Genomic DNA, 57,671 nt, shown 5'->3' with positions numbered 1-57,671 from the left:
GACGGGGCCGGAGCAGCAGGCGTTCAGCAAGGTCCTCGACGAGTTCGAGAAGCGCACCGGGGCGGAGGTGGCGTACGTCCCGACGCAGGACGCGATGCTCAACTACATCGGTACGAAGATCGCGGGCGGTGCGCCGCCGGACGTGGCCATGCTCCAGCAGGTCGGCGCGCTCCAGCAGGCGGTGGAGCGCAAGTGGGCCAAGCCGGCCGGGGCGGCGGCCAAGGAGCAGCTGGCCAAGAACTACTCCAAGGGCTGGCAGGACCTCGGGGCGGTGGACGGCACCCAGTACGGCGTGTACTTCAAGGCCGCCAACAAGTCGCTGATCTGGTACAACACGGCGGCGTTCGAGAACGCGGGGGTGTCCGAGCCGAAGACCTGGAAGGAGCTGCTCACCACGGCCGACACGGTCTCGGCCTCCGGGGTGACGCCCTTCTCGATCGGCGGCGCGGACGGCTGGACGCTGACGGACTGGTTCGAGAACATCTACCTCTCGCAGGCCGGGCCGGAGAAGTACGACCGGCTGGCGAAGCACGAGATCCCGTGGACCGACCCGTCCGTGAAGCAGGCGCTGACGACCCTCGGGGAGGTGTTCGGCAGGCCGAACCTGATCGCGGGCGGCGCGGCGGGCGCCCTCCAGACGGAGTTCCCGGCGTCGGTGACGCAGACCTTCACCGGCGGTGACACCCCCAAGGCCGCGATGGTCTTCGAGGGCGACTTCGTGTCCATCAACATCGCCCAGACCGAGGCGAAGATCGGTACGGACGCGAAGGCGTTCCCGTTCCCCGCGGTGGGTGCCGAGGCGCCGGTGGTGACCGGCGGGGACGTGGCGGTCGCGCTGACCGACAAGCCCGCCACCCAGGCGCTGCTGACGTTCCTCGCCTCGCCGGACGCGGCCCGGATCTGGGCGGGCGAGGGCGGGTTCATCTCGCCCAACAAGTCGCTGGACGCGGCGGCGTACCCGAACGACGTGCAGCGCGAGATCGGCAGGGCGCTCATCGCGGCGGGCGACGACTTCCGCTTCGACATGTCGGACCAGATGCCGCAGTCGTTCGGCGGGACGCCCGGCAAGGGCGAGTGGAAGGCGCTCCAGGACTTCCTGAAGAACCCGAAGGACGTCGCGGGTACGCAGGCGAGGCTGGAGGCCGACGCGGCCAAGGCCTACAAGGGCCAGAGCTGACGCCATGACGGCGCCGGCAACGGGGGGCGCGGCGGCCGTGCCGCCGGCGCCCCCGGCTTCGCGCAAGAGCGTGACCGGCACCCGCAGGCTCGTGGCGGCGGGTTTCCTGCTGCCCGCGCTGGTGCTGCTGGGCGCGCTCGTGGTCTACCCCATCGGGTACTCGGTCTACCGGTCGTTCTTCGACCAGGCGGGCAGCGGTTTCGCCGGCCTGGACAACTACGTCGAGATCTTCACCGACGACACGATCCTCACGGCGGTCAAGAACAACGCGGTGTGGGTCGTGGTCGCGCCGACCGTCGCCACCGCCCTCGGGCTGATCTTCGCGGTCCTCACGGAACGCGTGCGGTGGGGCACGGCGTTCAAGCTGCTCGTCTTCATGCCGATGGCGATCTCGATGCTGGCCGCGGGGATCATCTTCCGGCTGGTGTACGAGCAGGACCCGGACCGGGGAGTCGCCAACGCGGTCTGGGTGGGCGTGCACGACACGTTCGCCGAGTCGGCGGGCTATCCGAAGGCGCGGCCGCTGCCCGTGCACCCGCTGGAGGCGGCCGGCGGCGGGGCGTTCGTCACCAAGGAGCCGGTCAGGGCGGGAACGCCCGTACAGCTGCCGCTGATCGGGGTGGCCGCGCCCGACATGCCGGAGGACGCGAGGCCGGCGAAGCCCCCGGCGCCGGGCGGTGACGGGGTGGCGGGCACGGCGTGGCTGGACTTCACCCGGGGCGGCGGCGGCAGGCCCAACACCATCGACGCCGAGGAGCTGGGCCTGAAGGGCCTGAAGGTGGAAGCGGTGCGGGACGGCCGGGTCGTCGCCACGGCGACGGCGGGCGCCGACGGCACGTTCACCCTGCCCCGGGAGGCGGACGGTGCGCTGCTGCGGCTGCCGGAGAGCAATTTCCGGGAGCAGTACAACGGGGTGGACTGGCTCGGCCCGTCGCTCGTCACGCCGGCGATCATCGGCAGCTACGTCTGGATGTGGGCGGGCTTCGCGATGGTGCTGATCGCGGCCGGTCTGGCGAGCCTGCCGCGTGAACTGCTGGAGGCGGCCCGGGTGGACGGCGCCAACGAGTGGCAGGTGTTCCGCCGGGTGACGGTCCCGCTGCTGGCGCCGGTCCTGGCGGTCGTCCTGGTCACCCTGATGATCAACGTGCTGAAGATCTTCGACCTGGTGTTCATCATCGCGCCGGGGTCGGTCCAGGACGACGCGAACGTGCTGGCGCTCCAGCTCTACCGCTCGTCGTTCGGCACGGACGCGCACCTCGGGGTGGGGAGCGCGATCTCGGTGCTGCTGCTGTTGCTGGTGATCCCGGTGATGTTCTTCAACATCCGCCGCATCCGGAAGGAGGGCCGGCGATGAGCGGACGGCTCCCGCACGCACCGACCGGCCCAGGGACGACGACCGTGAGGGCCCGGCAGGGCTTCGCCGCGCGGGTGGCGGCCCGGGCCGGAGGCGGGGTGATGCGGGTCTTCCTCGTCCTGGTCGCGCTGTTCTGGCTGATGCCGACGGTCGGCCTGCTGCTGTCCTCGCTGCGCGACCCCGCCGACATCAGCGACAGCGGCTGGTGGACGGTGCTCACCGCCCCCGCCGAGCTGACCACCGCCAACTACGCGGCCATCCTCGACAACGAGACCCTCACCGGTTCGCTGCTGTCCACCGTGCTGATCACCGTGCCCGCGACCGTCCTGGTCGTCGTCATCGGTTCGCTCGCCGGGTACGCGTTCGCGTGGATGGAGTTCCCCGGCCGGGACTGGTGGTTCCTGCTGGTGGTGGGGCTGCTGGTGGTGCCGGTGCAGGTGGCGCTGGTTCCGGTGTCGAAGCTGTTCGGCGCGGTGGGGATCTTCGAGACGACGCTCGGGGTCGTGCTGTTCCACGTCGCGTTCGGCCTGCCGTTCGCGATCTTCCTGCTGCGGAACTTCTTCGCGGAGATCCCGCGGGAGCTGCTGGAGGCGGCCCGGCTCGACGGGGCGGGCGAGATCCGGCTGTTCACCCGGGTGGTCATGCCGCTGGGCGGGCCCGCGATCGCCTCGCTCGGCATCTTCCAGTTCCTGTGGGTGTGGAACGACATGCTCGTCGCGCTGATCTTCGCCGACTCCGAGTCCCCGCCGATCACCGTCGCGCTCCAGCAGCAGGTACGGCAGTTCGGCAACAACATCGACATCCTGGCGCCGGGCGCGTTCGTCTCCATGGTGATACCGCTCGCCGTCTTCTTCGCCTTCCAGCGGCAGTTTGTCTCCGGTGTGATGGCGGGTGCGGTCAAGTAGGGTCCGCGAGCGTCCCCCGTATGCCACGGCGGGCGTAACCCGGTCGGTTCATCCGACGTTCCCGGGCCATGCCCCGGTTCAGCGTCATCGTCCCCGCGTACAAGGTCCAGGCGTATCTGCACGAGTGCCTGGAGTCGGTGCTCTCCCAGTCCTTCGAGGACCTGGAGCTGATCGCCGTGGACGACTGCTCGCCCGACGGCTGCGGGACGGTGATCGACGAGTTCGCCGCCCGCGACCGCCGGGTGATCGCGGTCCACCTGCCCGAGAACGCCGGGCTGGGGCCCGCCCGCAACGCGGGTCTCGCCCGCGCGAGCGGCGACTACGTCGTCTTCCTGGACGGTGACGACACCTTCGTACCGGGAGCCCTCCAGGCCGTCGCCGACCGCCTCAAAGAGACCGGTTCGCCCGACCTCCTGGTGTACGACTACGCCCGCGTCTACTGGTCCGGCGAGGCGGTGCGCCACGAGTTCCGCAGCCACCTCGGCCAGGCGGGCCCGGCGCCCTTCCCGCTGACCGAGCGGCCGGGGCTGCTGAAGGTCCTGATGGTGGTGTGGAACAAGGCGTACAAGCGTGAGTTCCTGGAGCGCGAGGGCTTCACCTTCCCGCCCGGCTTCTACGAGGACACCCCGTGGACCTACCCGGCGCTGATGGCCGCCGGGTCGATCGCCACCCTGGACCGGGTGTGCGTCCACTACCGGCAGCGGCGCACCGGCTCCATCCTGCGCACCACCAGCCCCCGCCACTTCGACCTGTTCGAGCAGTACGAGCGGGTCTTCGCGTTCATCGACGCGCGGCCCGAGCTGGCGCGCTGGCGGCCGGTGCTGTTCCGGCGCATGGCCGACCACTTCACGTCGGTGTTCTCCGCGCCCGGCCGCCTCCCGCGCGGCACCCGCGCCGACTTCTTCCGGCGCGCCCGCCGCCACTACCGCCGCTTCCGCACCCCCGGCGCCACGCCCAAGTTCACCACCCGGCTGCGGCACGCCCTGGTCCGGCTCGGCTGCCACCGCGCCTACCGCGCGATCATGACCGCCCGGGTGCTCGCGAAGCGGGCCGGGCGGTACGCCTCGGTGGCGGTCCGCGCCGTGCGGGGCGCCTGCCTCCAGCTCCACTACCGCGTCCAGCTGTGCCTGCCGGTGCGCGCGGACCGGGCGGTGTTCGCCGCGTACTGGAACCGGGGGTACGCGTGCGGCCCGGCGGCCATCGAGGAGCGGGTGCGGGAGCTGGCCCCGCACGTGCGCACCGCCTGGGTGTGCGCGCCGGAGCACGCGCACACCGTGCCGACCGGCACCCGCAGGCTGAGCCCGGGAACGGCCGCCTACTGGACAGCGCTGGCCCGCTCCAAGTACCTGGTCAACAACGCCAACTTCGACCGGCGGCTGGTCAAGCGGCGCGGCCAGCTGCTGATCCAGACGCAGCACGGCACACCGCTCAAGCACATGGGGCTGGACCTCCAGTACCGGCCGGCCGCCGGGCGGGGCATGGACTTCGCGCGGCTGCTGCACAACATCGACAAGTGGGACGCCCTGGTGTCGGCCAACCGGCACTCCAGCCTGGTGTGGGAGCGGGTGTACCCGGCGGCCTACCGCACCCTGGAGTTCGGCTCGCCGCGCAACGACGTCTTCCAGCGGGCGACCGCCTCCGACGTGGCCCTGCTGCGCGAGTCGCTGCGCATCCCGGAGGGCCACACGGCGATCCTGTACGCGCCCACGCACCGCGACTACGTCCACCCCCAGCCGCGCCTGCTCGACCTGGAGCGGCTGCTGCTGGCGCTCGGCCCCCGTTACGTCGTCCTCGCCCGCCCCCACCCCACGCACGGCTCGCCGGTCGCCACGGACGGCAACGCGCGGATCATCGACGTGTCCGGGCACCCCTCGATCGAGGAGCTGTGCCTGGCGTCCGACGCGCTGATCACCGACTACTCGTCACTGATGTTCGACTACGCGGGCCTCGACCGGCCGATCGTGGTGCACACCGAGGACTGGGGGGCGTACGAAGCGGCCCGTGGCACCTACTTCGACGTGCGGGCCTTTCCGCCCGGCGCGGTCGCCCGCACCGAGGACGAGCTGGTCGACATCTTCGCCACCGGCCACTGGCGCGGCTCGCGCTCGGCGCAGCTGCGGGCCGCGTTCCGGGCGCGCTTCTGCCCGTACGACGACGGGCACGCGGCCGAGCGGGTGGTGCGCCACCTGTTCCTGGGCGAGGACCCGGCGGCCCTGCCGCCCGTCGTCCCGCTGGAGGACCGCCGTCCGGCCCCGTCCCTGGGCGGGGCGGGGGCGGCCCTCTTCCCGGCGCCGCGCTAGGTCGGCCGGGTGCCGATCAGCGCCTTGGCCGCCCGGCGCACCGGTCCCCGCTGCACCACCGGGCCCAGCAGGCGGCCCACGACGCCGCCGGGACGCCACCGCAGCTGGAGCCGTCCCGCGTCCCGGCCCTCCGGTTCGACCGTGACGCGGTGCCGGCCCGCGCCGGCCACCTCGAACGGTTCGAAGTCCAGGGGCGCGAGCAGGATGCCGGTGTTGGCGGCGCCCTGGGCCGTGCGCCCGTCGGTGACCTCCAGCACCGGGTGCCGCACGCCCCGGAAGCCGTGCACGGGCAGCGCGGCGGCGGCCAGGTCGAGCCGTACGGCGCCCTCGAAGACGCCCCGCCCCGCCGGGTCCATCCGCAGCGGCACGGTCAGCCGCCGCCCGCCCGGCGCCACGTGCAGCCGCGCCGCCAGCGGGGCGAGCGGGAGGCGCCGCGCCGGGTCGTAGGTCCGCACGCGCAGGCGCAGCGCGGTCTCCCCGTCCCGCTCCACCTCCGTGATCTCGTGCCGGAACCGGGCGGAGCCGAACGGGCAGCCCGCCAGGTCCAGGTCCGTCAGGTCGAGGTCGGCCCGCCCCGCCTCCGTCACCGGCGGGGTGCTCCCCCAGTACGTGCGCCCCTGGTCGTCGGTGACCGTCTCTCGGGGCGCCACCCGGTGCGCCAGGCCCCGGGCCGCCTGCCGGGCCTCCTCGTACCGTGCCTCGCGCAGCAGCCCGACCACGGCCCGCTCGTCGCGGCGCATCCGGCGGAAGGCGGCGGGGGACAGCCCGTCCAGGTAGGGCAGGACCTCCGCCGCGAACCGCTCGACCCACGCCGGGTCGCGGTGGGGCAGGTCGCCCGCGTACAGCCGCAGGTCGTGGGTGAGGAACTTGTGGTCCTTCTCCTCCCGCACCCTCCGCGACACCCCGTGCTCCGCGAGGAAGTCGTCGATGAGGCGGGCGACGGTGACCCGGTCGCGGACGTTGGTGAGCAGGTGGCGCCGGTTGGAGATGGTCGCCGCGTCGGCGGGCGCGTGCGGGGCGATGTACCAGCGGTAGACGGGTTCGGTGATGACGGTGAAGGCGCGGGCGAGGGTGTAGGCGCGGGCGGAGAACAGCTGGTCCTCGTAGTGGAGGCCCTCGGGGAAGCGCAGGGCGTGCCGGTCGAGGAACTCCTTGCGGTACATCTTGTTGGTCGACAGCGGCTCGAAGAGGATGCGCGGCTCGTCCTCGACGCCCCGCACGGTGCGGCGCCGGGCGAACAGGTGGCCCATCCAGGGCGAGACGTCACCGGTGTCGGTGCGCACCCGTTCGACGGCGCCCATCGTGAAGTCGGCGTCCGCCTCGGCGTGGGCGGCGAGCAGCAGTTCGCAGGCGCGCGGCGGGAGTTCGTCGTCGCTGTCGAGGAACATCAGGAACGGTGCGCGGGCGGTTTCGAGGGCCCGGTTGCGGGGGGCGCCGCAGCCGCCGCTGTTGCGCTCCAGCCGGATGACGCGGATGCGGTCGTCCTGGTCGGCGAGCTGGGCGGCGACCTTCGGGGTGGCGTCGGTGGAGTGGTCGTCGCTGATGACGATCTCGATGTCGCGGTGGGTCTGGGCGCGTACGGAGGCGATGGCGCGGGGCAGCCGTTCGGCGTCGTCGTGGACGATGACGGTGACCGTCACGTCGGGCAGGGCGGTCATCGGCCGGTGGCCTCCTCGGGCGTGGGGGCGGGGGTGCGGCGCTCCAGCGGCAGCACGGGCGGCAAACTCTCCTCGCCCTCGCCGAGGAAGACCCGGCGGACGACCCGCTCGGCGGCGCGGCCGTCGTCGTACTCGCAGAACCGCAGCCGGAAGTCATGGCGCTGCTTGGCGGCCGCCTCGTCGCACCAGGTGCCGTCGCGGAGGATCTCGGTGAGCTCGTCCTGGGTGCGGGTGACGTGGCCGGGCGGTTCGGCGGTGACATCGAAGTAGACGCCCCGGGTCGCCGTGTAGGTCTCCCAGTCGTCGGTGTGCAGGACGATGGGCCGGTCGAGGTTGGCGTAGTCGAACATGATCGACGAGTAGTCGGTGATGAGCGCGTCGGCGGCCAGGGCGAGTTCCTCGACGGGGTCGTAGCCGGTGACGTCGAGGACCCGGTCGTGGCGCGGGCCGGGCAGCCGGTCGTGGAAGTAGTGGCCGCGTACGAGCAGGACGGTGTCCTCGCCGAGGGCGTCGGCGAGCCGGGGCAGGTCGAGGCGGGGCGTCCAGCGGGTCCGGGACTGGTGGTCGCGGTGGGTGGGGGCGTACAGCAGGGCGCGGCGGCCGGGTTCGATGCCGAGCCTGGCGCGGGCGGTGCGGACGTCGGCGGCGGTGGCCCGGTAGTGGACGTCGTTGCGGGGGTAGCCGTAGTCGAGGGAGCGGTAGCCGGCCGGGTAGGCCCGCTGCCAGGTCTCGGTGGAGTGGCTGTTGGCGGACAGGCTGTAGTCCCAGCGGTCGACGCGCTCCAGGAGGGCTTCGAGGTTGAGACCCTGGGCGGCGGCCGGGTGGTCGCGCTGGTCGACGCCCATGCGCTTGAGCGGCGTGCCGTGGTGGGTCTGGAGGTGGACGGTGCCGGGGCGTTTGACGACGCCGTTGGGGAAGTTGACGTTGTTGACGAGGTACTTGGCGCGGGCGAGGACGTCCCAGTAGCGGGGCGTGCCGGGCAGGACGTGGTCGGTGCCGGGCGGCAGCAGCGGGACGCGGTCGGGTTCGGCGATCCACACCTGGCGGATGTCGGGGGCGAGTTCGGCGAGTTCGGCGGCGATGGCGGCCGGGTTGCAGTGCACGCCCCGCCCCCAGTACGCGGAGAAGACGGCGAGGTCCTGGTCGACGGGCCGGCGCAGCCGGCGGCGGTAGCGCAGGCGGGTGCGGGCGGCGGCGGCCTGTTCGGCGCGGGCGCCGGCGACGGCCTGGACGGTGCGGCGCTTGTCGTTGGCGATGCGCAGCAGGCGGTAACCGAGGTGGGCACCCCGGCCGAGGAGAGCGTGGCGGACACCGTCGAGGCCGCCGGGCCGCTGGTGGCCCTCGGGGCGGAAGCGGGCGGTGTGGCGGGCGGCGCGCCGGAAGTACTCGGTGAGCAGCGCGGGCGGCAGTTCGTCGCGGCGGGCGAGGGTGGCGAGGTAGTCGCCGACCATGCGGTCGTAGAGCCGGGCGCGCAGCGCGGGGGGCGCGGAGGCGGCGTGGGCGAGCTGGTGGAGGCGCTCGTACTGGCCGAAGGCGGCGAAGTGCTGTTCGGGGCCGGCGGCGCGCCGCTGGCTGGGGCGGTCCTTGTGGCGGACGAGGCCGGCGGTGGCGGTGGCGGTGATCCGCCGGGCGAGGAGGAGCACGGCGTACGAGAGGTACAGCTCGTCGTGTCCCTCGGTGCCGACCAGTTCGGGGTGTTCGGCCAGGAGCCGGGCGCTGACGAGGCGGTTGCCGAGGAGCGGCGCGACGTCGAGGAGGGCGGGGCGGGCGGCGAGCGTGGTGGTCCCGTCCGTGCCGGCCTGGGCCAGCAGCTCGGTGGAGCCGCCGGGTGCGGCGTCGTCCCACCAGTGGGCGTGGTGGTGGTCGGTGAGCAGGACGTCGGGCGCGTCGTCACCGCTGTCGAGGCGGGCGGTGAGGGCGGCGGCGGCGCCCTCGGGCAGCCGGTCGAGGGCGGGGTCCAGGAACTGGAGGTGGGTGCCGGTCGCGGCGTGGGCGGCGGCGGCGCGGGCGGTGGCGGGCGGGGCGCCGGGGGCGACGGGCACCACGGTGACGCGGGGGTCGCGCAGCTCGTGGCGGGCGGCGAGCGCCCGGGCGGGGGCGTCGGTGGCGGGGACGGTGACGACGATGTCGAGGTCGGGCGGCGTCTGGGCGGTGACGCTGTCCAGGCAGGTGCGGAGCCGGCTGAGCGGGGCGTGGCCGGACACGATGACGCTGAGTGCGGGCATGGGCGTTCGGTCCTTCCGAAGGTGGATCAGTTCCGTTGGCCGAGGAAGACCGTCACGAGGCCGGCGACCACCAGCAGCGAGCCGGCCCAGGTCCACACCGAGGTCCGCTCGTGCAGCAGCGTGGAGCCGGCGAGCACGATCAGCAGATAGCCGAGGGCGTTGAAGGGGTACGCGATGGACAGCGGGACCCGGGCGAGGGTGGTCATCCAGGCGACGGCGGAGATCGCGAAGACCAGCAGCCCCAGCACCACCCAGGGGGTGGTCGCGGCGCGCACGGCGAGCGAGCCGCCGGCCTTCCCGGCGGTGGTGGCGGCGGCCGCCATGCCGTGCTTGAGCATGATCTGGCCGGCCGCCGAGGAGAACACCGCGAACAGCAGCAGCGCCAGGCTGGGCAGGGTCAACGTCCGCCTCTCACACGCCGACACGGTCGGTGGAGGAGTCCACGGGGACGAACTGACGGTTGAGGATGTCCTGGACATCGATGTGCTCCCCAGCGATGATCGTCCGCGCCGCGTGCGGGGTGAGCAGTGCGACGTACTGGTAGCCGAAGAGGGTGGGCCGCAGGCGGGTCAGCAGCTTCGAGACGCCGCCGAGGGCCCGGGACAGCGGGCCGCCGCCGAGCACGGACCAGAAGGGCGCCCCGGTGGCGCCGATGGACAGCACGTCGTACCCGGCGGCGCGCACGGTGCGGCGGAGGCTGGCGCGGCTGAAGAACCGCAGGTGCGTCTCGTCGAGGATGCCGCGCCGGTCGTAGTCGAAGACGCCGAGCGCGACGCGCAGCCGGGAGTACCAGTGGCCGAAGTTCGGCACGGACAGCAGGACGTGCCCGTCGGGGCGCAGGGCGCCGCGCAGCTCGGCGAGGAGGCGTTCGGGGCGGGAGAGGTGTTCGATGACGTCGCCGGCGACGACGTAGTCGTACCCTTCGCCGATGCCCTCCGGGAGCCCTTCCTCGAGGTCGGCGAGGAAGAACCCGCCGGAGCACCTGTGCGTCACGCCCTCGATCTCGACGCAGTCGACGCCGGTGACGGTGTGCCCGAGGGCCTCCAGGCGTTCGGCGAACGCCCCGCCGGAGCAGCCGACGTCGAGGACGCGGCCGGGCGGCAGGTGGCGCATCCGTTCGAGGATGACGGCGTGGGAGGAGCCGTCGCCCTCCTTGAAGGGGTACTCGACGGGCTTGGGGATCCAGCCGCAGGTGCCGAAGCCCTTCTTGGCCAGCCGGTACTCGAGGACGTCCTTGACGACGTCCTTGGCGTACCGCATGCCGTTGACGTAGCAGATCTCGTCGCCGTAGTAGGTGGGGATGGGGATCTCGTGGATGCGCATGCCCGCGTCGGCCATCTGCACGATGATCTGGGTGTCGAAGTCGAAGGCGTCGGTGTTGCGCTCGATGGGCAGGCGGCGCAGGGCGTCGACGCTGTAGGCCCGGTAGCCGGAGTGGAACTCGGTGAGGTCCGATCCGAGGAGCCTGTTCTCCAGGCGGGTCAGGACGCGGTTGCCGAGCCACTTGTAGAGGGGCATGCCGCCGCGCAGGGCGTCCCGGGGCCGCATCATGCGCGATCCGAACACCGCTTCGCACTCGCCGCGCACGAGGGGCTCGACCATCTGGGGCAGCAGTTCGGGCGCGTACTGCCCGTCGCCGTGCAGCAGGACGACGATGTCGAGGCCGCGCTCGGCGGCGAGCGCGTACCCGGCCTTCTGGTTGCCGCCGTAGCCGAGGTTCTTGGTGTGCCGCATGACGACGGTCGGCGGCATCCCGGCGAGCTGGGACCAGCGGCAGCCGGCGGTGAACGTCGCGTCGTGGCTGGCGTCGTCGAGGATGAGGATCTCCGCGATCCTCGGCCGGAAGCCGGCGGGGATCCGGTCGAGGGTCTTCTCCAGCGTCGCTTCCGCGTTGTACGCCACCACCAGGATCCCGATCCTGGGGATGCCGTCCCGGCCGCCGCCGCTCTCGTCTCGGCTGCTGCTCTGGCCTTCCGTCACGGGCTTCTCCACTCTCGCGGGGGTTCGGGGCGGGTCAGTCGTCGGCGGCGGGCGTCCCCGCGACCGGGGCGGTGGCGGGGACGGGGGCCCGGCGGGCGGGCGGCAGCGCGGCGCCGGGGGCCCGCCCGCGTCCCCGGGCGAGGGCCGCGCGGAGGGCGGAGGCGACGCACAGGGCGAGGACGGCCCAGCCCAGGGCGCCGAACGCCATCTCGGTGTCCGTCCAGTGCACCGGGCGCTGCCCGGAGTAGACCGAGGTGGCGACGGAGCCGACGACGACCGCGTACGCCGTGCCCTGCCACAGGCCGATGACGAACAGTCCGGCCGCGGGCCACGCCAGGTACTGGACGCCCGACGCGGTGCTCAGCAACAGCAGCAGCGCGAGCACGGTGGCGACGGCCTGCGGTGTGTCGGCCGGGCGCCGCCAGGCGAGCCACACGCCGACGGCCATGATCGCGGCGACGATCAGGAAGTGGCCGTCGCCGCGCAGCAGCTGGACGTACGGCTCGGGCACGCCGGCCCAGCGGGCGAAGCGGACGATGCCCCAGAAGCTGAAGTTGCCGCCCGCGTACTCCAGGACGTTCGCCTTCAGTCCGCCCGGCACGGTCGCGACGACCGGCCCCCACACGGTGAGGAACAGCGCCGAGAACCCGGCCGTGAAGCGCAGCAGGGCGGTCCGGTTCCCGCTGCGCCAGGCGGCGGCGAACAGCAGCGGCACGGCGACGACCGGGATGAGCTTGACGCTGACGCACAGGGCCGCGGCGAGCCCGGCCGCCAGCGGCCTGCCCCGGTCGACGAGCAGGTAGGCGGCGGCGAACGCGAACATCACGGCGACCGAGTCGGTGTTGCCGTGGTAGCCGGAGGTGGCGACGAGCACCGGGCACAGCGCGGCGCCGACGGCGCACAGCATCGCCGTGCGCAGCCGGGCCGCCCGCCTGCGCACGAGGGCGAACACCAGCAGGACGGTGACGAAGTCGGCGAGACACGCCGGGAAGCGGATCAGGGGCCGCCACGGCACCCCTTGCTGCGCGAGCCACTCCATCCCCAGCAGCATCCAGCTGGCCAGCGGCGGGTGGTTGTAGACCGGCAACCACGGCAGCGGCTCGGCGTAGATGCGGATCGGGTCCGTCCGGGCGATGGCTCGTGCGAAGCCCCAGAAGAACCGCACGTCGGCGGGTCCGCGCGTGTTCGCCGCGAGCGCCATCTTGGACACGAACGCGATGGCCGCGACGACGGTGACGACGATCCGGGCTTTCCGTACGTCCCAGGACAGAGACGACATTCGGACGTTCATGGTGATGGAACGTAGCAATACCGACCACACCAAGCGAAGCACCGATTAACACACTTACGCCGTGGCCGAGTTCCGCCACAGGGGTGCCAGGTGGGCGTGGAGTGGGTGCGACGGCACAGGGGCGAATTCACCGAATCACACGTATGGCCCATGAATACACGTAATTCGTGGCGCTCAACTCTCGTTCACAACCTGCACCTTGTCCCCGTCAGCACCTTGTCCCCGTCAGCCGAGGCAGACAGGCAGGCCACTGAAGTGAAAGCACTCGTACTCTCCGGGGGCGCCGGCACCCGGCTGCGCCCGATTACGCACACGTCCGCCAAACAGCTCGTGCCCGTCGCCAACAAACCGGTGCTCTTCTACGGGCTCGAATCGATCGCCGCCGCCGGAATCCGCGACGTCGGCATCATCGTCGCCCCCGACACCGCCGACGAGATCCGGGCGGCGGTCGGCGACGGAACGCGGTTCGGGCTCGTCGTCACCTACATCCCCCAGCACGCCCCGCTCGGGCTCGCCCACGCCGTGCTGATCGCGCGGGAGTTCCTCGGCGACGACGATTTCGTCATGTACCTCGGGGACAATTTCATCGTCGGCGGCATCACCGACCTGGTGGAGGAATTCCGCGCCACCCGCCCCGCCGCGAGCATCCTGCTCACCAAGGTCCCCGACCCGCGCGCCTTCGGCGTCGCCGAGCTCGACGTCGACGGGCGGGTGGCCCGGCTGGAGGAGAAGCCCGGCAACCCCCGCAGCGACCTCGCGCTCGTCGGGGTCTACCTGTTCACGCCCGCCGTGCACGAGGCGGTGCGCTCCATCGAGCCGTCCGCGCGCGGCGAGCTGGAGATCACGGACGCCCTCCAGTGGCTGATCGACGACCGGCGCCCGGTCACCTCGACCGTCGTGTCCGGCTACTGGAAGGACACCGGCAACGTGGCGGACATGCTGGAGGTGAACCGGTCCGTCCTGGAGCTGCTCACCCCGCGCAACGAGGGGACGGTGGACGCCGCCACCGAGATCATCGGCCGCGTCCGCATCGGCGGCGGCGCGACCGTGCGCGGCTCGCGGATCGTCGGGCCGGTCATCATCGGCGCGGGCACGGTGGTGGAGAACTCCTACATCGGCCCGTCCACCTCCATCGCGGAGGACTGCCGCGTCACGGACAGCGAGATCGAGTACTCCATCGTGCTCAGCGGCTCGTCCCTGCACGGCGTGGGGCGCGTCGAGGCGTCCCTGATCGGCCGTAATGTCCAGATCACCCCCGCCCCGCCCATCCCGGCCGCCCACCGCCTGGTGCTCGGCGATCACAGCAAGGTGCAGATCTCGGCATGAACACCGCCTCCCGTGTCCTGGTGACCGGCGGAGCCGGCTTCATCGGCTCGGCCTACGTCCGCATGCTGCTGGGCCCCGACGGCCCCGGCCACACGCAGGTCACCGTCCTCGACAAGCTCACCTACGCGGGCAACCCCGCCAACCTGGACGCCGTACGCGACCACCCCGGCTTCGCGTTCGTCCACGGCGACGTCTGCGACCCCGCCCTGGTCGACAAGCTGGTCTCCGAGCACGACCAGATCGTCCACTTCGCCGCCGAGTCGCACGTCGACCGCTCGATCCTCGCCGCCGACGCCTTCGTCCGCACCAATGTGCTCGGTACGCAGACGCTGCTGGAGGCGGCCGTGCGCAACGGCGTCTCCCGCGTCGTCCAGATCTCCACGGACGAGGTGTACGGGTCGATCGACACGGGCTCGTGGACCGAGGAGCAGCCGCTGCGGCCCAACTCCCCCTACGCCGCCAGCAAGGCGTCCGCCGACCTGATCGCCCTGGCCCACCACCGCACGCACGGCCTGGACGTGCGGGTGACGCGCTGCTCCAACAACTACGGCCACCACCAGTTCCCCGAGAAGGTCGTCCCGCTGTTCATCACCCGGCTCCTGGACGGCGGCCGGGTGCCGCTGTACGGGGACGGCTCGCACGTCCGGGACTGGCTGCACGTCGACGACCACGTGCGGGCCGTGGAGCTGGTGCGCACCCGGGGCCGGGCCGGCGAGGTCTACCACGTCGGCGGCGGTACGGAGCTGTCCAACCGGGAGCTGACCGCCGCGCTGCTCGACGCCTGCGGCGCGGACTGGTCGCGGGTGGACCACGTCGAGGACCGCAAGGGCCACGACCGGCGCTACTCGGTGGACTGGACGAAGATCCGCGACGAGCTGGGCTACCGGCCGGGCCGTGACTTCGCGACCGGGCTGGCCGAGACGGTCGCCTGGTACGCGGAGCACCGTTCCTGGTGGCAGCCCCTGGCGGCCCGGGCGGCGCTGTGAACGGCCGGCCCGGGTGGCTCGTCACCGGCGCCGGCGGGATGCTCGCGCGGGACGTGCTGGCCCGCCTGGGCGACGACGCGGTGGGGCTGCCCCGGCGCGACCTGGACATCACCGACCGGGACGCGGTCCGGGCCGCGCTGCGGGCGCTGCGCCCCGCCACCGTCGTCAACTGCGCCGCCTGGACGGCGGTGGACGACGCCGAGTCGCGCGAGCCGGACGCCCTGGCGGTCAACGGAACGGCCGTACGGCACCTCGCCGAGGAGTGCGCCGGGCTGGGCGCGGCCCTGGTGCACGTCTCCAGCGACTACGTCTTCGACGGCCACGCGCGCGTGCCGTACGCCGAGGGCGCGGTGCCCCGCCCGCGCACCGCCTACGGGCGCACCAAGCTGGCCGGTGAACGGGCGGTCCTGGAGGTCCTCCCCGAGCGCGGGTACGTGGTGCGGACGGCCTGGCTGTACGGGGCGGGCGGCGGCAACTTCGTGCGGACGATGACCCGGCTGGAGGCGTCCCGCGACACGGTGGACGTGGTCGACGACCAGCGCGGCCAGCCGACCTGGAGCGCCGACGTGGCCGCCCGGCTCGTCCGGCTCGTGGGCGCGCCGCCGGGCGTCTACCACGCGACGAGCGGCGGGGACGGCACCTGGTACGACCTCGCGCGGGAGACGTTCCGCCTCCTGGGCGCCGACCCCGGCCGCGTCCGCCCGGTCACGAGCGCCGCCCACCCGCGCCCGGCGCCGCGCCCGCCGTACAGCGTGCTGGGCCACGCCCGCTGGCGGGAGGCGGATTTGCCGCCCCCGCGCGACTGGCGGGAGGCCCTGACGGAGGCGCTCCCCACGCTGCGGGCCGCCCCCGGGGCGCCCGGCTGACCACCGCGCTCACCGCGCGATCGTCTCGCCGTCAGGACAGCCGCTCCCGTGCGGTCGTCCGGGTCACCGGCCGCGTCCTCGGGCGAGCACCGGCGGGCCCGGCGTCCGGGTCCGCGCCCGCCGGGTCCGGCACCGCCTCGGCCATGCGCCGCAGCCGCCGCTTCTGCCGTACGGCGTTCCAGGTGAGCCACCCGAGGAACACCGCCGAGAAGACGGCGTAGCCGACGGCCACCGGCGGGTCGGCCGTGACGGCGACGCCCACCGCGACCAGGCCGAGCAGCACGAACATGCCGGCGAGGGCCCACTTCCCGTGCCGGGTGGCGTGCTGCCGGTGTGCCACCAGCCGCGCCATCGCCTGCCGCTCGTCGGCGTCCTCGGGCACCTCGCCGCGCCGCAGCTTCTCCTCCAGCGTCACGACCGTCCGGTCCGAGCCGCCGGTCACCCGCTTCTCCTTGCGCCGCCGTGCGTAGACGACGCCCGCGCCGGCGGCGGAGATCCCGGCGACCCGCAGGAGCACCTCCCACCAGGGGCGGCCGGGACTGAACAGCGTGATCACCACCGTGGCGGCGACCACCGAGAGGAGGATCGTCGCCCACAGGTGTTCACCGAGCCACGCGTTGAGACGTCTCATGACACAACTCCCCTTTGCCCGCCGCCGGTTGACTTGGCCACGTGTGCCCCGGAACCGGCCGGCCATGGCAGCCGGTTTCCGTGACTTGCCGGGCGGGTCCCGGGGGTACACGCGGATGGCAGGTCCCGTCCCGGACGAAGGAGGAGACACGATGACCGACTCGTCGATGAGGGCCGTGGGCTGGGCCCGGAGCTTCCCCGTGTCGGGGGGCGTACGGGAGGGGCGGCGCTGGGCGCGCGACCACCTGCGGTCACTGGGGTGGACGGAGGACGCCCCCGAGACCGTGGACGACGTCCTGCTCACGGTCTCGGAGCTGATCACCAACGCCCACGTCCACGCGCACAGTTCCGCCCAGCTCGTCCTGACCTGGGACAGCCGGTGCCTGCACGTGAGCGTCCACGACGAGGACGGCAGCGGGGTGCCCGCGCCGCGCACGCCCGACGCCACCTCGCCGGGCGGCCGGGGGCTCGCCCTCGTCGACGCGGTGTCGGACCACTGGCACGCCCACGCCCAGGCCCACGGCAAGACGATCACCGCGTGCTTCACCCCCGTGGTCACCGGCTGACGCGCGGACGGCCCGCCCCGTGGAGGGGCGGGCCGTCCGAAGAGAACCGTGTATCAGGGTGTTTCAGTGGCGGAAGGCGTCCTTCGTGTTCTCCTTCGCCTGCCGCAGGTCTCCCTTGGACTGCTCGGCGCGTCCTTCGGCTTCCATCCGCTCGTTGCCGAGGGCACGCCCGAGGGTCTCCTTGACCTTGCCCTTGGTCTGCTCGGTCTTGGCCTGGGCCTTCTCGTCGGCCGCCATCGGAATCACACTCCCACACAATCGACTACGGGATTGATGGGGCTTGTTGCCGCGCCTCCGCCCGCCAAACCCATGAAATTCCCGGAAGAAAATTCCGTTTCCGATTGTGTGATCTTCTTTAGGCCGGGCACAAGCGGGCTCGGAGGTTGATAAACATGGTCCCGCTTCTTCTCGTCCTTCTTCTCGCCGTCATCCTTTTCGGTGCAGGTTTCGCCCTCAAGGCGCTCTGGTGGATCGCGGCCATCGTGCTGGTCGTCTGGCTGGTCGGCTTCCTGGTCCGCCCGGCCGGTCATGGAGGCAGCCGTGGCCGCTGGTACCGCTGGTAGTACCTACGGACACTGACACCCCGTCACCACGGATGCCGGGTACCGCCTCACCCGAGGCGGTACCCGGCATCCGTGGTTTCGCGCGCGGTCCGGCGCCGGTCAGCGCCGGGTGGCCGGGACACGCGGCGGGACCCCGGCGCCGTCCACCGCCGCCCGGTCGCGCAGCTCGGCGTACCAGCGGGCGCACGCCTCGAAGGACGGCAGCAGGCCCGTGCGCTCGGCCTCGGCGAGCGTGGGCGCGGCGGCGTCCTTCTCGGAGAGCACGGGGGTGAGTCCGGCCGGCCAGCCGATGGCGAGGTCCGGGTCGAGCGGGTGGACGCCGTGCTCGCGGGCGGGGGCGTAGCCGCGGGAGCAGAGGTAGACGACGGTGGCGTCGTCGGTGAGCGCCATGAACGCGTGGCCGAGCCCCTCGGCGAGGTGGACCGCCCGGTGCTCCCGGTCGTCGAGCGGGACGGCCTCCCAGGCCCGGTAGGTGGGCGAGCCGGTGCGCAGGTCGACGACCACGTCGAGGACGGCGCCGCGGACGCAGGTGACGTACTTGGCCTGGCCCGGCGGTACGTCGGCGAAGTGGACGCCCCGGAGGGTGCCCCGGGCGGAGACCGAGCAGTTCGCCTGGGCGAGCCCGAGCCCGTAACCCGCCGCCTCGTGGAGTTCGGGCGCCCTGAACCATTCGTGGAAGCTGCCGCGTTCGTCCCGGAAGACCCGCGGCTCCATGACCCAGGCGCCTTCGATGCTCAGTGCGCGCAACGGAGTCCCACCGTCCTTTCGTGTCGGTGGACTCAACCGCCCCGCCCGCCGCGCGTCACCCCGGGCGCCGCCGACCGGGTGACGGCGGGCCGTCAGGCCTTGAGCGCGGCGACCGCGGCGGAGGCCAGGTCGTCGAGGTAGCCCTCGGGCAGGGGTGTGCGGACCACGACCAGGCGCCAGTAGAGCGGTCCGACGATCAGGTCCAGGGCCCGGTCGGGGTCGGCGCCCGCGGGCAGTTCGCCACGGGCGACCGCGTCACGGACGACGAGCGCGGCCACGCCCTGCTGGCCGTCGAGCAGGGCCGCCTTGATGGCGTCGGCGATCTCGGGGTGGCGGGCCGCCTCGACGAGGAGGTCCGGGATGACCTGGGAGGCGACCGGGTGGCGCAGGGCGTGCGCGGCGACCTCCAGCAGGGCGCGGACGTCCCCGTACAGGGAGCCGGTCGCGGGGGCGGGCAGGCCCTGGGCGGCGAACGCCGTCAGCAGGTCGAGGACGAGCGACAGCTTGGACTTCCAGCGCCGGTAGACGGCGGTCTTGCCGACGCCCGCGCGCCGGGCGATGCCCTCGATGGACATGCGGGCGAAGCCGACCGCGGCCAGCTCCTCGAAGACGGCGGCGCGGATCGCCTCGGTGACGTCCTCCCGGAGTACGGCGGCTCCGGCGGGCTGCCGGCGGGACGGCGGTGTGCTCATGCCCGGATCATAGCGCCACCCTCACGTGACGACGGGACGGTTGCGTTCCGACGTACGACCGTCCTACTCTCCCCGTAGCGACGAAACGGTCCCGTTCCGTCGCTTACCCGTTCCATGCCGAGGGAGACCGCCCTGGTGAGCACCGCCCTGGTGAGTACGCCGACACTCGCACCCCCGCCGCCGGACACCGAGGACCTGCGCGCGCTCGCCCTCCGGCACGGGCTGTCCGTCAGCGGAGCCCGGCCCTCCCTCCCGGAGTACACCCGGCAGCTCTGGTCGCGGCGGCACTTCATCACCGCGTTCGCGACCGCCCGCCTGACCGCCCAGTACAGCCAGGCGCGGCTCGGTCAGCTGTGGCAGGTGATGACCCCGCTGCTGAACGCGGCGGTCTACTACTTCATCTTCGGCGTGCTGATGAACACCCGGGAGGGCGTGCCCGACTTCGTGCCGTTCCTGGTCACGGGCGTGTTCATCTGGACCTTCACCGCGAGTTCAATCACCGCGGGGACGCGCGCGATCAGCGGCAACATCGGGCTCGTACGGGCCCTGCACTTCCCCCGCGCCAGCCTGCCGGTCTCGCTCGCGCTGCAACAGCTCCAGCAGCTGGCCTTCTCGCTGTGCGCCCTGGTGATCATCCTGTTCTGCTTCGGCGTCGCACCGGGCTGGTCCTGGCTGCTGGCCGTCCCGGCCCTGTTCCTCCAGTTCCTGTTCAACACGGGCGTGTCCCTGGTGCTGGCGCGGCTCGCCGCCCGCACGCCGGACATCGCGCAGCTGATGCCGTTCGTGCTGCGCACGTGGATGTACGTGTCGGGGGTGATGTGGAGCGTCGAGCACGTCCTGGCGAAGAACCACCTGCCGCACGCGCTGCTGCTGGCCCTGGAGTGCAACCCGGCCGCCGTCTACATCGACCTCGTGCGCTTCGCGCTCATCGACAGCTTCACCTCCGCCCAGTTGCCTCCGCACGTCTGGGCCGTGGCGGCGGGCTGGGCGCTGGTCGCCGCGGTGGGCGGGTTCATCTGGTTCTGGAAGGCAGAGGAGACGTACGGCCGTGGCTGAGACGATCGCCGTGGAGCGGATCCCGACCGTCGTCGCCGACGGCGTGCACATCACCTACACCGTCCAGGGCGCCTGGAAGGCCGGCAGGGGCGGCGCGACGGCCGCCCTCGGCCGGATCCTGTCCCGTACGCGGTCCGGTCCGCGCGCGGCGCCGCCGGGCACCCGGACGGTCCATGCCGTCAAGGGCGTCAGCTTCGCCGCGTACAAGGGTGAGGCGATCGGGCTGATCGGCTCCAACGGCTCGGGCAAGTCCACCCTGCTGAAGGCGGTCGCGGGCCTGCTGCCGCCCAGCGAGGGCCGGATCTACACCCATGGCCAGCCATCCCTCCTGGGGGTGAACGCCGCCCTGATGGGTGACCTGACCGGTGAGCGCAACGTCATCCTGGGCGGGCTCGCGATGGGGATGTCGCGCGAGCAGATCCAGGAGCGCTACCAGGACATCGTCGACTTCTCGGGGATCAACGAGAAGGGCGACTTCATCTCGCTGCCGATGCGGACGTACTCCTCCGGCATGGGCGCCCGGCTGCGGTTCTCCATCGCCGCCGCCAAGTCCCACGACGTCCTGCTGATCGACGAGGCGCTGGCCACCGGCGACGCGAGGTTCCAGCGCCGCAGCCAGGAGCGGATCGCCCGGCTGCGGGAACAGGCCGGGACGGTCTTCCTCGTCAGCCACAGCAACGGGGCGATCCGGGAGACCTGCGACCGGGCGCTCTGGCTGGAGGCCGGACGGCTGCTGATGGACGGCCCCGCGGGGGAGGTCGTTGACGCATATGAGGCACACACCAGGAAGAAATAGGTCATATCGGGCTAAAGTTCCCAGCGATGACCATCTCCAGGATCAGCGCACGCCGCACGCCCATCTTCACGGACCGGTCAGCCGCCCTGCCGCTGACCGCCGTATGGGCCGTCACGCGCGCCGGGATGCTCCTGCTCCTGTGGCGCGACACCCTCGGGATCGGCGGGATCGGCCGCGAGGTCTACCTGCTGTACCGGCACTGGTACCACCAGCTCGCGCACGGCACCTTCCCGCCCGACGACGTCACCTGGCAGTACCCGCCCGGTGCCGGGCTGGTCTTCCTGGCCCCGGGCCAGCTGCCGGAGCTGACGTACTACCAGGCGTTCGTCGTCCTGACCCTGGTCGCCGACGCCGTCGTCACCTTCGCCCTCGCCCGCGCGGGCAGCAGCGGCGCCTGGCTGTGGGTGGCCGGCCTGCCGCTGCTGCTGCACCTGCCCCTGGCGCGGTACGACGTCCAGGTCACCGCCGTCGCCGTGCTCGGCCTGCTGGCCCTGCGCGGCGGGCACGCCCGGCTCGGCGGCACGCTCGCCGGGCTCGGCGCCATGATCAAGGTGTGGCCGCTGCTCACCCTGATCGGCACGCCCCGCGGGCACCTCACCCGCCGGGCGTGGACGGCGGCCCTCGTCGCGGCGGGCGTGCTGCTCGCCGTACTGACCCTGGCGTTCTCCCACACCCTGGACTTCGCCCGCCAGCAGGGTAGCCGGGGCGTCCAGATCGAGTCCGTGGGCGGCACCGCGCTCTCGCTGGCGAAGCTGGCCGGATGGTGGCCCGGTGAGGTCCGCTACCGGTACGGCGCCTTCGAGCTGACCGGGCCGTACGCCTCCAGCGCCGCCCACTTCGCGCTGCTGCTCACCGGGCTCGCCTTCTGCTGGCTGCTGCTGTGGCGGGTGCGGTCCTGGCAGTGGAGCGCGGCCACCCCGGTGGACGCCGCCTTCACCGCGGTGCTGCTGTTCACGGTGACCAGCCGGGTGATCAGCCCCCAGTACATGGTCTGGCTCCTGGGCCTCGGCGCGGTCTGCCTGACCTGCCGGGACACCGGCCAGCGGGCGGTCGCCCTGCTGATGCTCCCCGCGGCGGCGCTCAGCGCGCTCGCCTACCCGATCCTCTACGACGACGTCATCAACGTCACCCCGCTCGGGTGCGCCGTGGTCGCGCTGCGCAACGGGCTGCTGGTCGCCGCCGCGCTGCTGTCGTGCCGGCGGCTGTGGGCGGAGACCGTACCGGGCCCGCCCTCGCTCAAGGGCCTGTGAGACGTCAAGGGCCTGTGAGACGCGCGAACGCGAGAAGGGGCACCCCGGGCGGGGTGCCCCCTCGTCACGTACCGCCGCCGGTCAGCTGTGCGTACGCAGCAGGGTCCGCATCGTGCGCATCGCGACCGACAGGTTCGCCAGGTCGAAGTCGTCCGAGCCCTGGATCTCCTCCAGCGTCGTGCGCGCCCGGCCGAGGAGCGCCGCGTTCTTGTCCTCCCAGGCCTTGAACCGCTCCTCGGGCGTCGAGGTGCCGTTCCCGGCCGACAGCACGTCCGCGGTGAGCGCGGCGTGCGCCGCGTACAGGTCCTCGCGGATCGAGGCACGGGCCATCGACTGCCAGCGGTCGGCCCGCGGCAGCTCGATGATCCGGTCCATCAGCTGGGTGATGGAGAGCCGGTCCGCCAGGTCGTAGTACACCTCGGCGACCGCCATCGGGTCCTTGCCCGTCCGGTCCGCGATCGCGACGATGTCCAGCGTCGGGAACGCGGACGAGAAGCCCGCCACCCGCAGCGCCAGCTCCTCCGGCACGCCCTCCGAGGTGAGCTCCGCGACGATCGACTCGTACCACTCCTGGTCGGCGCCGCGCAGCATCTGCGGCAGCTTCGCCCACACCTGCTCCACGCGCGCCGCGAAGAACTCGACGGTCTCGGCGAGCTGCACCGGCTGCGGCCGGTTGCCCAGCAGCCAGCGCGTACCGCGCTCGACCAGACGCCGCGAGTGCAGCCGGATCCGGGTCTGGACGTCGGCGTCGACCCGGTTGTCCAGGGCCTCCACGGCGTCCCAGACCTCGCCGAGCCCGAAGATCGCCCGGGCGGCGGTCTGGGCCCGCACGATCTCCTCGATCGACGCGCCCGTCTCCTCCCGCAGCCGGTGCAGGAAGGTGGAGCCACCGGTGTTGACGGTGTCGTTGACCAGCACCGTGGTGATGATCTCGCGGCGCAGCGCGTGGGCGTCGATCTGCTCGGCGAACTCGTCGCGCAGCTTCGTCGGGAAGTACGCGTGCAGCAGCTCGCGCAGGTAGGGGTCGTCCGGCAGGTCCGTGTGGATCAGCTCGTCCGCCACCGTGATCTTGGTGTACGCGAGGAGGACGGCCAGCTCGGGCTGGCTGAGCCCCTTGCCCGCGTTGAGCAGCTCACGGATCTGGCGGTCGTTGGGCAGGAACTCCAGCGCCCGGTCCAGCCGGCCCTCGCGGCCCAGGCGGCGCATGAAGCGCTGGTGGGCGTGGAGCAGCGACGGGGACTGCTTGACGGCGTTGGCCAGGGCCACGTTCTGCGCGTAGTTGTTGCGCAGCACCAGCGAGCCGACCTCGTCGGTCATCTCCGCGAGGATCTTGTTGCGCTGCTTGACGGTCATGTCGCCGTCGGCGACCAGGCCGTTGAGCAGGATCTTGATGTTCACCTCGTGGTCGGAGGTGTCCACGCCCGCGCTGTTGTCGATGGCGTCGGTGTTGACCTTGCCGCCCTCGCCCTCGGGGCCACCCTTACGGGCGAACTCGATCCGGCCGAGCTGGGTCAGGCCCAGGTTGCCGCCCTCGCCGACGACCTTCACCCGAAGGTCCTCGCCGTCGACGCGGATGGCGTCGTTGGCCTTGTCGCCGACGTCCGCGTGCGACTCGGTGCCGGCCTTGACGTACGTACCGATGCCGCCGTTCCACAGCAGGTCGACCGGCGCCTTGAGGATCGCCTGCATCAGCTCGGCCGGGGTCACCTTGGTGGCCGTCCCCTCGATCCCGAGGGCGGCGCGCATGTGGGCGTTGACCGGGATCGACTTGGCCGTACGCGGGTGGATGCCGCCGCCCTGCGACAGCAGCGTCTTGTCGTAGTCGGCCCAGGAGCTGCGCGGCAGCTCGAACAGCCGGCGCCGCTCGGCGTACGAGACGGCCGCGTCCGGGTTCGGGTCGATGAAGATGTGCCGGTGGTCGAAGGCCGCCACCAGCCGGATGTGCTCCGACAGCAGCATGCCGTTGCCGAACACGTCACCGGACATGTCGCCGACGCCGACGACCGTGAAGTCCTGCGTCTGGGTGTCGTGGCCCAGCTCGCGGAAGTGCCGCTTCACCGACTCCCAGGCGCCGCGGGCGGTGATGCCCATGCCCTTGTGGTCGTAGCCGGCCGAGCCACCGGACGCGAACGCGTCACCCAGCCAGAAGCCGTACGCGACGGCGACCTCGTTGGCGATGTCGGAGAACGTCGCCGTGCCCTTGTCGGCGGCGACCACGAGGTACGTGTCGTCCTCGTCGTGCCGGACGACGTCGGCCGGCGGCACGACCTCACCCGCGACCATGTTGTCGGTGATGTCGAGGAGCGCCGAGATGAACGTCTTGTAGCTGGCGATGCCCTCCGCCATCCAGGCGTCCCGGTCGACGGCCGGGTCCGGGAGCTGCTTGGCGACGAACCCGCCCTTGGCGCCGACCGGCACGATGACGGTGTTCTTCACCATCTGTGCCTTGACCAGGCCGAGGATCTCGGTACGGAAGTCCTCGCGCCGGTCCGACCAGCGCAAGCCGCCCCGCGCGACCTTGCCGAAGCGCAGGTGGACGCCCTCGACGCGCGGCGAGTACACCCAGATCTCGAACGCGGGGCGCGGCGCCGGCAGGTCGGGGATCGCCTGCGGGTCGAACTTCATCGACACGTAGTCGTGCGGCTCGCCGTCCTTCTTCTTCTGGAAGAAGTTGGTGCGCAGCGTCGCCTTGATGACGGTGAGGAAGGAGCGGAGGATGCGGTCCTCGTCGAGGGAGGCGACCTGGTCCAGCGCGCCGTCCAGCTCCTCCAGCAGCCCGTCGGTCAGCTCGGTGCCGGCCCGCTGCCGCTCCGGCGCCATCCGCGCCTCGAACAGCGACACCAGCAGCCGGGTGGTGTGGACGTTGTGGCGGAGGGTGTCCTCCATGTAGTCCTGGCTGAACGTCGAGCCGGCCTGCCGCAGGTACTTGGCGTACGCGCGCAGCACCATCGCCTCGCGCCAGGTCAGGCCCGCGCTGAGCACCAGCGCGTTGAACCCGTCGTTCTCGGCCCGGCCGGTCCAGGTCGCGGCGAACGCCTCCTGGAACCGCTCGCGGGCGTCGTCGGCGAGGTAGTCGCCGCCCGCCGTCCCGTGCGGCATGCGCATGCCGAAGTCGTAGATCCATGCCTGTGTACGGTCCGCGCAGCGCAGCTCGTACGGCCGCTCGTCGACGACCTCGACGCCGAGCCGGTTGAGCACCGGCAGCACGGCGGAGAGGGAGATCTGCGCACCGGTCTTGTAGATCTTGAAGCGGCGCTCGCCGGGGCCCGCGCCGACCGGCTCGTACAGCGAGAGCGCGAAGTCCTTCTCGCCCCGGACCAGCTGCTCCAGGTGCGACAGGTCGGAGACCGCGGCACGCGGGGTGTGGTCGGCCTTGTAGCCCTCGGGGAAGGAGTTGCCGTACCGGCGCAGCAGCTCGGCCGCGCGCTCCTCGCCCACCTCGGCGTTGAGCGCCTCGGCGAAACCGTCCTCCCACGAGCGGGCGGCCTCGACCAGCCGGGCCTCGATGCGCTCGGAGTCGGCGTCCGTCAGCGGCGTCAGCTCGGTGCCCTGCGGCACGCGGACCACGAAGTGCAGCCGGGACAGGATCGACTCGGTGTTCCAGGCCGTGAAGTCGACACTGGTGCCGCCGAGCTCCTCCTTCAGGATGTCGATGATCCGCAGCCGGACGGTGGTGTTGAACCGGTCCCGCGGCAGGTAGACCAGCGCGGAGTAGTAGCGGCCGTACTCGTCCTGGCGGAGGTAGAGCCGCAGCTTGCGGCGCTCCTGGAGGTACAGCACGCTCGTGGCGATCGACTCCAGCTGGTCGACCGGCGTCTGGAACAGCTCGTCGCGCGGGTACGTCTCCAGGATCTGGAGCAGGTCGCGGCCGTCGTGGCTGTTGGGCGAGAAGCCCGCCTTCTCCAGGACCTCGGCGACCTTGCGGCGGATCACCGGCACGCGGCGCACGGACTCGGTGTACGCGGCCGAGGAGAACAGGCCCAGGAAGCGGCGCTCGCCGACGACGTTGCCGTCCTTGTCGAACTTCTTGACCCCGACGTAGTCGAGGTAGGACGGCCGGTGCACGGTGGCGCGGCTGTTCGCCTTGGTGAGGATGAGCAGCTTGTGCTCGCGGGCCTTGGCGCGGGCGTCACGCGGCAGCCGGTTGAACGACGGCGAGACCGGGTGCGCCTCGTCGTCGCTGTGCTGCGGGTCGGAGCGGAGGATGCCGAGACCGGTGCCGGCGACGGCGGCCAGCGCGTCGTCGCCGGTCAGCTCGTACTCGCGGTAGCCCAGGAAGGTGAAGTGGTCCTCGGCGAGCCAGCGCAGCAGCTCGCGCGCCTCCTCGACCTCGGAGTCGCGCAGGTCGTCGGCGATGGGCTCGCGGGGCAGCTCGTCGGCGATGCGCAGGGCGCAGTCGCGCATCTTCTCCCAGTCCTCGACCGTCTCGCGGACGTCGGACAGGACGCGCAGCAGGTCGGCGGTGATCTGCTTGAGGTCGGCGCGGTCGGTCTCGCGGTCGATCTCGACGTGAATCCAGGACTCGACGAGGGCGTCGTGCGCCTTCTTGTCGCCGCCGCTCCTGTCACCGTCGGGCAGAACCTCGATCAGCTTGCCGGTCACGTCACGGCGGACGACGACCTGCGGGTGGATCACGACGTGGATGCCGCGGCCCTGCCGGGACAGCTCGTTGGTCACCGAGTCGACCAGGAACGGCATGTCGTCCGTGACCACCTCGACGACGGAGTGGCTGCACGTCCAGCCGTTCTCCTCGACGGTGGGCGTGTGCACCCGGACACTCGCGGTGCCCTGGGGACGGTTCTCGGCCAGCCGGTAGTGCGAAAGGGCCGCGCCGAAGACGTCGACCGGGTCACGGTCCGTGAGGTCCTCGGGTGCGGTGTGCAGGTAGTAGCGCTGGAGGTACTCGAGAACGACGTCCTGGCCCGGACGCTTCCCGTTCTCGGACCCAGTCTGGAGTTGCCCCCCGACCGGGCTGTTCTCAGCTACCCGGGCGGCCCGTTCGAGCAGCTCGGCCTTGGCTTCGTCCAGCTTGGTCTGCATGTCCTCTGGCTCCTGTCGCGCGCCGTTGCGTGACGTAGGTGAAAGAAGTGACACAACGCCACGACGCGGGGTATCCGGTCTGAGGCGACGTTATGCCGCGATGAGAGATGTCCGGGCCGTATTTGGCCAATTTTGGCGACCGGGCCGGATGGGACGGATCAGCGATCACCCGGGCACGGTGGCACTCCGGGCGCAGGCCGGGGGCTCCGCTGCCCCCATGGCGTATCGCGCTGATCACGGGTCAAGGCTATCGCCCTTGCCCCCCGGCCCGTCATGAGCCGTATGTGTACAAAACCCGGCCCCGAAGTTTGACACTCTGGACAGCGACACGTGTGCCCGAAGAGAGGCAGGCAGTGATGACCACGAGAATCCTGATCGTCACCGGCGACGCGGCGGAATCCCTGGAGGTCCTGTACCCGTACCAGCGACTGCGCGAAGAGGGGTACGAGGTGCACATCGCCGCCCCCACGCGCAAGACGCTCCGGTTCGTCGTGCACGACTTCGAGCCGGGCTACGACACGTACACCGAGAAACCCGGCTACACCTGGCCGGCCGACCTCGCGTTCTCGGAGGTGGAACCCAGCCGGTACGCCGCCGTCGTGGTCCCCGGCGGCCGGGCCCCGGAGTACCTGCGCAACGACCCGGAACTGCGCAAGATCCTCAAGTCCTTCTTCGACGCCGACAAGCCGGTCGCCCAGATCTGCCACGGCCCCCTGCTGACGGCGGCGGTCGGCGCGCTCGACGGCCGCCGGGTCACCGCCTACCCGGCGCTGGAACTCGACATGCAGGCCGCAGGCGCCACGTTCCAGGACACGGAAGCCGTCGTCGACGGCACCCTGGTCTCCTCCCGCGCCTGGCCGGACCACCCCACCTGGATGCGCGAGTTTCTCCAGGTCCTCCGCACGAAGAACCCCCCGACCTGACGGTCACCTGCGGCCGCCCGATCCGTCGGTCTCGTTGTGGGCAATCGTTCCGCAGGCCGGCTCCCGCCACGTTGTGGGCAATCGTCCCGCTGGGGCAGTCCCCCACCCTCACCCCACTCCCGTTGTGGGCAATCGTTCCGCAGGGCGGAACGGGTGGGCACAACGGGACCGGGGCGGTGCCTGTTCTCGGTTCGCCCGGGGGCGGTGCCTTGGGTGCGGTGACCCCCGGTGGGGTGGGGGCGTGGCCCCTCCGGGCTCGCCTCCTCGGGGCCGGCGGCCTCGGGTTACGCGCAGGGGAGCCCCGGCGACGCCGCCGGTCCCCTGCGGGGGCGACCCTGCACGGCCCCACCCCGGGTACGTCGCCGACTGCGGGACGTGGGCCGCTACGCGGCCAGTTCCTCCGCCACCGCCACCGCCTCCTCCAGCGTGTCAACCACCGGCACCCCCACCACCTCAAGGCTCGCCCGGCTGTGCGAACCGCCCGTGTACAGCACCGCCCTCGCGCCCACGTGCGCCGCCGCCACCGCGTCGTCCGCCGCGTCCCCGATCACCACGATCCGCTCCGGCGGCACGCCCTCCAGCGCCACCAGGTGCCGCACCATGTGCTCCGCCTTGCCGGCCGTGGACTCACCGATCCGCCCGTCGACGCGCACGAAGTGCTCCTCGATGCCGTGCCGCCGCACGATCGGCACCAGCAGCTCGTGCGGGGCCAGCGAGAGCAGCGACTGCGTGAGCCCCGCGGCCCGCCGGCCCGCCAGCAGCTCCGCCGCGCCGGCCGCCAGCCGGCACAGCTCGGCCCGCACCCAGTAGTGCCGGTGGAACGCCTCGTCCATCACGAGCCACTCCGCATGGGTCGGCATGCGCCCCATCAGTCGCTCGTAGAACAGCGGAACCGGTACGCAGTACAGCTCCCGGTACCGGGCCAAGGTGATCGGCTCCAGGCCTATCTCCTCGAACGCGGCGTTCGTCGCCGCTATGACCGCGTCGATGTCGTCGAGCAGCGTGCCGTTCCAGTCCCACACCAGGTGGGTGTCGCGCTTCCCCATCCCCAAAAGGTACCGGCACGGCCGGAGACCGGGAATCAGCCGATCAGCGCGGGAATCTCCTGCACCCCGAACCACAGCAGCTCGTGGTCCTCCGCCCCGTCCACCACGAACTGCGCGTCGTCGTCGCCGTGGTCCGCCGCACCGAGGGCGTCCGCCGCGGCGGACACGTCGGCCCCGGCGTCGTCCGCGTCCGCGTGCACCGCCGCCGCCTTGGCCAGCGGAACCGCCCGCGCGATGCGCACCTCGCCCACCGAGGAGGCCTCCAGCGCCCCGTCGGGATCGGCGACCGCCGCCCCGTCCGGTACGTCGACGGCCACGACGACCCTGCGCCGCGCCGCGGACGGGTCGGCGGCCAGCAGCCGCAGCGACGCGGCCGCCGCACGGTTCAGCGCGGCGTACTCCAGTTCCTCGATGTCGTCCGAGACGTACCACTCGCGCAGCCCGGGGGTCACCGCGTACGCGGTGAGCGGGCCGGGGCCCAGCTCGCCCGCCCTGTGCGCCTGTGCGAGACCGGGGAGGGTCAGGGGGACGTACACGCGCATGACAGGCCGCTTTCGTAGTCGACGGACGCCCTCAGGATACGTGGGGAGTCCCCCTTCGGGGCCGCCGCCCGGCAGCCCGCCCGGTCCACCCCGTGCCCCGCGTCACCCGGTGCCGTGCCGCCGTCGCACGGGTGCCCTCACCCGGATAGGTGATCCGGTCATGAATACGGCACCGGCTCCGGCGGTGATTGCGGCCCGCCCCGCCGTCCCCGTAGAAGATCACCAACGCAAGTTACTGCCCGGTAAGACCAGCCGGGTCACACGGAACGGGGGCGATCAGTATGAGCACGACCGCAACCAGGGGGACGTCCGGTCCGGCCCGCCGCCGCCACCAGCGCGGCCCCTCCGCGGCCCGGCCGGCGGGCGCGCCGACACCCGTCCGGCGCCCGCTCCCGCCCCACATCGTCTTCGCGGAACGGCTGCTCGCCGTCCTCAGCGGGGAGCGCCCGGTCCACTGGATGCTCGGCCAGACCGTCGGCGAGGCGTACGACCAGCTGATCGGCCTCGCCCCCACCACCCCCCTGCGCGCCCGCGGCGCACGCCCCGTCATCCGGCGCTGCGGCTGCTTCCCGCTGCGCCCGGGTGTGATCGAGGCGTTCGCGAGCATCGGGGCGGGCGACCAGGTCCGGGCCATGGCCTTCCGCCTGGAGCAGGGCACCGACCGCAGGTGGCGCTGCGCCGCCGTGGAACTCGGCGGCGAACGCCTGTGACGCCGACGGGGCCGGGCGCGCGACGTTCCGTCGCGCGCCCGGCCCCGGGCCACCTCTCGTCAGGAGGCGTCACTTCTTGCGGCGACGCCCGCCCTTCTGGGCCTTGCGCCGCTCGGCGCGCGTCATGCCGTCCGCACCGGACGGGCCCGCGTCACCGTTCTCGAAGTCGCCCTCGATGACACCGCCCTCACCGTCCACGGTCGGCGCGGAGAAGTGCAGCCGGTCGGGCCGCTGCGGCGCGTCCAGGCCCTTGGCCCGGATCTCCGGACGCCCGGCACCCGCCTGCGCCGGCACGGCGTCCTCCTTGGCCAGCGACGGCCGGGCGGCGGCGTCCTGGACCGGGACCTCCTCGACCTGCTGCTCGACCTGGACCTCCAGGTTGAACAGGTAGCCGACGGACTCCTCCTTGATGCCCTCCATCATGGCGGTGAACATGTCGAAGCCCTCGCGCTGGTACTCGACCAGCGGGTCCTTCTGCGCCATCGCGCGCAGGCCGATGCCCTCCTGGAGGTAGTCCATCTCGTAGAGGTGCTCGCGCCACTTGCGGTCCAGGACCGACAGGACCACGCGCCGCTCCAGCTCACGCATGATGTCGGAGCCGAGCTGCTTCTCGCGCGCGTCGTACTGCTCGTGGATGTCGTCCTTGACGGACTCCGCGATGAACTCGGAGGTGATACCGGCCCGGTCGCCGGCCGCCTCCTCCAGCTCCTCGATCGTGACCTTGCAGGGGTAGAGCTGCTTGAAGGCGCCCCACAGCCGCTCCAGGTCCCACTCCTCGGCGAAGCCCTCCACGGTCTCCGCCTCGATGTAGGCGTCGATCGTGTCGTCCATGAAGTGCTGGATCTGCTCGTGCAGGTCCTCGCCCTCCAGGACGCGGCGGCGCTCGCCGTAGATGACCTCGCGCTGGCGGTTGAGGACCTCGTCGTACTTCAGGACGTTCTTGCGGGTCTCGAAGTTCTGCTGCTCGACCTGCGACTGCGCGGACGCGATCGCGCGCGTGACCATCTTGTTCTCGATCGGCACGTCGTCGGGGACGTTGGCCATCGCCATCACGCGCTCGACCATCTGCGCCTTGAACAGCCGCATCAGGTCGTCGCCGAGCGACAGGTAGAAGCGCGACTCGCCGGGGTCGCCCTGACGGCCGGAGCGACCGCGCAGCTGGTTGTCGATACGGCGCGACTCGTGCCGCTCCGTGCCCAGGACGTACAGCCCGCCGAGGCTCTTGACCTCCTCGAACTCGGCCTTGACGGCGAGTTCGGCCTTCTCCAGCGCCGTGGGCAGGGCCGCGGCCCACTCCTCCACGTGCTCGACCGGGTCGAGACCGCGCTGGCGCAGCTCCGCCTCGGCGAGGTCGTCGGGGTTGCCGCCGAGCTTGATGTCGGTACCGCGGCCGGCCATGTTGGTCGCGACGGTGACGGCGCCCTTGCGGCCGGCCTGGGCGACGATCGACGCCTCACGGTCGTGCTGCTTGGCGTTGAGCACCTCGTGCTGGATGCCGCGCTTGGACAGCTGCTGCGACAGGTACTCGGACTTCTCGACCGAGGTCGTACCGACGAGGATCGGCTGGCCCTTCTTGTGCTTCTCCTCGATGTCGTCGACCACCGCGGCGAACTTGGCGACCTCGGTGCGGTAGATCAGGTCCGACTGGTCCTTGCGGATCATCGGCCGGTTCGTCGGGATCGGGACGACGCCCAGCTTGTAGATCTGGTGGAACTCGGCCGCCTCGGTCATGGCCGTACCGGTCATGCCGGAGAGCTTGTCGTAGAGACGGAAGAAGTTCTGGAGGGTGATCGTGGCGAGGGTCTGGTTCTCGTCCTTGATGTCCACCCCTTCCTTCGCCTCGATCGCCTGGTGCATGCCCTCGTTGTAGCGGCGGCCGGCGAGGATACGGCCGGTGTGCTCGTCGACGATCATGACTTCGCCGTCGATGACGACGTAGTCCTTGTCCTTCTTGAACAGTTCCTTGGCCTTGATGGCGTTGTTCAGGTACCCGACGAGGGGGGTGTTCACCGACTCGTACAGGTTGTCGATGCCCAGCCAGTCCTCGACCTTGGCGACACCGGACTCGTGGATGGCGACGGTGCGCTTCTTCTCGTCGACCTCGTAGTCGCCGGTCTCCTCGATGCCCTTGAGGGGGTTTCCGGGCTCGCCCCTCTTGAGGCGGGTGACCAGCTTGGCGAAGTCGCCGTACCACTTGGTGGCCTGGTCGGCCGGGCCGGAGATGATCAGCGGCGTACGGGCCTCGTCGACCAGGATGGAGTCGACCTCGTCGACACAGGCGAAGTTGTGGCCGCGCTGGACGAGCTCGTCCTTGGACCACGCCATGTTGTCGCGCAGGTAGTCGAAGCCGAACTCGTTGTTCGTGCCGTACGTGATGTCGCAGTTGTACATCTCGCGGCGCTGCGCCGGCGACATGTTCGCCAGGATGCAGCCGACCGTCAGGCCGAGGAACTTGTGGACGCGGCCCATCATCTCGGAGTCGCGCTCGGCGAGGTAGTCGTTGACCGTGATGAGGTGCACGCCCTTGCCGGACAGCGCGTTGAGGTACGCCGGGAGCGTGCCGACGAGGGTCTTGCCCTCACCGGTCTTCATCTCGGCGACGTAACCGAGGTGCAGCGCGGCGCCGCCCATCAGCTGGACGTCGTAGTGGCGCTGGCCGAGCACGCGCTTGGCGGCCTCGCGGACCGTGGCGAACGCCTCGGGCATCAGGTCGTCGAGGCTCTCACCGTCGGCGTACCGCTGCTTGTACTCCTCGGTGAGCGCCCGCAACTCGGCGTCGGAGAGGTTGACGAAGTCCTCTTCGATGGAGTTGACCTGGTCCGCGATGCGGTGCAGTTTGCGCAGGATCTTGCCTTCGCCTGCACGCATGAGCTTGTTGAAGACGGACACTGAGGCTGGTCTCCTTGCCGGTCGGGCCTGGCACTAGGTCTTGTCATGGACACTGGCACGGGCACGGCAGGTGGGCCCCACCGCAACGGCCATCGTAAGCGAGGACGCCACCGGGCCGGGAGGTCCGCGCTCACCCGGGCCGGCTGCCGCCCCGACATGCCGCCCGCAAGGAGAACGCGCGGGACGCGCCGAAGGTGCCGCCCAACCCGAAAAGTGTTCGCCCCGTCCCTCTCCGCCACCGCAGAATCCGTCCATGGAGCCCGTCGCCCTCACCACCGAGCGCCTTCGCCTGACCACCTTCACGCCGGCCGACGCGGAAGAGGTGCTCGCCGCCTGCCAGGACCCGGAGATCCAGCGCTGGATACCGGTGCCCACCCCCTACGAGCGGCGGCACGCGGACGACTTCACCGGCCGCACCGTCCCGGACGGCTGGCGCGACGACACCGCCTACACCTTCGCCGTACGCCCCCGGGAGGGGGGCCCGCTGCTGGCGTCCACCGGCCTCCACCACCCGTGCGCCGGCACGTGGGAGGCCGGCGTCTACACGGTCGCGGCCCACCGCGGCCGCGGGTACGCGAGGGAAGCGGTGCTGGCCCTGGCCCGCTGGGCCTTCACGGACCTCGGCTGCGCGCGGCTGGAGTGGCGGGCCGCGGCCGGCAACCGCGTCTCCCGCGCGGTCGCCGAGAAGGCCGGTTTCACGGGCGAGGGCACCCTGCGCGCGGCCCTGGACTTCCGGGGGACGGTACGGGACTGCTGGCTCGGCGCGCTCCTCCCCTCCGACCTGGGGCTGCCCTCCCGTCTCCCCTACCTGCCGTCTCCTCCCGAGGCCGTCTGACTGTCAGTGCCGGGGACTATCGTGCCGGGCATGACGATCGTGCGGACCCTGACGCCCCTGCCGCCTCCCACCGCCGAGCTCTCCGCCGACGAGGCCCGCCGGATCGCCCTGCGCGCCCAGGGCTTCCTGGGCGCTCCGGACCGCCGCGCCGGGGTGCGCGGCGTGCTGCGCCGGCTCGGCGCCGTACAGCTGGACACCATCTCGGTGCTGGCCCGCTCCCACGAGCTGGTTCCGTACGCCCGGCTCGGCGCCGTGGGCCGCCGGACGGTCGAATCGGCGTACTGGACCGAGGGGCACGCCTTCGAGTACTGGTCGCACGCCGCGTGCATCCTCCCGATCGAGGAGTGGCCGCACTTCGCGTTCCGCCACCGCGCCTACCGCCGGGCCCCGCAGTGGCACCACGACCTGCCGGACGGCGCCTACGACGCGGTGATCGGACAGCTGCGCGCCGAGGGCCCGCTGACGGCCACGGAGCTCGGCGGCGCGAAGAACGGCGGCGAGTGGTGGGACTGGTCGGAGTCGAAGGTCGCCGTCGAACGGGCGCTGATGTACGGCGAGGTGGTGTGCACCGAGCGCCGTGGCTGGAAGCGGGTGTACGACCTCGCCGAGCGCGCCGTTCCCGGTCATCTGCTGCACGACGAGCTGGACGACACCGAGTGCCTGCGCCGGCTGGTGCGGCTGGCCGGTCAGGCGCTGGGCGTGGGCACGCGCGCCGACATCGCCGACTACCACCGGCTCAAGGGTGAGCAGTTCGACGCGGTGGTCGCCGATTCCGGGCTGGTGCCGGTGCGGGTGCGGGGCTGGGAGAAGCCGGCCTGGGCGGACCCTGAGGCTCTGGCGAGCGTGCCGCGCGGCCGTCACCGTACGACCCTGCTGTCCCCGTTCGACTCGCTGATCTGGGAGCGGGCGCGCACGGAACGGATCTTCGGGTTCACGCACCGCCTGGAGGCGTACGTCCCCAAACAGAAGCGGATACACGGCTACTTCGCGATGCCGCTGCTCGCGGGAGGGAAGCTGGTGGGCCGGGTGGATCCGGCCCGGGAGGGCACGACGCTGGTGGCCAAGCAGGTCTCGCTGGCGTCCCCGAAGGCCGTCGGGCCCATGGCGGAGGCGCTTCGGGAGGCCGCCGAGTGGGTGGGGTGCGACGCCGTGCGGATCGAGCGCGTCGACCGCCCGGAGCTGGCGTCGGCGCTGACCTCCGAGCTGGCGCGCCTGACCTGACGCCCCGTTTCGGCCGGCGGTCAGCGGATCTCGAGGATCTTCTCCCGCATCGCGTAGACGACCGCTTCCATCCTGGAGTGCAGCTGGAGCTTCTCCAGGATGTTGCGGACGTGGTTCTTCACCGTGTTCTCGGAGATGAAGAGTTCCTTGGCGATGTCCCGGTTGTTCATCCCGGTGGCGACCAGCTTCAGCACCTCGAGCTCGCGGTCGGTCAGCCGGGGCGCCGGGACGAGCCGGCGCTCGTCGGTGCGCTGGATCATCGACTTGAACTCGGTGAGCAGCTTGGACGCCATGGAGGGGCTGATCTGCGACTGGCCGTCGGCGACCGCCCGGATCGCGGTGGCCACCTCGTCGGTGGAGATCTCCTTGAGGAGGTAGCCGGTGGCGCCCGCCTTGATCGCGTCGTAGAGGTCGGCCTCCTCGTCGCTGATCGTCAGCATGATGATCTTGGCGCTGGGGGCCACCTCCTTGATGGAGGTGCAGGCCTCGATCCCGCCCCGCTTGGGCATCCGGACGTCCATCAGCACGATGTCGGGCAGCAGGTCGGCGGCCTTGTCGACGGCTTCCGCGCCGTCGCCCGCCTCGCCGACCACCTGGATGTCCTCCTCCTGGGCGAGGACGATCTCCAGGCCCCGGCGGAAGAGCGCGTGGTCGTCCACCACCAGGACCCGGATGGGCTCCTTGCGGGACGCGCCGTCGTCCGTGCCGGTACCGCTTCCGCACTCCGCTCCGCCCACCGGGGCGCCGGAGCCGCCCGGGTGGTGCACCGGGCCGAAGCTGTCCGCCATCGTTCCTCCCCCTGCAGGCCTGCCTGACGTTCCATGGTCGCGACGCCAACCAGGGCCTTCGGAGCAGCGGTTGGCGTGCCCCGTCATGATTTCATGCCTGAACGGCAATGCGGTGATCCAGTGGGCGCACGGTGGTGCCCCTGGGGGCGCACACGGCGCTCCAGGGGCACCACCGGAGTTGTTCAGCCGCCGTCAGCCACCGAGCGCGCCACCCGCGCCGCCGGCTTCGGTGCCGGCCAGCGGGTCGCTCTCCAGGTGGATGACGCCGTAGTCGTAGGCGTGCCTGCGGTAGACGACGCTGGGCTGCTTCGTCTCGGCGTCGACGAACAGGTAGAAGTCGTGCCCGACGAGCTCCATCTCGTAGAGAGCCTGGTCGAGTGACATGGGGGCAGCCGTGTGCGTCTTCTCGCGGACCACCAGGGGGCCTTCGCCCTTCACCTCGAGTGAGCCCATCCGGGTGGTGGGCACGGACTCGCGCTCCTCGACGGCCACCGTGCCGTTCCCGTTCAGATGGGCCACGCCCGGTACGGCGTCGGCGACCTCCGCTGCGGTGAGCCGGCCGTTGCCACGGCGGGTGTGGCGCTTGTCGTGCTGCTTGCGCAGACGCGCTTCGAGCTTGCCCGTCGCGAGGTCAAGGGCTGCGTAGGGGTCGCCCGCCGCCGCCTCCGCCCGGATCACCGGCCCCCGGGAGTGGAGGGTGATTTCCACACGGTCGGACCGGTCCGCCTGCCTCGGGTTGTGTTCCTTGGACACCTCGACGTCGAGGCTGATCACCTTGGCGTCGAGCTTCTGGATCTTCTCCAGCTTCAGCTTCTCGGCCACGTGCTTGCGGAACCGCTCGGGCACCTCGGTTTTGCGGCCTTTGACGACGATGTCCACGCAGAACTCCGTTCCCGGATCGCTCCACCGGCCCACCGGCCGGCGAGCATCTCCCTTTTGCACCAGACTCCGGTCTTTCCCGGAGTCCCGGACTTGGCGACTGACCTCCTCCTCCCCCGTCGGCAGGATCCCCACCCCACACCTTCCATGTCCTGACCGTGCCCGGAATCCGGCCGGAAACACGGCAGTGCATTCGGTGAAGCGCGGCTTTTCGCCATTCCTCACACCCGAACATAGCTCGCTCGGACGGGTGTCGGCACCCGCTGTCCGCACTCACCTACGATCAGGTGTTTTTCGCCTCTCAGTACCTGCAACGTTGCACGTTCCCTGTCAGTTCCGGGTTTATTTCGAACGACATCGGTGGTGCGGCCACCACCGCGGCACTGTCCGGTACGAGTCCCCCGAATGGCGTCCCGGAACCGGCACGCGGTGCCCGCAGCGCCCGCGCCGCCTCGACCAGCGAAGCGCCCGTGGTCATGAGGTCGTCGACCAGCACGGGCCTGCCGACCGCGAGGAGCCGCCCCGCGCCGGGCACCACCTCCAGCGCGCCGGTCAGGTTCGCCAGCCGCTCCCGGGCGCCCAGGCCGCTCTGGTCCGCCACCTCACGCCGCTGGCGCAGCACGGGAAGCACCCGCGCGGAGGTCCCCGTCCGCCGCAGCTCGGCCGCCGCGGCCAGGGCGATCCGCCGTCCCGCGTCATGGCCACGCGCCCGCACCACGCGCCGCGCCGAGGGCACCGGCACCAGGAGCAGCGGGCCGGCTCCCGGGCCACCAGAGGCGGCCACAGAGGCCCTCACGGCCCCTGCCAGCGCGACGCCCAGCGGCCGGGCCAGCCCCAGCGCCCCGCGCTCCTTGTGACCCAGCAGCACCGCCCGTACCGCGTCGGCGTAGGGTGCCGCGGCGCACACCACCGGCAGCCCCGGCGGCTCCGGCACGGGCCGCACCCGACGCCCGCCCGCCCCGGTCAGGGCCCGCTCACACACCCCGCACAACGCGGTACGCGGCCGCCCGCACCCGCCACACGCGAGCGGCAGCACCAACCCGGCCGTCTCCCGCCACCACCAGCGCACACCCCACTGTCCCAGCCACCTTCCCCGGCCATCCACCCCTGTGGACAACCAGGGGCCCAAGCAGGGGCCCAAGCAGGGCGCCGCGGCACGGCCGGGCCCCCGGGCTCAGGTTCTGGCCCCGGGACGTCAGCCGGGATAGACCGGTGACGTGCCCTTCTCGACCATCGGCTGCCAGTTCGCACCCGCCTGCAGCCGCACGATCCCGTCGTCGGCGGACGCCACCAGCGGGTAGCTCTCGTCGTTCGACGCCGCGACGACCTTCACCTGGTTCAGCCCCGGGATCACCGCGGCCGAGGTCGAACCGTCCGTCTGGACGTACCGCACCTGCTGCACCCCGCCGGCCAGCTTGCCCAGCACCACCAGCCGGCTGTGTCCCGCCCACGACACGGACGTCACGGACTCCATGCGGGGGGCGATCGCCTGCGGGTCCACCACCTGCACGGTCTGCTTCGCGCCGGTGCCCTGCCGCTCCACCCGCCCGATGTGCAGCGTCGTCTTGTCGCCCTTCCTGAGCAGCAGCGCCATGCGCACCCCGTCCTCCGACACGCGCAGGCCCTCGATCCGCACACCGTCGGTCAGCCACGGGGCCGTGACCCGCACGGGCTCCTCCGAGCCGTCCGGCACGTACAGCAGCCGGGGGTTCGCCGGGTCCCGGTCGGCGACCCACAGGCCGCCGCGGCCGTCCCAGCTCGGCGCGGACAACCGGTCGTCCGCCCTCACGCCTTCGCTGCGCACCAGCGGCGACGGCAGTTCCGCGGCCCCGTCCGAGACGATGGAACCCACCCGCAGGTGCCGGTCGTCGTCCGTGACCACCGCCGCCCGGCGCTCGTCACGCGCGACGCCGACCTTGCCGATCCTCACCGCCCCGTCCCCGAACGGGCCCGGTACGGGCGACGGCCGGCCCACGTCCTCCGCCTTGGCCTCCAGCTTCGCCAGGCGGCCCGACGCGTCGATGTAGTACGGGTTCACCACCAGGCCGCCCGCGGGCGCGGCCCGGTAGTTCTGCTTCTGGCTCTCGCCGAGCAGGCACAGCGTGCCGCCGTCCTCGCTCTGCAGCTCGACCTGCTCCACCCGGGCCGACCCGAGGTCACCCAGTGTGAACAGCAGTTGGGCGGCCATGGCCCGGCAGGTGTCGAGCCCGATGTTGTCCGCCTTCTTGTTCAGCGGCACCTTGAGCTTGTTCTGGTCGTCCGGCGTCAGCGACGTGACGCCGTCCTTCAGGGCCACGCCCGTGGGGAAGCTGGAGTCGACCACCGGATCCAGCCAGTGCGTCGGCCCTTCCAGCAGCGCCTTGACCGTCTGCGCCACCGGGTCCATCCGGGTCACCGGGTCCTGCCGCTGCCGGATGTACACCGGGTCGGCCACGACCCAGCGCCGGCCGGAGGCGAAGTAGTACGTGTTCACCGGGCGGAAGTTGCGCTGGAAGTCCGACTCGCCGAGCAGCAGCCCGGGCGGGAGGCTGTCGATGCGCCACTCCTTGCCCTGGCCGTCCGGGCCGGGCGCCTGCACCAGCTGGATCGTCCCGCTGTACGGCGTGTTCCGCATCGGTTCGTAGGCGTGCCGGCTGTCCACGCTCGCGATCTGCTCGCCCCGCAGCGGGTACGTCAGGCGGTCCTGCGCCTCCCGGACGCCGTTCCGCTCCTGCCGGCCGACCGGTGCCGCGTTGAGGACCGTGGTGCGCTCCTCGGGCTTCCACTCCTGGGCCGCCTTCTTGGTCAGGTACGTCCGGGCCGTCGCGTACCCGGGGTCGTCACCCGTCATCGCCTCCAGGAACCCGTTGACGATCTCGTCCGGCTCCGCGTTCTCCCGGGGCGTCACGGGATACACCCGCACCTGGGAATCCCCCGGGTTGGACGCCTTCACCTGGGAGACGTCCCCGCTGTCCGGCATCGACGCACACCCGGCCAGCATGAGGCCGCATCCGAGCAGCGCGGCTGCGCGCACCGTCCGTCCACGGCCGCGACGACGCTCAGCGCCCACGAGTCGTACCCTCCCGTTCGCCGTCCTGCGTCGAGGGCGGTGCGCCCTCGCCCGCCCCCTCGCCGACGCCGCGCGCCACCACCCGGGACCCGTTGCCGGGCAGTGCCGTGGGATCGGCGTTCACCTGCGCCGCCTGCCGCGGCGGCAGGGCCGTACGCGCGGCGGCGGGCATCCCGGCGCGGGCCGGCCCGCCGGACTGCCCCGGCACCAGCGGCAGCCGGCCGCCGCCCGGCGACGCCTCCTCGGCGGCCGCCCGCTCCCGGTTGCGCCGCGAGTCCTCGGGCTCCAGGGGTATCGGCGAACCGCGCAGCGGCTCGTCCGCCGTACGCGGCAGCGTCAGCCGGAACTGCGAACCGCCGCCCGGCTCGCCCCACGCCTGCAGCCAGCCACCGTGCAGCCGCGCGTCCTCCACGGCGATCGACAGGCCGAGCCCCGTACCGCCCGTGGTGCGCGCCCGCGCCGGGTCGGCCCGCCAGAACCGGTTGAACACCCGCGTCGCCTCGCCCGGCTTGAGCCCGACCCCGTAGTCCCGCACCGCCACGGCCACCGCGCCGCCCGCGGCGGCCATCCGCACCACGACGTCCCGGCCCTCACCGTGCTCCACGGCGTTGACGACCAGGTTCCGCAGCACCCGCTCCACCCGGCGGGCGTCGGCCTCCGCGACCACCGGCTGCTCGTCGCCCATCACGACGATCCGGCCGCCCTTGCGCTCGGCCAGCGGCTCGGCTCCGCCGATCACCCTGCGGACGACCTCCCGCAGGTCTATCGGCTCCGCCTCCAGGGCCGCCGCACCCGCGTCGAAGCGGCTGATCTCCAGCAGGTCCGCCAGCAGCGACTCGAACCGGTCCAGCTGGTCGCCGAGCAGCTCGGCGGAACGCGCCGTGACCGGGTCGAAGTCCTCACGCGCCTCGTGGATGACGTCGGCCGCCATGCGCACGGTCGTCAGCGGCGTACGCAGCTCGTGCGACACGTCCGAGACGAACCGCCGCTGCATCCGCGACAGCTCCTCCAGCTGCTGGATCTTGAGCTGGAGGTTCTGCGCCATCTTGTTGAAGGCCTCGCCGAGGCGCGCGATGTCGTCCTCGCCGGTGACCTTCATCCGCTCCTGGAGCCGGCCCGCCGACAGCCGCTCGGCGATCCCGGCCGCCATCCGCACCGGTGTCACCACCTGCCGCACCACCAGCCAGGCGATCGCGCCCAGCAGCACCACGACGAACAGCCCCGCGGTCGCGAGGGTCGTCTTCACCAGCGCCAGCGAGTCCTCCTCCTGCGTCAGCGGGAAGAGGTAGTACAGCTCGTAGGAGTTGCCGTCGATGTCGTTGAGGCGTTTGCCGATGACGAGCGCCGCCTCGGACGGCTTGCCGTCCGAGTAGGTGATCCGGGTGTACGTCTGGAACGTCCCCGTCCCCTGCGCCACCGAGTCCCGCAGCGTCGCCGGGATGCTCCGCGCCGGCTCGACGCCGCCCGAGGCGCGCGCCCCGCGGCTGGGCGCGGCGCCCTCCCCGTCGGGGCTGAGGGCCACCACGTTGAACGCGCCCTGCCCGCCGCTCGCCAGCTGCACGACGAGGTCGGACCGCCAGTTCAGGGACGCGCGCGCGGTCCCGTCCGGCCCGCCCGGCCCCGGCTGCTGGTCGGCCTGGCTCTGGGCGGCCGAGAACCCGCCCGACGCCTGGCTCTGCGCGGCCCGCTCCTTGGCGTCGAGCAGACCGTTGCGCATCTGCCCGATGACCACGAACCCGAGCAGCAGCACCACTCCGAGGGACATCAGCAGCGTGCCGGCGACCACCCGCAGCTGGATGTTCCGCCGCCACAGCCGCAGAGCGGGCAGCAGCGGTCGGCGTATCCAGCGCGCCAGGAGCCGGAACACCGGACCGCCCGGTGTCCCGTCCTGGAGGAGCCGGCCCGGACGCCACGACTGACGCCCCGGCCCGGCAGCCCGCCCCGCACGGACTCCCGGGTTCCCGGGCTTCGGAGCAACACTGCCGCGGGACATTTCAGCTCGGTCCGGCCTTGTAGCCGACACCGCGCACGGTGACGACGATCTCCGGCCGCTCCGGGTCCTTCTCGACCTTGGAGCGCAGCCGCTGCACATGGACGTTCACCAGCCGCGTGTCCGCGGCGTGGCGGTAGCCCCACACCTGCTCCAGCAGCACCTCACGGGTGAACACCTGCCACGGCTTGCGGGCGAGCGCGACCAGCAGGTCGAACTCGAGCGGGGTCAGCGCGATGGACTGCCCGTCCCGCTTCACCGAGTGGCCGGCCACGTCGATGACCAGGTCACCGATGGTCAGCTGCTCCGGCGCCGGCTCCTCGGACCTCCGCAGCCGCGCCCTGATGCGGGCGACCAGCTCCTTCGGCTTGAACGGCTTGACGATGTAGTCGTCGGCGCCGGACTCCAGGCCCACCACCACGTCGACCGTGTCGCTCTTGGCGGTGAGCATCACGATCGGCACGCCGGACTCGGCCCGGATGAGCCGGCACACCTCGATGCCGTCCCTTCCGGGCAGCATGAGGTCCAGCAGCACCAGGTCCGGCTTGGCCTCCCGGAAAGCGGCAAGTGCCTTGTCGCCGTCCGCTACGAACGACGGCTCGAACCCTTCACCACGCAGCACAATCCCGAGCATCTCGGCCAGTGCGGTGTCGTCGTCGACGACAAGGACGCGTCCCTTCATAATCGACATCATCCCATTAGCTAATCGTTACCCGGCGTGACCTGGCACACAGCTCGGCGATTCCGCCCCCGGTGACCGGCGAGACCACCCCCAGCTCGGTGACGATCGCCGTCACCAGCTCCGGCGGCGTTACGTCGAACGCGGGGTTGTACGCCTGGGTTCCCAGCGGCGCCACCGGCAGCCCGCCGACCCCGGCCCCCTTCGCCACCTGCGGCGGCGCGGTGAGTTCCGTCACCTCCTGTCCGGCCCGCTGCTCCACCTCGATGGACGCCCCGACCGGGGTGTGCGGGTCGATCGTCGTCGTCGGCGCCACCACGACGAACGGCACGTGGTGGTACTTGGCCAGGACCGCGAGCGGGTAGCTGCCGACCTTGTTCGCCACCGCACCGTCGGCCGCGATCCGGTCCGCCCCGATCAGGACGGCGTCCACCTCCCCCGCCGCGAACAGCGAGCCCGCCGCGTTGTCCGTGAGCAGCGTGTACGCCATGCCACTGCGCGCCGCCTCGTACGCCGTCAGCCGGGCCCCCTGCAACAGCGGCCGCGTCTCGTCCACCCACAGCCGCCGCAGCCTGCCCACCCGGTGCGCCTGAAGCGCCACGGCGAACGCGGTCCCCTCACCGCCCGAGACCAGCGCCCCGGTGTTGCAGTGGGTCAGGATCCGGTGACCGCCGCCCGGCAGCAGCTCGTCCAGCAGCGCCAGCCCGTGCCCCGCCATCAGCGCGCTCGCCTCGGCGTCCTCGCGGTGCAGGTCCCGGGCCTCCGCCAGCGCGGCCTCGGCGGCCCGCTCCCGGCCCTCGCCCTTCTCCAGCGCCACCCGGTACGCGCCGGCCGCCCGCCGCACCCCGTACGCCAGGTTCACCGCGGTGGGCCGCGCCCCCGCCAGCAGGGCCGCCGCCTCGTCCACGTCGTAGCCGCGTACGGCGGCCAGCGCCACACCGTAGGCACCGGTGATGCCCAGCAGCGGCGCGCCCCGCACGGCGAGCGTCTGGATCGCCCTGACCAGCGCGGGCACGTCCGTGCAGACCAGCTCGACCTCTTCGGCGGGCAGCCGCGTCTGGTCCAGGAGCACCACCACGGGTCCTTCCGGTGGCTCCTCCCAGCGCAGGGAGGGCAGCCGGGGCGGTTCGGAGCCGTTGGGAGTTTGTGCGTACTGATCAGCCATCCGCCCAGTCTGCCCGCTGAGCCACGGACTATGAAGGTGCCGAGGAGATCCGGCCCGAGGCCCGGGCCGGGACGGCGCGTGGCACCATGGCTGCCAACCTGCCGCCCCACCAAGCGGCCCGGCTCCGTGACCGAGCCGGCTCGACGAGCCGGCACCGCGACCATTTCACGAGGTGGACGACCGTGAACGACACTCCGGGCTGGGCTTCGCCCGGATCCTCGCCCTCCGACGGCCAGGGCGCCGATGTCCCACGGCCCGCCGAGCCCGCAGAGCCCGCCGACGCGACCGGCTCGCCCGCCAAGTGGTCGGACCACCAGCCGCCGGCCGGCCACTGGTCCCCGCCGACCGCCCCGGGCCCGTCCGGCCCGGTGCCGCCTCCCGCCCCCGCGCCCGGCTGGGGCGGTGGCCACCACCAGAGCGGCTGGGGGCGGCCACCGGCGGCGAAGCCCGGTGTCATCCCGCTGCGCCCGCTCGGTGTGGGCGAGATCCTCGACGGCGCGGTGTCGACCCTGCGCGCCCACTGGCGCACCGTCCTGGGCATCACCCTCACGGTCTCCGTCATCACGCAGATCGGCGACATCCTCGTCCAGCGCTATCTGGTGCCGGTGCCTCCGAAGCTCGGCCCCGACCCCACCCCGGAGGAGGCGCTGAGCCAGTCCGTGGAGTCCCTCAAGGCGAGCCTCATCTCGCTGGGCCCCACGATGCTCCTCACGCTCATCGGCACGTTCGTCACCACCGCCCTGCTGACCATCGTGATCAGCCGCGCCGTGCTGGGCCGCCCGGTGACGCTGTCCGACGCCTGGAACGAGGCCCGTCCCCGGCTCCCCCAGCTCCTCGGCCTGACCCTCCTGCTGCCCCTGCTGAGCGCCGCCGTCATGGCCGTCGGCGTGCTGCCGGGCCTGCTCCTCGGCGGTACCCCGGCCGGTGTGCTGCTGACCGTCGTCGGCGGAATCGCCGCCCTGGTGGTCATGGTCTGGCTGCTGATCCGGTTCAGCCTCTCCTACTCGGCGCTGATGCTGGAACGGCAGGGCGTCATGGCATCCCTGCGGCGCTCCGCGAAGCTCGTCCAGGGCGCGTGGTGGCGCATCTTCGGCATCATCACGCTGACCACGCTGGTGATGTTCCTCGTCTCGATGATCATCGCGATCCCCTTCACCGTCATCGCGTTCGCGGCGGACGGCGAGGGCCTCGGTGGCCTGCTCACCGGCACCACCCCGGAGTTCGGCTGGGCGTTCCTGATCATCACCGGTGTGGGTGCCGTCATCGCCGCCTCCATCACCTACCCGATCTCCTCGGGCGTCTCGGTCCTCCTCTACATCGACCAGCGCATCCGTCGCGAGGCCCTCGACCTCGACCTGGCCCGCGCCGCCGGCGTCCCCGGGTACGGCGCCCCGGCGCCGGGCGACACCCCTCCCGGGAGCTGATGCGGTGCCGATCACGGGGGGCATGACGGCCGCGTGGCCAACGGTCCACGCGGCCGACGACGTACCGCTGGACACTCCCCGCGTCCCCGCCCGGGAAGCGGCGGAGCGGGAACTGTCCAGGCCGATGTACCACGAGAACGACCCGAACCCGCTCCAGCACGCCCTCGACAGCTTCTGGGACTGGGTCGGCCGGGTCTTCGACTCCGCCTCCGGAGCCGCCCCGGGAGGCACGGTCGGACTGGTGGTCGTCGCCGTGGTCGTGGTGGCCCTGGCCGGCGCCCTGTGGTGGCGGCTCGGCACCCCGCAGCGAGCACTCACCACCTCCGCCTCCCCGTTCGACGACCGCACCCGCAGCTCCGCCGAGCACCGCTCCACCGCCGAGAAGCACGCCGCCGCCGGCCTCTGGAACCAGGCCGTCCAGGAACGGATGCGCGCCATCGTGCGCTCCCTGGAAGAACGCACCCTGCTCGACCCCCGCCCCGGCCGCACCGCCGACGAAGCCGCGGTCGAGGCCGGTCTGCCCCTCCCCGGCCACGCGGACGAACTCCGCGCCGCCGCCCGCACCTTCGACGACGTCACATACGGCGGCCGTACCGCCGACCAGCGGGCGTACCAGCGTCTGAAAGACCTGGACACCTCCCTGGAACGCGCCAAGCCCCGCCTGAGCGACGCCGCCCCGGGAACAGCCGGATGACCACCGCCTCCCCCACCTCGACGTCCCTCAGCGCCCATCAGACATGGGTCCGCGTCAGGGGCCTGCTGCTCGCCCTGACCGTCCTCGTCGTGGCGGGCGTCGTCATGGCCTTGATGCGCTCCGACACCCAGCACGGCCTGCTCGACCCCCGCTCCCCCGACCCCAAGGGCAGCCGTGCCGTCGCCGAACTCCTCGAGCAACGCGGCGTCGGCACCCAGGTGGTCACCACTCTCGACGAGGCCACCGCCGCGACCGGTCCCGGCACCACCCTTCTCGTCACGACCCCCGACCTGCTGACGCCCCACCAGCAGGAGCGGCTCCGCGACGACATGGACGCAACCGAGCGCACGGTCCTGCTCGCCCCCGGTCCCCCCTCCGTCGGAATCCTGGCACCCGGCGTGAGCGCCGAGTCCACCACCTCGGTCTCGGCACTCGCCCCCCGCTGCCGCCTGGCCGCCGCCGAACGGGCCGGCGCGGTCGACCTCGGCGGCGAGCGCTACACCACCGACCTCCCCGGCAGCCACGCCTGCTACCCGAGCGACGGCCTCGCCACCCTCCTGCGCATCGACGGCCCCACAGGAGACACCGTTCTGCTGGGGTCCCCCACTTTCCTGCACAACGAGCGCCTGGCCGAACAGGGCAACGCGTCGCTCGCTCTCCAACTCCTCGGCTCCCGTCCTCATCTGGTCTGGTACCTCCCCTCGCTCGACGACCCCTCAGCAGCCGGCGGAGACGGTGAGACCGGGGGCCGGGACGACACCGACCGCACCTTCGTCGAACTGATCCCCTCCGGCTGGCTGTGGGGCACCCTCCAGCTCGCCCTCGCCGCCGTACTCGCCGCCCTCTGGCGCGCCCGTCGCCTCGGCCCCCTCGTCACCGAACACCTCCCCGTCGTCGTCCGCGCCTCCGAGGCCGCCGAGGGCCGCGCCCGCCTCTACCGGCGTGCGAACGCCCGCGACCGCGCGGCGACCGTCCTGCGCACCGCCACCCGTACTCGACTTGCCCCGCTCCTGGGCGTCCCTCCGGCACAGGCCCACGCACCGGAGTCCCTGCTGCCCGCCGTATCGGCACGGCTCGCCTCGGCGGACCGGGATCTCGGAGCCCTCCTCTTCGGCCCGGCACCCGCCGACGACGCCGCGCTCACCCTCCTCGCCGACCAACTCGACGCCCTCGAAAGAGAGGTACGCACCTCATGAGTGCCCCGCCCCCCGAGACCGCTGAGAACTCGGACAGCGCCCGCTCCTCCCTGGAGGCCCTGCGCACCGAGATCGCGAAGGCCGTGGTCGGGCAGGACCCCGCTGTCACCGGACTCGTCGTCGCTCTGCTCTGCCGGGGCCACGTCCTCCTCGAAGGCGTGCCCGGTGTCGCCAAGACGCTGCTGGTGCGCGCGCTCGCCGCGTCCTTGGAACTGGACACCAAGCGCGTCCAGTTCACCCCCGACCTCATGCCGAGTGACGTCACCGGTTCCCTGGTCTACGACGCCCGGACCGCCGAGTTCTCCTTCCAGCCCGGCCCGGTCTTCACCAACCTCCTGCTCGCCGACGAGATCAACCGCACGCCGCCCAAGACCCAGTCGTCACTTCTGGAGGCGATGGAGGAGCGTCAGGTCACGGTCGACGGCACCCCCCGTCCGCTTCCCGAGCCCTTCCTCGTCGCCGCCACCCAGAACCCGGTCGAATACGAGGGCACCTATCCCCTGCCCGAGGCGCAACTGGACCGCTTCCTGCTGAAGCTGACCGTCCCGCTGCCCTCCCGCCAGGACGAGATCAACGTCCTGACACGGCACGCCGAAGGCTTCAACCCGCGAGACCTTCGCGCCGCCGGAGTACGCCCCGTGGCCGGCCCTGCCGACCTCGAGGCCGCCCGCATCGCCGTCGCCAAGACCACGGTCTCCGAAGAGATCGCCGGCTATGTCGTCGATATCTGCCGTGCCACCCGTGAATCCCCCTCACTCGCTCTGGGCGTCTCCCCGCGAGGCGCCACCGCACTGCTCTCCACCGCCCGCGCCTGGGCCTGGCTCACCGGTCGCGACTACGTCACCCCCGACGATGTAAAAGCCCTGGCCCTGCCCACCCTGCGCCACCGCATCCAGCTCCGGCCCGAGGCGGAGATGGAAGGAGTCACCCCCGACTCCGTCATCACCGCGATCCTCGCCCACGTCCCCGTGCCCCGATGAGGCGATGACCGTGGCCCTCACCGGACGAACCGCGCTCCTCGCCGCCATCGGCGCTCTGCCCGTTGGCATCCTCGCCCCGAGCTGGACGGGAATGCTCGCCGTCAACGCCCCCCTTTCACTCGCAATTCTGTGCGACTACGCTCTCGCCGCGCCAGTGCGAACGCTCCGATTCACTCGAAGTGGTGACACAAACGTTCGACTCGGTGACAGCGCAGAAGTGCATGTCACCGTTACGAACCCGTCCCGCCGACGCCTACGCGCCCACCTCCGTGACGCCTGGCCGCCCAGCAGCTGGCTCCCCGGAACGGAGCAGAAGGCTTCGCGGCACCCGCTGACGGTCCCGGCCGGCGAGCGCCGGCGCCTCACCACCGTCCTCCGCCCCACCCGCCGGGGCGACCGGCACGCCGACCGCATCACGGTCCGCTCCTACGGCCCCCTCGGCCTCGCCGCCCGACAGGGCAGTCACCAGGTCCCGTGGACCGTCCGCGTCCTGCCACCCTTCGCGAGCCGCAAGCACCTCCCGTCCAAACTGGCCCGGCTCCGCGAACTCGACGGCCGGACCAGCGTCCTCATCCGCGGCCAGGGCACCGAGTTCGACAGCCTCCGCGAGTACGTGCCCGGCGACGACACCCGCTCCATCGACTGGCGTGCAACGGCCCGCCAGAGCACCGTCGCCGTCCGCACCTGGCGCCCGGAACGAGACCGTCACATCCTCGTCGTCCTCGACACGGGCCGCACCTCGGCCGGCCGGGTCGGCAACGTGCCGCGCCTCGACGCGTCCATGGACGCCGCGCTCCTCCTCACCGCCCTCGCCTCGCGGGCCGGTGACCGCGTGGACCTCCTGGCGTACGACCGCCGCATCCGCGCCCTCGTCCAGGGCCGTTCCGCCAAGGACGTCCTGCCTGCCGTCGTCGATGCCCTCGCCCCTCTCGAACCCGAACTCGTCGAGACCGACGCGCGCGGCCTCAGCTCCGCCGCCCTCACACACGCCCCGCGGCGGTCGCTCATCGTCCTGCTGACAAGTCTGGAAGCGGCCCCGATCGAAGAAGGGCTGCTCCCGGTGCTGTCGCAGCTCACCCAGCGCCACACCGTCCTCGTGGCAGCGGTCTCGGACCCGCACACGGAGGACATGGCGAAAGCGCGCGGCCATGTCGACGCGGTGTACGAAGCCGCCGCCGGCGCCCAGAGCCAGGCACAACGGCTCCGCACGTCGGAACAGTTGCAGCGCCACGGCGTGACCGTCGTGGACGCCACCCCTGACAGCCTCGCTCCGGCACTGGCCGACGCGTACCTCGCGCTGAAAGCGGCCGGCCGCTTGTGAGGGGCGGCGCGTTACGCGCGCCGCCCCGTAAACGCAGGAAAGCCCCGCACCAGAAGGTGCGGGGCTTTCCCACAATGATTGTTCGGCGGCGTCCTACTCTCCCACAGGGTCCCCCCTGCAGTACCATCGGCGCTGAAAGGCTTAGCTTCCGGGTTCGGAATGTAACCGGGCGTTTCCCTAACGCTATGACCACCGAAACACTATGAAGATATCCGAACTACAACCAGCCACCCCAAACAAACAAGGGGTGTGGGAGTTCGTTACTTCAGAACTAACACAGTGGACGCGAGCAACTGAGGACAAGCCCTCGGCCTATTAGTACCGGTCAACTCCACCCATTACTGGGCTTCCATATCCGGCCTATCAACCCAGTCGTCTACTGGGAGCCTTACCCTCTCAAGGAGGTGGGAATACTCATCTCGAAGCAGGCTTCCCGCTTAGATGCTTTCAGCGGTTATCCCTCCCGAACGTAGCCAACCAGCCATGCCCTTGGCAGAACAACTGGCACACCAGAGGTTCGTCCGTCCCGGTCCTCTCGTACTAGGGACAGCCCTTCTCAATATTCCTACGCGCACAGCGGATAGGGACCGAACTGTCTCACGACGTTCTAAACCCAGCTCGCGTACCGCTTTAATGGGCGAACAGCCCAACCCTTGGGACCGACTCCAGCCCCAGGATGCGACGAGCCGACATCGAGGTGCCAAACCATCCCGTCGATATGGACTCTTGGGGAAGATCAGCCTGTTATCCCCGGGGTACCTTTTATCCGTTGAGCGACGGCGCTTCCACAAGCCACCGCCGGATCACTAGTCCCGACTTTCGTCCCTGCTCGACCCGTCGGTCTCACAGTCAAGCTCCCTTGTGCACTTACACTCAACACCTGATTGCCAACCAGGCTGAGGGAACCTTTGGGCGCCTCCGTTACCCTTTAGGAGGCAACCGCCCCAGTTAAACTACCCATCAGACACTGTCCCTGATCCGGATCACGGACCCAGGTTAGACATCCAGCACGACCAGAGTGGTATTTCAACGACGACTCCACCTGAACTGGCGTCCAAGCTTCACAGTCTCCCACCTATCCTACACAAGCCGAACCGAACACCAATATCAAACTGTAGTAAAGGTCCCGGGGTCTTTCCGTCCTGCTGCGCGAAACGAGCATCTTTACTCGTAGTGCAATTTCACCGGGCCTATGGTTGAGACAGTCGAGAAGTCGTTACGCCATTCGTGCAGGTCGGAACTTACCCGACAAGGAATTTCGCTACCTTAGGATGGTTATAGTTACCACCGCCGTTTACTGGCGCTTAAGTTCTCAGCTTCGCCCCACCGAAATGGAGCTAACCGGTCCCCTTAACGTTCCAGCACCGGGCAGGCGTCAGTCCGTATACATCGCCTTACGGCTTCGCACGGACCTGTGTTTTTAGTAAACAGTCGCTTCTCGCTGGTCTCTGCGGCCACCCCCAGCTCACCGTGTAAAACGGATCACCAAGTGTGGCCCCCCTTCTCCCGAAGTTACGGGGGCATTTTGCCGAGTTCCTTAACCATAGTTCACCCGAACGCCTCGGTATTCTCTACCTGACCACCTGAGTCGGTTTAGGGTACGGGCCGCCATGAAACTCGCTAGAGGCTTTTCTCGACAGCATAGGATCATCCACTTCACCACAATCGGCTCGGCATCAGGTCTCAGCCTTAACGTGTGACGGATTTGCCTATCACACGGCCTACACCCTTACCCCGGGACAACCACCGCCCGGGCTGGACTACCTTCCTGCGTCACCCCATCGCTTACCTACTACAGGTCTGGTCCGTCGGCTCCACCACTTTCCTTTCCCCGAAGGGTCCGGAACGGCTTCACGGACTTAGCATCGCCTGGTTCGATATTGGGCGTTTCAAAGCGGGTACCGGAATATCAACCGGTTGTCCATCGACTACGCCTGTCGGCCTCGCCTTAGGTCCCGACTTACCCTGGGCAGATCAGCTTGACCCAGGAACCCTTAGTCAATCGGCGCACACGTTTCTCACGTGTGTATCGCTACTCATGCCTGCATTCTCACTCGTGAACCGTCCACAACTCGCTTCCGCGGCTGCTTCACCCGGCACACGACGCTCCCCTACCCATCACAGCGGGCGTTGGCCCGTATGCTGCAATGACACGACTTCGGCGGTACGCTTGAGCCCCGCTACATTGTCGGCGCGGAATCACTTGACCAGTGAGCTATTACGCACTCTTTCAAGGGTGGCTGCTTCTAAGCCAACCTCCTGGTTGTCTCTGCGACTCCACATCCTTTCCCACTTAGCGTACGCTTAGGGGCCTTAGTCGATGCTCTGGGCTGTTTCCCTCTCGACCATGGAGCTTATCCCCCACAGTCTCACTGCCGCGCTCTCACTTACCGGCATTCGGAGTTTGGCTAAGGTCAGTAACCCGGTAGGGCCCATCGCCTATCCAGTGCTCTACCTCCGGCAAGAAACACACGACGCTGCACCTAAATGCATTTCGGGGAGAACCAGCTATCACGGAGTTTGATTGGCCTTTCACCCCTAACCACAGGTCATCCCCCAGGTTTTCAACCCTGGTGGGTTCGGTCCTCCACGAAGTCTTACCTCCGCTTCAACCTGCCCATGGCTAGATCACTCCGCTTCGGGTCTTGAGCGCGCTACTAAATCGCCCTGTTCGGACTCGCTTTCGCTACGGCTTCCCCACACGGGTTAACCTCGCAACACACCGCAAACTCGCAGGCTCATTCTTCAAAAGGCACGCAGTCACGACACAGAGACAAGTCTCTGTGCGACGCTCCCACGGCTTGTAGGCACACGGTTTCAGGTACTATTTCACTCCGCTCCCGCGGTACTTTTCACCATTCCCTCACGGTACTATCCGCTATCGGTCACCAGGGAATATTTAGGCTTAGCGGGTGGTCCCGCCAGATTCACACGGGATTTCTCGGGCCCCGTGCTACTTGGGTGTCTCTCAAACGAGCCGTTGATGTTTCAGCTACGGGGGTCTTACCCTCTACGCCGGACCTTTCGCATGTCCTTCGCCTACATCAACGGTTTCTGACTCGTCTCACAGCCGGCAGACTGTGAAAGAGAGATCCCACAACCCCGCATGCGCAACCCCTGCCGGGTATCACACGCATACGGTTTGGCCTCATCCGGTTTCGCTCGCCACTACTCCCGGAATCACGGTTGTTTTCTCTTCCTGAGGGTACTGAGATGTTTCACTTCCCCTCGTTCCCTCCACACTGCCTATGTGTTCAGCAGTGGGTGACAGCCCATGACGACTGCCGGGTTTCCCCATTCGGAAACCCCCGGATCAAAGCCTGGTTGACGGCTCCCCGGGGACTATCGTGGCCTCCCACGTCCTTCATCGGTTCCTGGTGCCAAGGCATCCACCGTGCGCCCTTAAAAACTTGGCCACAGATGCTCGCGTCCACTGTGCAGTTCTCAAGCAACGACCAGCCACCCATCACCCTGCCGTACAAGACGAACAGGTTCACTGGGGCCGGCATCGCAGAAGGGCGAGCAACGCTCGCACCCTCAGACACCCAACAGCGTGCCCGGCACGATCAGATCAGGTTCACGTTCCACGCCGAAGCAGTACTAGTGACCCTCACGAACCGTGCCGAATAATCAACGTTCCACCCATGAGCAACCAGCATCGGACGTTCGCCGATGTTCTGGCCTCTGACCAGCCGTAGCTGGTGAGAAGTGCTCCTTAGAAAGGAGGTGATCCAGCCGCACCTTCCGGTACGGCTACCTTGTTACGACTTCGTCCCAATCGCCAGTCCCACCTTCGACAGCTCCCTCCCACAAGGGGTTGGGCCACCGGCTTCGGGTGTTACCGACTTTCGTGACGTGACGGGCGGTGTGTACAAGGCCCGGGAACGTATTCACCGCAGCAATGCTGATCTGCGATTACTAGCAACTCCGACTTCATGGGGTCGAGTTGCAGACCCCAATCCGAACTGAGACCGGCTTTTTGAGATTCGCTCTGCCTCGCGGCTTCGCAGCTCTTTGTACCGGCCATTGTAGCACGTGTGCAGCCCAAGACATAAGGGGCATGATGACTTGACGTCGTCCCCACCTTCCTCCGAGTTGACCCCGGCAGTCTCCTGTGAGTCCCCATCACCCCGAAGGGCATGCTGGCAACACAGAACAAGGGTTGCGCTCGTTGCGGGACTTAACCCAACATCTCACGACACGAGCTGACGACAGCCATGCACCACCTGTATACCGACCACAAGGGGGCGACCATCTCTGGCCGTTTCCGGTATATGTCAAGCCTTGGTAAGGTTCTTCGCGTTGCGTCGAATTAAGCCACATGCTCCGCTGCTTGTGCGGGCCCCCGTCAATTCCTTTGAGTTTTAGCCTTGCGGCCGTACTCCCCAGGCGGGGAACTTAATGCGTTAGCTGCGGCACCGACGACGTGGAATGTCGCCAACACCTAGTTCCCAACGTTTACGGCGTGGACTACCAGGGTATCTAATCCTGTTCGCTCCCCACGCTTTCGCTCCTCAGCGTCAGTAATGGCCCAGAGATCCGCCTTCGCCACCGGTGTTCCTCCTGATATCTGCGCATTTCACCGCTACACCAGGAATTCCGATCTCCCCTACCACACTCTAGCCTGCCCGTATCGAATGCAGACCCGGGGTTAAGCCCCGGGCTTTCACATCCGACGTGACAAGCCGCCTACGAGCTCTTTACGCCCAATAATTCCGGACAACGCTTGCGCCCTACGTATTACCGCGGCTGCTGGCACGTAGTTAGCCGGCGCTTCTTCTGCAGGTACCGTCACTTTCGCTTCTTCCCTGCTGAAAGAGGTTTACAACCCGAAGGCCGTCATCCCTCACGCGGCGTCGCTGCATCAGGCTTTCGCCCATTGTGCAATATTCCCCACTGCTGCCTCCCGTAGGAGTCTGGGCCGTGTCTCAGTCCCAGTGTGGCCGGTCGCCCTCTCAGGCCGGCTACCCGTCGTCGCCTTGGTAGGCAATTACCCCACCAACAAGCTGATAGGCCGCGGGCTCATCCTTCACCGCCGGAGCTTTCCACCACTGAGGATGCCTTCAGTGGTCGTATCCGGTATTAGACCCCGTTTCCAGGGCTTGTCCCAGAGTGAAGGGCAGATTGCCCACGTGTTACTCACCCGTTCGCCACTAATCCCCCACCGAAGTGGGTTCATCGTTCGACTTGCATGTGTTAAGCACGCCGCCAGCGTTCGTCCTGAGCCAGGATCAAACTCTCCGTGAATGTTTACCCGTGATCGGGTTGACACTCGCGTTGAGCGGAACCGGAGGGGAGGAATAGTCCCCTCGGTTCACAGCGTCCTCGCTGTGTTTTCTTCAAAGGAACCTCGACCATCCGTTGGATGGACGGGGTATCAACTAATCTGGCGTTGATTTTTGGCACGCTGTTGAGTTCTCAAGGAACGGACGCTTCCTTTGTACTCACCCTTGCGGGTTTTCCTCCGGGCGCTTCCCTTCGGTATTTCGTGTTTCCAACCCTACCAGATCCTTTTTCCGTTCCGTTTCCGGTTCGGATTCTGTTTCCGGTGGCCGTTGGAGGGGCCTTTGCCTTTCGGCTGATCCGACTTTATCAGAATCATTTCGGCCGACCTAATCGGCGTTCGTGATTCGGATAAGGAATCGGATTGGCTCCGCGGGAATGAATTCCGGCCGGAGCGAGAGAGACTCTAACGTCCGCACTCGCACTGTGTCCAGTCCGAGGCAACCGTTCAAATCTACCTCCCCGTCCCACCCGTGTCAACGGGTTTTCGGGGCGAAGAGGAGACTAGCAGTTCAGTGGGGTCCGACGCACATCAGGCAGCGACGGGTAGCTCCGCGCTGCGGTCGGGGGTGTCGACGTCGCCCGTCTCGCCGGCTCGGACGGCGCGGCCGCCGAGGACATACACGTACGCGAGGAAGGTCAGCTCGGCTGCGACGCCGATGGTGATGCGGGCCCAGGTCGGAACGCCCGAGGGGGTCACGAAGCCTTCGATCAGACCGGAGACGAACAGGACCAGGGCCAGGCCGAGCGCCATGCCGAGGGCGGCGCGGCCCTGCTGGGCGAGGGCGGTTCTGCGGCTTTGGGGGCCCGGGTCGATGAGTGTCCAGCCGAGGCGCAGTCCCGTACCGGCCGCGACGAAGACGGCCGTCAGTTCCAGCAGGCCGTGCGGAAGGACGAGGCCGAGGAAGGTGTCGAGTCGGCCCGCCGAGGACATGAGGCCGAGGCCGACGCCCAGGTTGAGCATGTTGAGGAACAGGATCCAGAGCACGGGTACGCAGAGGAAGGCGCCGAGGACCAGGCACATCGCGGCGGCCTGCGCGTTGTTCGTCCACACCTGTGCGGCGAAGGAGGCCGCCGGGTGGCTGGAGTAGTAGGTCTCGTACTCACCGCCCGGCCGTGTCATCCGGCGCAGCTCCTCGGGCGCCGCGATGGAGCCCTGGACTTCGGGGTGGGTGCTGATCCACCAGCCGATGACCACGGCGAGGAGCGTGGAGAGGACGGCCGTGGGGATCCACCAGTGGCGCGAGCGGTAGACCGCCGCGGGAAACCCGGCCGTCAGGAAGCGGGCCGCGTCGCGCCAGGAGGCGCGTCGGGTGCCGGTGACCGTGGCGCGGGCGCGGGCGACCAGCTGGGTGAGGCGGGCCGTGAGCATGGGGTCCGGGGCGCTGGACTGAATGAGGGAGAGGTGGGTGGCGGTGCGCTGGTAGAGAGCGACCAGTTCGTCGGCCTCGGCCCCGGTGAGGTGACGGCCCCGTCCCAGGAGGTGGTCCAGGCGGTCCCACTCCGCGCGGTGGGCGGTGACGTAGACGTCGAGGTCCATGATCGGCTGCTGCTCCAGGCACTGGTGCGTACGGTTCGTACTACTGCGGCGCGCTGATGGTCAGCTTGGCAGACTGGCGTTCGGAGGGGTCGGGGAAGGCCGGAGAAGGGTGGGCGCTGTGACTGGGGTTGTGACGGGGGACGCGGTCGTACTCGGCCTGCGGCCGGCGAGGCTGCCGAGCCGGGCGCTGGCCCTCGTCGTGGATCTCGTCGTGGTGTGGACCGCCTATCTGCTGGTGTCCATCGGGCTGGGCGTGGCGACCGCTTCCCTCGACGAGGCGGCCGTCATGGCGGTGTCGATCGCGACCTTCCTCCTCGTCCTGGTGGGCGCTCCCATAGCGGTGGAGACCCTGACGCGCGGGCGTTCGCTGGGGAAGCTCGCGTGCGGCCTGCGGGTGGTCCGGGACGACGGCGGGCCGATCCGGTTCAGGCACGCGCTGGTGCGGGGGGCAATGGGGGTCGTCGAGATCCTGATGACCTTCGGTGTCGTGGCGTGCATCGCTTCGCTCGTGTCCGCCAGGGGCCGGCGGATCGGCGACGTCTTCGCCGGGACGCTGGTCGTGCGGGAGCGGGTCCCGTCGGCTCGGGTCACGGCCGTGCCGCCTCCGCCGCCCTGGCTGGTGGGGCGGTTCGCGCGGCTCGACCTGTCGGGGGTGCCGGAGGACCTGTGGCTGGCGATACGGCAGTACCTGACGCGGATGGGGCAGCTGGACGCGGCGGTGGGGCGGGCGCTGGCGGAGCGGCTGGCCGACGACCTGGTGGCGCGTACGGGTGCGCCTCCGCCGCCCGGGGTGCCCGCGGCGGCGTATCTGGCCGCGGTGGTGAACGAGCGGCAGGCACGTGACGCGCGGCGGGCGTTCGCCCCGAGCGGCGGTGGGGCGGCCGGGGGCGCGGCCGCCGGGGCAGGCGCTGCGTCGGCCGTAGACCCGACGGCGGGGCCGGGGCCGGGTCGGGTGCCGGGTCCGGTGGGTGGTGTCGCCGGTGCCGGGGGTGCTCGGGATGTGCGGGGTGGCGAGTCGGAGGGCCGGGGCGGGCCGCCGGCCGAGGGCCCGGGTGCGCCGCCGGCCACCGGGTTCGCCCCGCCGGCCTAGGGAGTGCGGGACCCGTGGG

43 protein-coding genes and 3 rRNA genes (1 of these 46 running past the window's edge) are annotated in these 57,671 nt (G+C 70.7%); 22 read left to right on the top strand and 24 right to left on the bottom strand.

Annotation, left to right across the window (positions count from 1 at the left end; translation table 11 throughout):
• The 4 genes from EIZ62_RS20330 to EIZ62_RS20315 all read left to right on the top strand — a co-directional run.
• Window positions 1-1,177, top strand: partial view of an ABC transporter substrate-binding protein gene (locus EIZ62_RS20330; RefSeq protein WP_156694067.1) — the 3' portion only. It extends 206 nt beyond the left edge of the window; 1,177 of the gene's 1,383 nt are visible here — the last part of the coding sequence; its start codon lies off the left edge, out of view; its stop codon occupies window positions 1,175-1,177.
• A gap of 4 nt (window positions 1,178-1,181) precedes the next feature.
• Entirely contained in the window at window positions 1,182-2,531 is a 1,350-nt protein-coding gene (locus tag EIZ62_RS20325) for a carbohydrate ABC transporter permease (RefSeq protein ID WP_156694066.1), read from the top strand.
• Window positions 2,528-3,436: a carbohydrate ABC transporter permease gene (locus tag EIZ62_RS20320; protein WP_156694065.1), complete on the top strand. Its 909-nt coding sequence runs from the start codon at window positions 2,528-2,530 to the stop codon at window positions 3,434-3,436. The genes EIZ62_RS20325 and EIZ62_RS20320 overlap by 4 nt, the downstream gene beginning before the upstream one ends.
• Before the next feature lie 68 nt (window positions 3,437-3,504).
• Window positions 3,505-5,736 (top strand): bifunctional glycosyltransferase/CDP-glycerol:glycerophosphate glycerophosphotransferase, encoded by a 2,232-nt coding sequence (locus EIZ62_RS20315; RefSeq protein ID WP_156694064.1) that lies wholly within the window; start codon window positions 3,505-3,507, stop codon window positions 5,734-5,736.
• Here the strand turns inward: EIZ62_RS20315 and EIZ62_RS20310 are convergent.
• Genes EIZ62_RS20310 through EIZ62_RS20290 form a run of 5 tightly spaced genes read right to left on the bottom strand, consistent with a single transcriptional unit; the run spans window position 5,733 to window position 12,878 of the window.
• Window positions 5,733-7,394, bottom strand: a complete 1,662-nt coding sequence (locus EIZ62_RS20310; protein ID WP_156694063.1) for a glycosyltransferase family 2 protein — start codon at window positions 7,392-7,394, stop codon at window positions 5,733-5,735. The two genes, EIZ62_RS20315 and EIZ62_RS20310, sit on opposite strands and share 4 nt — an antisense overlap.
• The gene (locus EIZ62_RS20305; RefSeq protein ID WP_156694062.1) at window positions 7,391-9,619 is read right to left on the bottom strand and encodes a CDP-glycerol glycerophosphotransferase family protein; all 2,229 of its coding nucleotides are present in this window, start codon (window positions 9,617-9,619) and stop codon (window positions 7,391-7,393) included. Before EIZ62_RS20305 ends, EIZ62_RS20310 begins: the two co-directional genes overlap by 4 nt.
• 26 nt (window positions 9,620-9,645) lie before the next feature.
• On the bottom strand, window positions 9,646-10,020 hold the full coding sequence (locus EIZ62_RS20300; RefSeq protein WP_244375840.1) for a DMT family transporter: 375 nt from the start codon (window positions 10,018-10,020) through the stop codon (window positions 9,646-9,648).
• A gap of 10 nt (window positions 10,021-10,030) precedes the next feature.
• Entirely contained in the window at window positions 10,031-11,599 is a 1,569-nt protein-coding gene (locus EIZ62_RS20295; RefSeq protein ID WP_244375838.1) for a bifunctional glycosyltransferase/class I SAM-dependent methyltransferase, read from the bottom strand.
• Window positions 11,600-11,633: 34 nt separating this feature from the next.
• Window positions 11,634-12,878, bottom strand: a complete 1,245-nt coding sequence (locus tag EIZ62_RS20290) for a glycosyltransferase family 39 protein (protein WP_156696511.1) — start codon at window positions 12,876-12,878, stop codon at window positions 11,634-11,636.
• A gap of 267 nt (window positions 12,879-13,145) precedes the next feature.
• Between EIZ62_RS20290 and EIZ62_RS20285 the strand changes: the two genes are divergently transcribed.
• The 3 genes from EIZ62_RS20285 to rfbD are packed head-to-tail and all read left to right on the top strand — an operon-like array spanning window position 13,146 to window position 16,068.
• The gene (locus EIZ62_RS20285; RefSeq protein ID WP_156694061.1) at window positions 13,146-14,216 is read left to right on the top strand and encodes a glucose-1-phosphate thymidylyltransferase; all 1,071 of its coding nucleotides are present in this window, start codon (window positions 13,146-13,148) and stop codon (window positions 14,214-14,216) included.
• On the top strand, window positions 14,213-15,202 hold the full coding sequence (gene rfbB, locus EIZ62_RS20280; RefSeq protein ID WP_156694060.1) for a dTDP-glucose 4,6-dehydratase: 990 nt from the start codon (window positions 14,213-14,215) through the stop codon (window positions 15,200-15,202). The genes EIZ62_RS20285 and rfbB overlap by 4 nt, the downstream gene beginning before the upstream one ends.
• Window positions 15,199-16,068 carry a dTDP-4-dehydrorhamnose reductase gene (rfbD, locus tag EIZ62_RS20275; RefSeq protein WP_156696510.1) on the top strand — a complete coding sequence of 290 codons (870 nt, stop codon included), beginning with the start codon at window positions 15,199-15,201 and terminating at the stop codon, window positions 16,066-16,068. Before rfbB ends, rfbD begins: the two co-directional genes overlap by 4 nt.
• 31 nt (window positions 16,069-16,099) lie before the next feature.
• On the opposite strand, the gene EIZ62_RS20270 is transcribed toward rfbD, so the two are convergent.
• Complete coding sequence (locus EIZ62_RS20270) at window positions 16,100-16,699, bottom strand: hypothetical protein (protein ID WP_156694059.1); 600 nt, start codon at window positions 16,697-16,699, stop codon at window positions 16,100-16,102.
• A gap of 151 nt (window positions 16,700-16,850) precedes the next feature.
• Here EIZ62_RS20270 and EIZ62_RS20265 point away from each other — a divergent pair, with 151 nt between their 5' ends.
• Window positions 16,851-17,264 carry an ATP-binding protein gene (locus EIZ62_RS20265; protein ID WP_167536401.1) on the top strand — a complete coding sequence of 138 codons (414 nt, stop codon included), beginning with the start codon at window positions 16,851-16,853 and terminating at the stop codon, window positions 17,262-17,264.
• Window positions 17,265-17,327: 63 nt separating this feature from the next.
• Here the strand turns inward: EIZ62_RS20265 and EIZ62_RS20260 are convergent, their stop codons facing one another.
• On the bottom strand, window positions 17,328-17,501 hold the full coding sequence (locus tag EIZ62_RS20260) for a CsbD family protein (RefSeq protein ID WP_156694058.1): 174 nt from the start codon (window positions 17,499-17,501) through the stop codon (window positions 17,328-17,330).
• Window positions 17,502-17,656: 155 nt separating this feature from the next.
• Here EIZ62_RS20260 and EIZ62_RS20255 point away from each other — a divergent pair, with 155 nt between their 5' ends.
• On the top strand, window positions 17,657-17,827 hold the full coding sequence (locus EIZ62_RS20255) for a hydrophobic protein (protein ID WP_156694057.1): 171 nt from the start codon (window positions 17,657-17,659) through the stop codon (window positions 17,825-17,827).
• A gap of 99 nt (window positions 17,828-17,926) precedes the next feature.
• On the opposite strand, the gene EIZ62_RS20250 is transcribed toward EIZ62_RS20255, so the two are convergent.
• Window positions 17,927-18,574 carry a dTDP-4-dehydrorhamnose 3,5-epimerase family protein gene (locus EIZ62_RS20250; protein WP_156694056.1) on the bottom strand — a complete coding sequence of 216 codons (648 nt, stop codon included), beginning with the start codon at window positions 18,572-18,574 and terminating at the stop codon, window positions 17,927-17,929.
• Window positions 18,575-18,666: 92 nt separating this feature from the next.
• Window positions 18,667-19,266 (bottom strand): TetR/AcrR family transcriptional regulator, encoded by a 600-nt coding sequence (locus tag EIZ62_RS20245; RefSeq protein WP_156694055.1) that lies wholly within the window; start codon window positions 19,264-19,266, stop codon window positions 18,667-18,669.
• Between the two features lie 114 nt (window positions 19,267-19,380).
• Here EIZ62_RS20245 and EIZ62_RS20240 point away from each other — a divergent pair, with 114 nt between their 5' ends.
• Genes EIZ62_RS20240 through EIZ62_RS20230 form a run of 3 tightly spaced genes read left to right on the top strand, consistent with a single transcriptional unit; the run spans window position 19,381 to window position 22,368 of the window.
• Window positions 19,381-20,322, top strand: coding sequence for an ABC transporter permease (locus EIZ62_RS20240; RefSeq protein ID WP_156694054.1), 942 nt, complete (start codon window positions 19,381-19,383; stop codon window positions 20,320-20,322).
• Window positions 20,315-21,118, top strand: a complete 804-nt coding sequence (locus tag EIZ62_RS20235) for an ABC transporter ATP-binding protein (RefSeq protein WP_156694053.1) — start codon at window positions 20,315-20,317, stop codon at window positions 21,116-21,118. The genes EIZ62_RS20240 and EIZ62_RS20235 overlap by 8 nt, the downstream gene beginning before the upstream one ends.
• Window positions 21,119-21,144: 26 nt before the next feature.
• Window positions 21,145-22,368, top strand: a complete 1,224-nt coding sequence (locus EIZ62_RS20230; RefSeq protein ID WP_244375836.1) for a glycosyltransferase family 87 protein — start codon at window positions 21,145-21,147, stop codon at window positions 22,366-22,368.
• Window positions 22,369-22,449: 81 nt separating this feature from the next.
• Here the strand turns inward: EIZ62_RS20230 and EIZ62_RS20225 are convergent, their stop codons facing one another.
• Window positions 22,450-27,408, bottom strand: coding sequence for an NAD-glutamate dehydrogenase (locus tag EIZ62_RS20225; RefSeq protein WP_156694052.1), 4,959 nt, complete (start codon window positions 27,406-27,408; stop codon window positions 22,450-22,452).
• Window positions 27,409-27,764: 356 nt separating this feature from the next.
• On the opposite strand from EIZ62_RS20225, the gene EIZ62_RS20220 reads away from it, so the two are divergent.
• Window positions 27,765-28,331 (top strand): DJ-1/PfpI family protein, encoded by a 567-nt coding sequence (locus tag EIZ62_RS20220; protein WP_156694051.1) that lies wholly within the window; start codon window positions 27,765-27,767, stop codon window positions 28,329-28,331.
• A gap of 383 nt (window positions 28,332-28,714) precedes the next feature.
• Here EIZ62_RS20220 and EIZ62_RS20215 read toward each other — a convergent pair whose 3' ends face one another.
• Window positions 28,715-29,377 carry an HAD family hydrolase gene (locus EIZ62_RS20215; protein ID WP_156694050.1) on the bottom strand — a complete coding sequence of 221 codons (663 nt, stop codon included), beginning with the start codon at window positions 29,375-29,377 and terminating at the stop codon, window positions 28,715-28,717.
• A 35-nt stretch (window positions 29,378-29,412) separates the two neighbouring features.
• Window positions 29,413-29,919 carry a DUF6912 family protein gene (locus EIZ62_RS20210; protein ID WP_156694049.1) on the bottom strand — a complete coding sequence of 169 codons (507 nt, stop codon included), beginning with the start codon at window positions 29,917-29,919 and terminating at the stop codon, window positions 29,413-29,415.
• A 281-nt stretch (window positions 29,920-30,200) separates the two neighbouring features.
• Here EIZ62_RS20210 and EIZ62_RS20205 point away from each other — a divergent pair, with 281 nt between their 5' ends.
• Window positions 30,201-30,629: an Rv3235 family protein gene (locus tag EIZ62_RS20205; RefSeq protein ID WP_156694048.1), complete on the top strand. Its 429-nt coding sequence runs from the start codon at window positions 30,201-30,203 to the stop codon at window positions 30,627-30,629.
• A gap of 69 nt (window positions 30,630-30,698) precedes the next feature.
• Here the strand turns inward: EIZ62_RS20205 and secA are convergent, their stop codons facing one another.
• Window positions 30,699-33,518: a preprotein translocase subunit SecA gene (gene secA / locus EIZ62_RS20200; RefSeq protein WP_156694047.1), complete on the bottom strand. Its 2,820-nt coding sequence runs from the start codon at window positions 33,516-33,518 to the stop codon at window positions 30,699-30,701.
• A 253-nt stretch (window positions 33,519-33,771) separates the two neighbouring features.
• Here secA and EIZ62_RS20195 point away from each other — a divergent pair, with 253 nt between their 5' ends.
• Window positions 33,772-34,353 carry a GNAT family N-acetyltransferase gene (locus EIZ62_RS20195; RefSeq protein ID WP_156694046.1) on the top strand — a complete coding sequence of 194 codons (582 nt, stop codon included), beginning with the start codon at window positions 33,772-33,774 and terminating at the stop codon, window positions 34,351-34,353.
• Window positions 34,354-34,383: 30 nt separating this feature from the next.
• Complete coding sequence (locus tag EIZ62_RS20190) at window positions 34,384-35,574, top strand: winged helix-turn-helix domain-containing protein (RefSeq protein ID WP_156694045.1); 1,191 nt, start codon at window positions 34,384-34,386, stop codon at window positions 35,572-35,574.
• Between the two features lie 20 nt (window positions 35,575-35,594).
• On the opposite strand, the gene EIZ62_RS20185 is transcribed toward EIZ62_RS20190, so the two are convergent.
• From EIZ62_RS20185 to mtnA, 7 genes are all read right to left on the bottom strand, one after another.
• Window positions 35,595-36,362, bottom strand: a complete 768-nt coding sequence (locus EIZ62_RS20185) for a response regulator (RefSeq protein WP_156694044.1) — start codon at window positions 36,360-36,362, stop codon at window positions 35,595-35,597.
• A gap of 192 nt (window positions 36,363-36,554) precedes the next feature.
• Window positions 36,555-37,241 carry a ribosome hibernation-promoting factor, HPF/YfiA family gene (gene hpf, locus EIZ62_RS20180; RefSeq protein ID WP_156694043.1) on the bottom strand — a complete coding sequence of 229 codons (687 nt, stop codon included), beginning with the start codon at window positions 37,239-37,241 and terminating at the stop codon, window positions 36,555-36,557.
• A gap of 301 nt (window positions 37,242-37,542) precedes the next feature.
• A complete protein-coding gene (locus tag EIZ62_RS20175; RefSeq protein ID WP_156694042.1) occupies window positions 37,543-38,310 on the bottom strand; it encodes a ComF family protein in 768 nt (255 codons plus the stop codon).
• A gap of 126 nt (window positions 38,311-38,436) precedes the next feature.
• On the bottom strand, window positions 38,437-40,290 hold the full coding sequence (locus EIZ62_RS20170; RefSeq protein WP_156694041.1) for an LpqB family beta-propeller domain-containing protein: 1,854 nt from the start codon (window positions 40,288-40,290) through the stop codon (window positions 38,437-38,439).
• Window positions 40,280-42,283, bottom strand: coding sequence for an MtrAB system histidine kinase MtrB (gene mtrB / locus EIZ62_RS20165; RefSeq protein WP_156694040.1), 2,004 nt, complete (start codon window positions 42,281-42,283; stop codon window positions 40,280-40,282). The genes EIZ62_RS20170 and mtrB overlap by 11 nt, the downstream gene beginning before the upstream one ends.
• Window position 42,284: 1 nt before the next feature.
• Window positions 42,285-42,974 (bottom strand): two-component system response regulator MtrA, encoded by a 690-nt coding sequence (mtrA, locus tag EIZ62_RS20160; protein ID WP_187740742.1) that lies wholly within the window; start codon window positions 42,972-42,974, stop codon window positions 42,285-42,287.
• Between the two features lie 4 nt (window positions 42,975-42,978).
• Complete coding sequence (gene mtnA / locus EIZ62_RS20155) at window positions 42,979-44,124, bottom strand: S-methyl-5-thioribose-1-phosphate isomerase (protein ID WP_156694039.1); 1,146 nt, start codon at window positions 44,122-44,124, stop codon at window positions 42,979-42,981.
• Window positions 44,125-44,306: 182 nt separating this feature from the next.
• On the opposite strand from mtnA, the gene EIZ62_RS20150 reads away from it, so the two are divergent.
• From EIZ62_RS20150 to EIZ62_RS20130, 5 genes are read left to right on the top strand one after another with little or no spacing between them, the layout of a single operon-like run.
• On the top strand, window positions 44,307-45,548 hold the full coding sequence (locus EIZ62_RS20150; RefSeq protein ID WP_156694038.1) for a DUF7847 domain-containing protein: 1,242 nt from the start codon (window positions 44,307-44,309) through the stop codon (window positions 45,546-45,548).
• Between the two features lie 4 nt (window positions 45,549-45,552).
• Window positions 45,553-46,242, top strand: coding sequence for a DUF4129 domain-containing protein (locus EIZ62_RS20145; RefSeq protein WP_156694037.1), 690 nt, complete (start codon window positions 45,553-45,555; stop codon window positions 46,240-46,242).
• Window positions 46,239-47,438 (top strand): DUF4350 domain-containing protein, encoded by a 1,200-nt coding sequence (locus EIZ62_RS20140; protein WP_156694036.1) that lies wholly within the window; start codon window positions 46,239-46,241, stop codon window positions 47,436-47,438. Before EIZ62_RS20145 ends, EIZ62_RS20140 begins: the two co-directional genes overlap by 4 nt.
• Window positions 47,435-48,418 carry an AAA family ATPase gene (locus EIZ62_RS20135; protein ID WP_156694035.1) on the top strand — a complete coding sequence of 328 codons (984 nt, stop codon included), beginning with the start codon at window positions 47,435-47,437 and terminating at the stop codon, window positions 48,416-48,418. Before EIZ62_RS20140 ends, EIZ62_RS20135 begins: the two co-directional genes overlap by 4 nt.
• Window positions 48,419-48,428: 10 nt before the next feature.
• Window positions 48,429-49,739 carry a DUF58 domain-containing protein gene (locus tag EIZ62_RS20130; RefSeq protein ID WP_156696507.1) on the top strand — a complete coding sequence of 437 codons (1,311 nt, stop codon included), beginning with the start codon at window positions 48,429-48,431 and terminating at the stop codon, window positions 49,737-49,739.
• Between the two features lie 80 nt (window positions 49,740-49,819).
• Here EIZ62_RS20130 and rrf read toward each other — a convergent pair.
• From rrf to EIZ62_RS20110, 4 genes are all read right to left on the bottom strand, one after another.
• Window positions 49,820-49,936, bottom strand: a 5S ribosomal RNA gene (rrf, locus tag EIZ62_RS20125).
• A gap of 98 nt (window positions 49,937-50,034) precedes the next feature.
• Window positions 50,035-53,155 (bottom strand): 23S ribosomal RNA (locus EIZ62_RS20120).
• A gap of 303 nt (window positions 53,156-53,458) precedes the next feature.
• A 16S ribosomal RNA gene (locus EIZ62_RS20115) occupies window positions 53,459-54,986 on the bottom strand.
• The 16S, 23S and 5S rRNA genes sit together here, the layout of an rRNA operon.
• A gap of 568 nt (window positions 54,987-55,554) precedes the next feature.
• Complete coding sequence (locus EIZ62_RS20110; RefSeq protein ID WP_156694034.1) at window positions 55,555-56,562, bottom strand: stage II sporulation protein M; 1,008 nt, start codon at window positions 56,560-56,562, stop codon at window positions 55,555-55,557.
• Between the two features lie 118 nt (window positions 56,563-56,680).
• Here EIZ62_RS20110 and EIZ62_RS20105 point away from each other — a divergent pair, with 118 nt between their 5' ends.
• Window positions 56,681-57,652 (top strand): RDD family protein, encoded by a 972-nt coding sequence (locus tag EIZ62_RS20105; RefSeq protein ID WP_244375834.1) that lies wholly within the window; start codon window positions 56,681-56,683, stop codon window positions 57,650-57,652.
• The last annotated feature ends 19 nt before the right edge of the window (window positions 57,653-57,671 follow it).

Source organism: Streptomyces ficellus, from assembly GCF_009739905.1.
Classification (GTDB): domain Bacteria; phylum Actinomycetota; class Actinomycetes; order Streptomycetales; family Streptomycetaceae; genus Streptomyces; species Streptomyces ficellus_A.
Note: the sequence above shows the minus strand (reverse complement) of the source record. Positions and strands in the feature narration are given on the sequence as shown.

Bases quoted from the DNA above. Each gene is read 5' to 3' on its own strand.
- EIZ62_RS20325 (WP_156694066.1), top strand. From the start codon at position 1,182: ATGACGGCGCCGGCAACGGGGGGCGCGGCGGCCGTGCCGCCGGCGCCC.
- EIZ62_RS20320 (WP_156694065.1), top strand. From the start codon at position 2,528: ATGAGCGGACGGCTCCCGCACGCACCGACCGGCCCAGGGACGACGACC.
- EIZ62_RS20315 (WP_156694064.1), top strand. From the start codon at position 3,505: ATGCCCCGGTTCAGCGTCATCGTCCCCGCGTACAAGGTCCAGGCGTAT.
- EIZ62_RS20310 (WP_156694063.1), bottom strand. From the start codon at position 7,394: ATGACCGCCCTGCCCGACGTGACGGTCACCGTCATCGTCCACGACGAC.
- EIZ62_RS20305 (WP_156694062.1), bottom strand. From the start codon at position 9,619: ATGCCCGCACTCAGCGTCATCGTGTCCGGCCACGCCCCGCTCAGCCGG.
- EIZ62_RS20290 (WP_156696511.1), bottom strand. From the start codon at position 12,878: ATGTCGTCTCTGTCCTGGGACGTACGGAAAGCCCGGATCGTCGTCACC.
- rfbB (WP_156694060.1), top strand. From the start codon at position 14,213: ATGAACACCGCCTCCCGTGTCCTGGTGACCGGCGGAGCCGGCTTCATC.
- EIZ62_RS20270 (WP_156694059.1), bottom strand. From the start codon at position 16,699: ATGAGACGTCTCAACGCGTGGCTCGGTGAACACCTGTGGGCGACGATC.
- EIZ62_RS20265 (WP_167536401.1), top strand. From the start codon at position 16,851: ATGACCGACTCGTCGATGAGGGCCGTGGGCTGGGCCCGGAGCTTCCCC.
- EIZ62_RS20260 (WP_156694058.1), bottom strand. From the start codon at position 17,501: ATGGCGGCCGACGAGAAGGCCCAGGCCAAGACCGAGCAGACCAAGGGC.
- EIZ62_RS20255 (WP_156694057.1), top strand. From the start codon at position 17,657: ATGGTCCCGCTTCTTCTCGTCCTTCTTCTCGCCGTCATCCTTTTCGGT.
- EIZ62_RS20245 (WP_156694055.1), bottom strand. From the start codon at position 19,266: ATGAGCACACCGCCGTCCCGCCGGCAGCCCGCCGGAGCCGCCGTACTC.
- EIZ62_RS20240 (WP_156694054.1), top strand. From the start codon at position 19,381: ATGCCGAGGGAGACCGCCCTGGTGAGCACCGCCCTGGTGAGTACGCCG.
- EIZ62_RS20230 (WP_244375836.1), top strand. From the start codon at position 21,145: ATGACCATCTCCAGGATCAGCGCACGCCGCACGCCCATCTTCACGGAC.
- EIZ62_RS20225 (WP_156694052.1), bottom strand. From the start codon at position 27,408: ATGCAGACCAAGCTGGACGAAGCCAAGGCCGAGCTGCTCGAACGGGCC.
- EIZ62_RS20220 (WP_156694051.1), top strand. From the start codon at position 27,765: ATGACCACGAGAATCCTGATCGTCACCGGCGACGCGGCGGAATCCCTG.
- EIZ62_RS20215 (WP_156694050.1), bottom strand. From the start codon at position 29,377: ATGGGGAAGCGCGACACCCACCTGGTGTGGGACTGGAACGGCACGCTG.
- EIZ62_RS20210 (WP_156694049.1), bottom strand. From the start codon at position 29,919: ATGCGCGTGTACGTCCCCCTGACCCTCCCCGGTCTCGCACAGGCGCAC.
- EIZ62_RS20205 (WP_156694048.1), top strand. From the start codon at position 30,201: ATGAGCACGACCGCAACCAGGGGGACGTCCGGTCCGGCCCGCCGCCGC.
- EIZ62_RS20195 (WP_156694046.1), top strand. From the start codon at position 33,772: ATGGAGCCCGTCGCCCTCACCACCGAGCGCCTTCGCCTGACCACCTTC.
- EIZ62_RS20190 (WP_156694045.1), top strand. From the start codon at position 34,384: ATGACGATCGTGCGGACCCTGACGCCCCTGCCGCCTCCCACCGCCGAG.
- EIZ62_RS20185 (WP_156694044.1), bottom strand. From the start codon at position 36,362: ATGGCGGACAGCTTCGGCCCGGTGCACCACCCGGGCGGCTCCGGCGCC.
- mtrB (WP_156694040.1), bottom strand. From the start codon at position 42,283: ATGTCCCGCGGCAGTGTTGCTCCGAAGCCCGGGAACCCGGGAGTCCGT.
- mtrA (WP_187740742.1), bottom strand. From the start codon at position 42,974: ATGATGTCGATTATGAAGGGACGCGTCCTTGTCGTCGACGACGACACC.
- mtnA (WP_156694039.1), bottom strand. From the start codon at position 44,124: ATGGCTGATCAGTACGCACAAACTCCCAACGGCTCCGAACCGCCCCGG.
- EIZ62_RS20140 (WP_156694036.1), top strand. From the start codon at position 46,239: ATGACCACCGCCTCCCCCACCTCGACGTCCCTCAGCGCCCATCAGACA.
- EIZ62_RS20135 (WP_156694035.1), top strand. From the start codon at position 47,435: ATGAGTGCCCCGCCCCCCGAGACCGCTGAGAACTCGGACAGCGCCCGC.
- EIZ62_RS20110 (WP_156694034.1), bottom strand. From the start codon at position 56,562: ATGGACCTCGACGTCTACGTCACCGCCCACCGCGCGGAGTGGGACCGC.